Raw genomic sequence first — 57,671 nt, 5'->3', positions numbered from 1 at the left:
GATGATTTCCGTACGTTCTGCCAATATTGGTTAGATACGACGAAGCATCTAGCCAACGATAGCGAATGGGTACAGGTGATGGAGTCCCTACTCCCACGTTCCTACTACTATTACACCGCTTATTTGCTACAAACGAAACGGTACCGTCAATGGGTGGATTTGCAGTTGGCGAATCGGATTTCACCTTTGAATTTGTATGGAATGGAGCTTAAAGCGATCGAAGAGCACGACTCCGCGCTACTCCTTCCGATCTATCATCAAGCAGCCGAACGGGCTGTTCTGGAGAAAAATAGAGCTTCTTACAAGACAGCAGTCCGCCTATTGAAGAAGCTGCACAGCATCTATAAACACATCGGCCAGGATGACCGCTGGGAGCACTATATTTACCGCTTAGCGGATAAGTTCTCACGTTTGCGTGCTTTCCAAGAAGAGCTCAAGAAAGGAAAATGGATTCGATGATCGAAACCAGCGCGCTGACCGTTCACGTTAGTTCCTTACCTAACGGGTCATTATTTCTATGGGGTTCCCGTGAAAACGGCGGTATTTGGGATGCACTTGATTTAAAACATATGCTATTCGCCTGGCATCGCGCCTCCTTCTTCGGCACCTTCATGGAACCGAGTGAATGGCAGAATCGGGAAGGCATTGAACTGCTGCCGCTTGAAGCGCTCGATTATTTCAGCGAACCGCAGCCTGTTCAGCACTTACAATTGAAGTGGCATGCGTCTTCCGCTGATGTCATTGCACTGGCTCCTGCTATTCGCGAGTCACTTGCGACAGGCCGCTTCATGCCGGACTACGAGAAATGGAAGTCCGGCGAAATCGGTTGGAAGCTGCAGCTGCCGGAAGAGCTGCAATTGCTTGAGACGCCAGCGATCTCACGCTGGATACATGCCTTGATTCCGGAATGGGTCGATGCCGACGGGATCATGAAAGACAATTTACGCAAGCTCGAAGCTGCGTATCCGTTAATGCGGCGCGGCGATGTCAGCGCAGAGGTGTGGTTGGACGAGGAAGACTGGCTCGTCAGCATTGGCTGGCGTCAGGACCGGACGCCGATGCGCACGTGCCTGCAGCTCGTCGAGCCGGACCTGGCGCACGGCGCGGGCTGGCAGCTGCGCGTGCTGCTGCAGGACCGGCTGGCGCCGGAGGTGCTGCGCACCGTAACGACCGTCGGCGAGCCGGTCGCGGGGGAACAGCCACTGCCGGAGGCGTGGCTGCCTGAGATTGCCCGTGTCGAGCGCGACACGGCGAAGTGGGTCCGCATCCTGCCGTGGCTGGATGCGGGTGAAGGTGTCCTCCGTCAGTCGGTGACGGAGGAGGAGGCTTGGCGCTTCCTCGCAGAGGGAAGCGTCCGACTGGTTGAGGCAGGAACGAGCGTGTTCCTGCCGGCGTGGTGGGATCGCATCCGCAAGATGCGGCCGAAGCTGCGCGCGAAGATCAAGTCTTCCGTCGGTTCTGGACGGGAGACGATGTTCGGGCTGACCCAGCTGATGCAGTTCGACTGGAAGCTGGCTGTTGGGGATTTGGAGCTGACGGAAGAGGAGTTCCGTCAGCTGCTGGAGGAGAAGCGCAAGCTGATCCAGATTCGCGGCAACTGGATTCAACTCGACCCCAAATTCATGGCACAGGTCGAGCAGATTATGAAGCAAGTGCACAAGAAGCAGGGGCTTTCGTTCCGCGATGTGCTGGAGCTGCATTTTGCCGGTGACGCAGGCGGCTTGCTGCCTGCCGAGGATGATCCTGATGCAATGCGCTACCTCGACATGGAGGTCGAGCTGAACGAACAGCTGCGCCACATGATCGAACAGCTGACGCAGACCTCGGCGATTCCGACGATGGAGCCGCCGCCTAGCTTTCATGGCTCCCTTCGCCACTACCAAGTGGATGGTATCTCGTGGCTGTTGTTCTTACGCAGATTCGGTCTAGGCGGCTGCTTAGCCGATGATATGGGTCTCGGGAAAACGATCCAATGGATCACGTACTTGCTCACGGTCAAAGAGACCGAGCAGCCAGATACACCATCGTTGTTGGTTTGTCCAACCTCCGTGCTGGGCAACTGGCAGATGGAGCTGAAACGATTTGCGCCTTCGTTGCGCGTCCATCTTCACTATGGACCCCAGCGGTTAAAAGGTCCTGCCTTTGCTGAGAAAATCGTTGGCAAATATGATCTCGTCTTAACGTCTTACACGCTTTCCCATTTGGATGAGAGTGAACTGGGCGCTATTGCTTGGAACTCGATCTGTTTGGACGAAGCTCAAAATATCAAGAACGCCTATACCAAGCAAGCTACGGCGATTCGCCGCTTGAACGGGTTCCATCGCATTGCGTTGACGGGAACGCCGATCGAGAATCGTCTGACCGAGCTATGGTCGATCTTCGATTTCGCGAATCCTGGCTACCTCGGCACCGTGCGCGAGTTCACGACTCGCTATGTGAACGCCATCGAGAAGACGCGCGATGAGGCGACGATTGGCAAGGTTCAGAAGCTGATTCGCCCGTTCTTACTTCGGCGCGAGAAGAAGGATCCGGCTATTCAGCTGGATCTGCCAGAGAAGAACGAGTCCAAAACGTTCATCTCACTCACCGCAGAGCAAGGCTCGTTATACGAAAACTACATCCAGGATATGTTCGATCGCCTGGATAAGCTTTCTGCGATGGAGCGGCGCGGCCTCATCCTCGCTGCATTGACGAAGCTCAAGCAGGTATGTAACCACCCTGCTTTGCTGCTCAAGGAAGGACTTGGCGCCCCGTGGAGCGGACGCTCCAACAAGCTTGAGCGCTTGCTCGAGATGGTGCAGGAGCTGCGCCAAGAAGGCGACAAATGCTTGATCTTCACGCAATTTGTCGAGACCGGCAACCTGCTGCAGCATGTGCTTCAGCAGGAGCTCGGCGAAAAAGTATTGTTCCTGCACGGCGGAACATCCAAGAATGGGCGCGATGAGATGATCGCGCACTTTCAAGACAATGAGGAGCAGCCGGTCGAGGAGCAGCGAAATGTGTTCATTCTTTCGCTGAAGGCCGGCGGCATTGGGCTCAACCTGACGGCGGCGAATCATGTGTTCCATTACGATCGCTGGTGGAATCCCGCCGTCGAGAATCAGGCGACGGACCGCGCCTTCCGGATCGGCCAGACGCGTCACGTGCAGGTGCACAAGTTCGTGACGCTTGGCACGCTGGAGGAGCGCATCGACGAGATGATCGAGCGCAAACTCGGCCTCAGCCAGCAGATCGTAGGCTCTGGCGAGAACTGGATCACCGAGCTGTCGACTGACGAGCTGCGCGATCTGTTCTCGCTCCGCCGCGAATGGGTGGAAGCGTAACAAAGACTTCGGAGTTTTGAGGCTTCGAAGTCCCAATCTCCTGTTCGAGGCTCAACATTGCTATTACACAAAAGAGGTTATCCCAAGCTTCACCTGGGATAACCTCTTTTGTGCTCCATGTGTATCCTATTCGTTTTCTCTATCTCTATCTCTATCTCTATCTTTGTCTTTGTCTTTATCTTTGTCTTTATCTTTGTCTTTATCATCACTCTACTCTACAACCACTCATCCTCTTCTACCATGCTTACCTCAATTAATCTATCTGCTATTATCCCATCTACTACTACGCAACAACATTACCTCTGCCATACACCTGCCGTATCTATCCTCGGCTTTTAAGTAGCTAGCTCTTCAACAACTTCTGTGCTACCCTTACCTTGCTCCTCTTACCACTTCCCTGACTCCTACGACAACCAGATATTAACTGTAAAAGCTACAGTTATTTCGGTCACTTTTCAATAATTTTCTAATTAACTGGAAAACGTACATCTATTTTTCTCCATCTGGACGATCTGGAGCCCAACGGCTTGTTTTAACTGTATATTTTCCATTTAAACAACTCAAAAGTTCATCATTCGATGAAATTACATGTAGTTTTTCCATCTATCGCCGGGGATGCTTGGCTGTGAGTCGGGTCTGCGGTCTGCGCAACCAGTATCCCCCTCAAATCAACAAATCCAAAAACAAATAATAGCCCTCACCCATCGCACACGAATACGTCTGAATTTGACGCGAGGTATCCAAGTCCGTATAAGCTTGGGAGAGAATCCCTTGCTTTTGCAGATTCATCATCAGGATATTAGAGATGAAATACGGCCGCCACGTCCAGTTCGCTTGACGGTAGCTCTCGTCTTTGCCCCATCCATCCTCGGAACGCGTGTAGTTAGAGGAAATCTGGTAGCCATCCCCCTGACAGATGTACATGCGGATGCAATTATCCGTGACGTTACCGATGGTTTGCTCGATCACCGCGTCAGCCTCTTCTGCATTCGAGATGTGAACGGAGGCGTTGATTAATGCATCCAGCCTTTGGTGCACACTCAGCAAGCGATGATATCGCTGAAACTCATCCTCACCGAACGACTTCATTTCTTCCTCCAGCATAGCCTTGTATGCATCCGGTCGTTGCAGGTCTGGCTCTGCTTTTGAGAATAAAAAACCTTGTACATATCTAGCCCCAACCTGTAGCGCGCTGCGCAGTTCCTGCTTCGTTTCGACGCCTTCCACCAGTAGTGAAGCACCAATCTGAGCAGAAACGATGGAAAATGACTGCATAACGGCCTTGTAGCCGTCGTGGACGATACTCTTTTTCAGAATATTGAGGTCAACCTTCAAGATCTTCGGCTGCAAACTGGCGATTCGGTCGAAGTTACTAAAGCCGCTTCCGACATCATCAATGGCAATGGTACATCCAAATTCACGATATAATTCAACAATCCAGGTCAGCTCTTGGAGCTTGCCCGTAAATTCCTCCTCGGTGATTTCAATGACGATCCGCGAAGGATTAATCTGGTATTTTTTTAATAATTCAATCGTTGGCAAAACGCCCGTTCGCTTGTAGGTTCTATAGATCCAGGAGGGTTTGAGGTTGATAAATAGTTCGCTCTCGTCCGATGCCGCAGCAATTCGCTCTATGGCCTGCTCTCTTAAATGACGATCAATCATAAGCTGCATGTCCTCGGAAATATCCGGGTCTTTGAAGAAGGGACCTAAGCTCTCCACACCACTCTCGCGAACCCATCTACCTAGTGTCTCATACCCTATAATCCGTTGACTCTGCAAAGAGATAATCGGTTGAAAATAGGGCCTTACTTCATGACGCGGCGGTATCTTGATGTTTTTCACCTGCACAGCGCACCTCCTTCTAAGAACATTATTCATGTCACTTGACTTAACATCTAATACCGTTATTGACTCATATTTTAAACGACATCGCTCTTTTCCGCAATCTTCCATGGAAGAAAACATAACATTATCAGTTTTTAGAGGAATTTGTTGATGTTTGTCGAATTTTTAAGTGATCTTTTATTCTATTAGAAGTTAGGTGACCGATTGAAATGAAAACTTTCACGAGATCGCGGATCTCCATGCTATATGTTATTTTAATAGTCCTTTTGCTAGCATTTGTCAGTGTATCCAACTATATGGCTTCTCGAAATATGGAGAGAGAAAACAATGCGATCGTGAATCAAGCGATTCCGATTCTAACGACGGCCAATAGTTTATTGACCAGCTTAATCAATCAGGAGACAGGGCTTCGCGGTTACCAACTAGGTGGAAGTGAACAGTTTCTTGAACCTTATACCACGGGAAGAGAACAGGTCGCCATCGATTTAAACACGCTTTCGACCTACGACAAGAAATATCCAACCCTACAAATTATTATTGATACCCAAGCGATACCTGCCATTACTATTTTGCAAAAGTACTATGATACGACTTTAGAATTATTCCGTGCAGGTAAAATTGAAGAAGCGAAAGCCCGTGTCACTGGCGGCAAAACGCTAATGGATCGCTATCGCGTCATTCATACGAGTATTGAAAAGAATATCAATCAGATTACGTCTACTTCCTATGAGGCTTCTCAGCAAGCCGGTAAAACCTCCCGTTTGATTACAATTATCGGCTTCTTGATCGCTCTTCTTGCTGGGAGTATGTCTATCATCATCTCCTTACGTTCTTATGAAGCGGAGAAGGAACTGCGCAAGAGCGAGGAAACTTACCGTTATATGGCCGAGAGTCTGGAATCCCAGAACGAGGAAATTATTGCCCAACAAGAGGAACAGCAGATTACGCTGGCTAAGCTGTCTGAGCGCGAACGGGATTTGGAACTCATCTCCTCGTACCAAGAGAAGCTCACTGGCTATGTGAAATTAACCGATTTCTTGAAACATACGCTGCCTGCCTTATTAAATTCGCTTGCGCAGGATGCCGCCTTGGTGGTCCTCGAGGATCGCTCGGAGAATGGAGCTAGTTCCTACGACGTTATTCATTCCATCGGATATCCCAAGGGGCATATTCAAGCTTCTCGCAGCGAGCTCTTCGGCCCAGCCAGACGTGTATTCGATGAAGGCGTTTCGATCACACATACCCGTGATGTGACAGGCAATGAGCAAGGTGTCCATAACGGTATGACACGAGCTATTGATCATTACATTCCACTCACGGATGACAAGCAAGAAGTCATTGGTTTTTTATTGTTGACGAGTTACCAAAGCTCGCTCTATCAAGATGATAATCAACGTCTAACCAAAGGTTTGGTTCGTCAATTCGGACTTGCGTTCTATGCCCAAGTAGTGAATGATGAGAAACTGCAGCAAGCGGAAAGCCTGGCTTTATTGAACGATCAACTCACGGCAGAGAAACTGCTATTAGAAGGTCAACATGATTTGATTCAAAATATTCTAGAATCCGCCCACGAGGGCATGATGATGTGTAATTCAGAAGGTACGATTCTCTTCTCCAATCATCGTATGAATCAGTATTTCGGACTGAATGAACAGATTGGCCAGAACCTTGTTAGCTGCAGCCATGAGATTGCGGCCAAATCGCCCAGTTTTCATGGGGTAGCGGCTTCTATCGAAGCCTTGATTGATCGCTCGCTGTCTCACTTAACGCAACGCTTCAGCTTCCAGCAGGACGAGCAGCTGCAACATGCGGAGCTTTACGCTACCGTTGTTAGCGAAGGCACCGAGCAGCAAGGATACCTATTCGTTTTCCGTGATCGTACGGAAGAAGAGCGCGTCGATGAAATGAAAAACGAATTTATCTCCATTGTTTCCCATGAGCTGCGGACTCCGCTGGCCAGTGTGCTTGGCTTCATTGAAATTTTACTGCATCGCGACCTGCCGCAAGAGAAGCAGAAACGTTATATGGAAACTATTTATAACGAAGCTCAGCGCTTATCAAATTTAATCAATGACTTCTTAGATCTACAACGGATGGAGTCCGGTCGTCAATCGTACAACTTCGCACCGATTCATTTGCAATCCCTCGTCACCGAAATTGCAGAGCAATGGCAGGACAAACAGTTGCACCAGATCGTCGTTCACCAAGAAGAGCCTGAGCTTTGGGTACGAGCAGATGTTGATCGTATTCGCCAAGTGTTTGATAACCTCATTAGCAATGCTATTAAATACTCGCCGGCAGCGAATCACATCGATATTCATTTGTTGACACATGACGGTAAAGTTACAATTGCCATTCAAGATTACGGGCTCGGTATACCATCGGAAGCAAATGAGCACATGTTCTCGAAATTTTTCCGTGTCGACAACTCCGACCGTCGTCAGATTGGCGGAACAGGTCTTGGACTCGCCATTGTGAAGGAAATCGTCGAAGGCCATGGCGGGCACATCTCCTATACGTCTGAAATGGGACAAGGCACAACGTTCCGCATTGAACTGGATCAATATGAAATTTCCGGCTTAGACGGCAAAATTGTTATTTTCGAAGACGATGATAACTTGGCCAAATTAATTCAAGTCGCTTTGCACAAGCTGAGTCTGCCCTCCATCCAACTGCGTTCCGCTGAAGAAGGCATGATTGCACTGCGTCGCTGTAAGGGTGAAGGCCCTATTCTATTCATCGTAGACATTCATCTCGAAGGCGAGAAAACGGGCTGGGATTTCATCGCAGACCTCTACAAGCATCCCGTGCATGCCCAAACGCCGGTTATTGTTTCAACAGCGCTCGATCCACCTCATGATTATCATGAGAAAGAGATTGAGAAGTATCTGAAGAAGCCATTCACGATGGAACGACTCGTGCAGGTGGCCAAACGCTTGCTCGACAATAAAAGCAGCTTAGCCTACGTTTTTCCTGCTCAAGACAAAGAGGCACTCTCCACGACCTTAGAACGCAACGGCATTAATGTGCTCAAAATGGAAGAGAACCAGGACATGATTGAGGTTGATCTCATTCGGCCTCCGTCGGATAAGTAGCTGTTTATTAATCTCTCCTGCCTATTTTAGGTGGGGGAGATTTTTATTATTATTGTAAAGAAGAGGGATTTCCCTACAGAATCGCCAATATACTAGAGAAATAGAGGTAAGTGAAGAGAAAGGGTGTGCCCTTTATGGCAAAGCTTGAATCCGCTTCCAACCCTGTGCGCGGACGTAGCGTTTGGGCGTTATTTTTCTCCCTGCCGATTTTCGCATGGGCGATGTACGATTTTGCAAATACCATTTTTTCTTCCAATATCGTAACTGTGTTCTATCCGTTTTACTTAAAAGAAACCTTAGGCAGCAGCGAGGAAATGAACCAGATCGCAAGTACGTTCATCACATACTCCAATGCCCTTTCCAGCTTCTTCTTAGTGCTCTTATCTCCCTTATTCGGTGTGTGGATTGATCGTACGGGCAAAAAGAAAGCCTATCTCGTCCCCTTCACACTGATCGCAATCATCGCAACCTTCCTAATGGGGGCATCAGCCCTATGGGAGACAGACCAAGAATGGCTAGGACTCAACACATCGATTTTCGGTGTCATTTTATTTTTCATGATCGCCAAATTTTTCTATAACTCCAGTTTAGTATTCTATGATTCCATGATCTCTGATCTGGGCAATGAGCGCGAGATTCCTTTGATCTCCGGATTTGGTGTAGCTGTTGGTTATGTTGGTACGCTCGTGGGCCTAGTTGCTTTCTTGTTCGTTCAAGATAATCACTTCGAAAGTACATTCATCCCAAGTGCGGTTATGTTTCTTATTTTCTCACTACCGATTATGTTCTTGTACAAAGAAAAGCGTCAGAAACCTGTAGCTAGTCAAAAATCCCTGCTTAGCGGTTATCGCGAGATCTGGACGACATTCAAGGAAGCTCGGAAGTACCAAGCAGCCTTCACGTTCATGATCGCTTATTTCTTCTTCAACGATGCCATTGCTACGGCGATTGCCGTTATGGCCATCTATGCGAATACCGTCATGGGCTTCTCGACGGGGCAGTTTATTCTACTGTATCTGGTATCTACGGTATCTAGCGTGATCGGGTCCTTCCTTTTCGGTTATGTGACGCGCAGTATTGGACCGAAGAAAGCAGTAACCATCGTCGCTATAATTCTCATTGTGGCCATCTCCCTCGCTTCCTTAGCAACAAGCCAAAGCATTTTCTGGGTGGCAGGCAGCTTGTATGGCGTCTCGATGGGCGCGATGTGGGTGACCTCTCGTACATTAATCGTGCAGCTAACACCGGAAGAAAAGCGCGGACAATTTTTCGGCCTATTCGCCTTCTCGGGAAAGGTATCCTCCATCGTCGGACCTCTCCTATATGGCTCCATCACATGGGCAATGGCCTCCACTGGCAACTTAGCGAGTCGAGTCGCACTTGGCTCCTTACTGGTCTTAGTTATCATCGGGCTTATCGTCCACATGAGAGTTCCGCAAAAATTGCAAAATCCCGCTTAATTCATGTACAATTACTTCTAACATGAGGAAGCAGACACAGCAAACACTAGAGCATTTAAGGCTTTAGTGTTTTTTTGCAAGCATCCGTTGGTTACCGCACTACACTTCCTAGTCAGACACAACTTAACGTACAGGCGTTCTCACCAGGGAGAGGGGATATGGTAATGACTTTACGGTACAAACGAGTTCTCATTAAGCTGAGCGGCGGTGCTGTAGCAGGAGAGAATTCCTTCGGATTTGACCCTACACAGCTGGATCATATCGCCAATGAAATTATGACCGTCGTGAATTTGGGTGTTGAAGTGTGTCTTGTGATTGGTGGAGGCAATATTTTCCGCGGCAATATGGGTGAAAGTTGGGGTATCGAGAAAGCGGAGGCTGACAATATCGGCACACTCGCGACAGTCATCAACAGCTTGATGCTGCGCGGGGTATTGAAGGCGAAGACAAATGCCGAGGTGCGTGTGATGACAGCTATTCCGATCGCCTCTGTGGCGGAGCCCTTCATCCGTTTACGAGCCATTCATCATTTGGAAAAAGGGTACATCGTCATTTTCGCCGGCGGAAATGGACAGCCTTTCGTTACGACGGATTATCCGTCTGTGCAGCGTGCGATCGAAGTCAATTGCGATGCCATTCTCGTGGCCAAACAAGGCGTGGACGGTGTTTTCGACAAAGATCCGAAGCACCATCAGGAGGCACTCCAGTACAAATCCCTCCATTACAACGATGTGATTGGGCACAATTTGAAGGTGATGGATCAGTCGGCCTTTATTCTCGCTAGGGACTACCATGTACCGATTCATGTGTTCAATTTTGACAAACCTGGCTCGATGAAGGACATCTGTGCGGGGTTGAATACGGGGACGATTATTAGTGCGTCATCTGAACTTATTTACCACTAAAAGACTTGGTTTAATTGCAACGCTAGCTTCGCATCGCCGAACATTGCGACACCACTACGTTTACTGTATAAACTACAGCTATTTCTGCTACTTTTCTCACATTTGATAAAACAACTGGATTTCCTCCAGTTAATTTGACCCGATTTCGCTGAACCGACAGATTTAGGGGAATTTAACTGTATATTTTCCAGCTAATTCTCCAAATTGACCTAAAGTGGTGAAAATAGATGGAGGTTTTCCAGTAAATCTCGGCAGGGCGGCGTGGTGGAAGAGCAAGCTAGTTGGTGACAGACAGTAATGTCAGGTGTTGATGCATTTGGTGCTCAATGTTGGAGAGTTGATTCAGTTCGTAATCCGTAACGTTATCGAGACTGTTGGTGCTGGGCCACTTCCATACGAAGCATAATGATCCACATAGCAAAAAGGATAGACAGCAAAATCCGCTGTCTATCCTTTTTTTAACCACGCAAGAGCACGTAATAGTCGTTCGCGTTTTTCGTTGCAAATCCACAGGATTCATAGAGGCCGAGCGCTTTCTCGTTCTCTACCGACACTTCCAGCTTGATATGCTCCGCTTGATCTTGCTCTTTCAGCGCTGTAATCGTTTGACTCAAAATCTGACGACCATACCCCTTGCCCCTGATGCCAGGCAACACGCAAAAACCATAAATAAATCCACTAACGCCCGGCTCCACCATCGCACCCAGCTTTCCAATCGGCTCTTTGCTTGCACCTAACTCTGCAATCCACGTCCGTTCCTTATCACCTGTGATGGTTTGGCTCACATACTCACGTGTGTCCGCTTCCGTCATGTCAAAGCCTGACATATTCAGCTTTACTAACAACTCCGTATCGGAACTGTCCGCTAAACGAATGCTCAGCTCTGTTTGCGTGGAGGCGGGTGGAATTACCTGCTCTTTCAGCTCCATCACATACTCCGAAAAAGAGTACTCCGCGCCCAGCTTGGTCAGAAAAGCCTTCCCGCTTTCCGAGCCACGCTCATTGATGAAGATAAGCTTAGGAACCTCTCTTTGGCTGCACACTTCCAACGCCCTTTGAACAAGTTGATGAAAAATACCCCGGCGCCGCGCCTCTGGATGCACCATGCCACTGATTTCCACTTCGGTTGATAAGAAGCTGTAAATAGCTAAGAAACCGACAATCCGGTCATTTTCATAATATACAAAATCGTTCGTCACACCAGCAGGACGGCTGGATAAAGTGCTCCAGTTTAATTTGATGTCAATACCTTCATGCTTATTACATAGCTCCCATAGCGCTCGAACTTCCTCTAACTCTTCAGAAGATAATCCCGCTCTTGCATATATGCCTTGTTTCATATGTTGTCCTCCATTAATCATCTCATTCATGATGGTCTTACATGCTGTCATTATACATGTCTGAGCACTGCGGTGGTAAGCTAATAAATCATTCTACATATTTTTTCGTGTGGCAGTGAACGGTTTACTGTAGCTGTTCGTACTATCTATGAAACCAGACAGAGAGGATGTTCAATCACTTGGAAGAGAATGAATTCATTCGTCGTGCCATGCTAGGCGACACCGCCGCTCTGTCTCAGCTTCTGCAGCAGCATTATGCATTTGTATATAAATATTTGGTCAAAATCACGCTGAATCCCTCCCAAGCTGAGGATCTTACGCAAGAAACGATGGCTCGATGTATTGAAAAAATAAAGCTCTACAACGGAACTTCGAAGTTCTCGTCCTGGTTAATCACCATCGCCACTAGGTTGATGATCGATCAAGGGAGACGCCGCCTTTGGGAACGCAAGTGGCAGGAGAAAGAGCAGCTTCAATCCTTACGCCAATTGCAATGGCAGACAGCACATCACACCGATGATGCTTGGCCGGAGGTGTTAAATGCCTTGGCTGACATGCCGCGGGATAGTCGTATTCCACTCATTCTCAAGCATTACTACGGATATACCTATGAAGAAATTGGCGGCATGCTCGCAATCGCGGAGGGCACCGTGAAATCTCTGGTGCACAACGCACTAAAACAGCTACGGAAGGAGCTGAAGTAGATGGATGATGAGTTGCACAAGCGGCGGGAGAGAGAGCTGCTTGAAGGGAAAGCGGTAGAGCAAACTAGCGACGAGCTAGCCGATGAAATGACCTCACGCCAGCTACGCGAGGGGCTGGATCTGCTCGAAGCTACAATCCACGTGCCAACGCCGAGCGCCGCTTGGTTCGATCAGCAAATCGCCGCGACGCAAAGTAAGCGGAAATCCAGATTGGTGCGCGATCTAGTGATTCTATGGATCAGCGCGATGCTATTGTTTTATGTATTCTATCTCACTGTAACGTCTAAGCCGGTTGCCTTCCTCTCCATCCAAGCCGCGGCCATATTGGTTCCGTTAGCTTGGCTAATCCTAAGAAAGCAGGTGGATGCTCATGACACCAACTGAATCCAAATTCGATCAACTACCCCTTTGGGCATGGATCGGTATCGCATTGATTTTACTCGTACAAAGCACATGGCTGTACGTTGATTCACGCAGGCGTGGCGCTCGCCACCCTTGGTTTTGGGGCATTTGGGGCATCGTGCAGGCCCCGGTTCCCACTATAGTTTATCTGTTCGCGGTGCGTAAGATTCACCGAAAATAAATGATGTACTCCCATTACGGTTGCCCACAAGGGCAGCCGTTTTTTATTCCCAATTTAAAAATCCATATTGACTTCCTTCGGTCGAGTGAGCTATGATTTGGTTGTTATTTTACTAACTTAGTAAATTAGTAATTTAGTAAATAATCCATCGAAAGGAATGAGACCTTTGTTAACCAATCGTTATGTTCGTACCATTATCCTGTCCCGTGTGCTCTTGCAACTCGGTATTTGGATCCGTAATTTCGCTATCCTCCTCTATATCTCGGACATTACCTTTAATAATCCGCAGTATGTATCCTTGATTTCCGTTGTAGAGACAGCGCCAATTTTCATCTTCGCCTTCATTGGCGGTACATTCGCGGATCGTTGGCGTCCGAAGCTGACCATGGTTTGGTGTGATTTTATATCCGCCATTACCGTATTCATCGTGCTGCTTGCTGTACTCTCTGGTTCTTGGTACGCCTTGCTAATGGGGACGTTTATTTCCGCGAGTTTATCGCAGTTTTCTCAACCGTCTGCCATGAAGCTCTACAAAAAGAATGTACCTGCGGATGCACTCCAAGGTGTCATGGCAATGTCTCAATCGCTTGTAGCTATTTTCATGGTCTTGGGACCTGCCATCGGTACATTCATTTATCTGAAATATGGCATTGAGGCTTCGTTAGTCCTCACGGGTGTGATGTTCTTGGGATCATCCCTGGTGCTCACTTCCCTCCCGAAAGATGACAGAGAAGAAGTCTCCGCGGGGAGAGGCAAATTCTTGAAGGAGCTTACGTCAGGCCTGCGATATGTGCAATCCAATCGTGCGCTTCGAACATTAAGCCTCACTTTCGGTGTCACTGGATTAGCCGCGGGTCTAGTCCAACCACTAGCTTTATTCATTGCTATCGAGAAATTAGGACTAAGCAAGCAGTCCCTCCAATGGTTCATGATGGCCAATGGGGCCGCTATGCTTATCGGCGGGATCGTCATTATGGGGATTGCGAAGAAGGTTAAACCGCAGTTTTTGCTCGCCACTGGTTTACTCGTCAGTGCCCTCTGCACAATTGGCGTTGGAGCTTCTACTCTGGTATCCGTGACGCTATTCTTACAGATCGTAAGTGGGCTGTTCTATCCATGTATCCATGTCGGGATTCAAACCCTGATTATGCGGAACACTGACGGGCCGTTCATGGGCCGCGTTGGCGGAGCGATTACGCCTATTTTTATGGGGATGATGCTAATAGGCATGGCTTTATCCGGTTATTTGAAGGATTCGACATCGTTGTTATCGGTGTATGTTATGAGTGGATTTTTACTGCTTGTAGGAGTCGTGTTGCTAGGCCCGCTTCTTCGAAAAAACCAACAAAGCGCAAAGCAGCAGGCAATGTAGGAAGTAGTGGCAGGATCCGTTTCGCAAGGTGTGACTGCATGGGGGAGCTCGGAGTGGCTGGATAGTTAGTTGGTAATCGGGCGAGTAAGTAATTGTCTTAGGTAGAGTAGCCTTGGTGGTGTATTGCATGGGTTGCTGTTTCCTTCCACAACCGCATAAATCTGCTCAGGCTCAGTAGCAATTAGATGGATTTTCTCCAGCTAAATCCCTCGAAAAGAGCTCATATCTTGAAATAACTGGATTTCCTCCCGCTAATTCGCCCTGTTTAGAGACGTCAGGCGGAAAAGCGGCAAAATAGATGGAGGTTTTCCAGCTAATCACTGATTTCAGTGAAGTACTTGGAAAATAACTGGAGGTTTTCCAGTTATCTTTTTCCGCAGAGCTGAGGAGTGCCAGGGGGTTGCTCAGAGGCATAGGTACCGCGTGACCGAATGCCTCTGAGTATGTTAAGCACCCAATAATCCAGTGGAATTAGTGTGCCAAGTATCCAAGCTGGCGGCAGAATGGCATAGTGACAGAGTGTCAGCGAAAGCCAGCGTTGGCCCACTCCTTGCACGCCCCTCTTGCTTCCCTTCACTTTGCCCGTTTCATCAACACATACTCTTCTGGCGTCTGTCCCAGAATCGACTTGAAATCCTTAATAAAATGGGACTGATCATGATAGCCGAGATCCATTGAAAGCTTAGCCCAGTTATGCGTGTCGTTACCATCGGTGGTTTCGGCTGCATTTTGGATGCGGGCGATCTTGATAACCCACTTCGGGCTGACACCGACATACTGGTCGAAGAGGCGCTGCAGCGTGCGGATGTTCATCTGAAAATATTCGCATATCGCATCCACCTTGGTAATGTCGGGTTGCCCGTACACATGATCCACGATCTGATTAACCAGCGTGACTTGCTCATCCTGTGCAGGAAGCTTGGAACGAATCATGCTTTCCACCAGACTAATGTTCCGCCCATCGTCACTATGGCCAAACACCTGAGCTTCCAAAGAACGAGGTTCAGTGTCAAAAACATCTCTAATACTCAACGGATTGTCTAACATACTAGATACGTTTTCTTGGACAAAAGGGTAGAAACCACCCGGCTTAAATTTCACGCCGAACACACTCCCCTGACCTTCCAAGTGATGTCCGTATTTCTCTTTGCCAGGTCCGAAAATGGCCGTGCGGTCTGGCTCCACAACGAGATTCACGCAAGGATTGGGGATAACATGCTGCGTATAAGGGTCTTTTCCGATTAAGTCCCATCTGACAACCCAGTAATGCCGAACGAAAAAGGCTATATCCTCGGCCGGCGCGTACCGGCATAGCTGAAATTTGTGACCACCTTGCTGAAAATTGATGATACCTAGGCTAGGTAACGGGGAGCTTGAAGTTGGAGTCGCTTTCGTCCCTAGACTCGTACTCGGTTTCGGATTCGTAGACATATCGAACACTCCTTGTCGCGTTTTTACAATACATGGGAACAACAGTTGCCGTATGATAGGTAGGATCACAGAAGCGAAGGAGTGCGAGCGGTTATGGAGCTAAAGTATGAATTTTATATTGGTGCAAGTACGAAGCAAGTTTGGGATATTCTTATCACACCAGAGGGTACTCGACAAATTTTATTTGGCAGCGTGCTGCATTCAACCTTTGAAATTGGCTCGGACTATTCCTATATTGGCCCTGGTCAAGATGGCGATGAAACGGTGCATGTGTATGGCAAAATATTGGCTTATGAGCCTGAGAAATTACTCAGCTGCACCGAGCATGCAGGTCCTTCCTATCGGGAGAACCATGCAGAGTTTGAATCACGCATGACAATTACCCTAGAAACGGTTGGAAGCTGTACGAAATTGACCCTTGTGAACGATCAATGGACACCAGACCACCCAAGCTTTGAGTCAACTAAGGCCAGCTGGTGGATGATTCTCAGCAACATCAAGACCCTAGCCGAGACAGGTAAAACACTGGATTTCGGTTGGTAGACATTTAACCTAGAAAGAAATACAGGAGTCCATTTGGACTCCTTTTTGCCTAGCTCACACCACTTACAATGGCAACAGCGCCAGCTTCTCTTTCCCTTCTAAACCATCAACCATCGCTTCCCACGCATGTGGCTTATTCGCAAGTACTGCATAATACTGACGTAAGAATTTCGCCACCAACGCTGCACTGATCTCCGCTTGATCTTCATCTGTTGGCAGAAAACAAAGATCCAGTTCCTCCACAGCTTCCCCATTGTTCTCCCAGGATGGGTGCACGTAAGGAAAATCAATCCGCTTGTAACCAAGATGCGACAGCACCTCACGCCTGACGTAAGGGTCCATCGGCTTCACGCCCCCAAAAGCATGTCCCTCGATCCGATACGGATCGTAAATCTCAGCGAACATCCCGAGCATTGGCTTACCTGATTCTGCCGCAAGTCGCTCAAGATCCTGCCAGCGTTTTCTCGCTAGAAACCGACCGATCCCAAGCCCAGCTCCACCAATAATGGTGAAATCCGTCATCGCCACTTGCCAATCCTCATAATAGCGGTACTCCGTCGTACCGACCACTTTACCTTCATGCACGGCAACAAAAACACGAATGCCCGGGTCTTCTAACGGCTCTTTCCATAAGGGGAAATCCAGTACTTCCTCCGGCGGAAATACCTCTTTCATCAAATCGTGCATCGATCGAAACAACGAATCCTCAATACTCGTTATACGTATGAATTCCATAAGGTCAACTCACTCCTATTTGTAATATGTAAAAGGATTCCGCCACTCCATCAACAGCGCATGATTCAGCGATTCCTCATCCTCCAAGTACTCCGCAACCACGCTTACCGGCGTTCGGCCGCATCTTAGCAAAAAAGTAATTACCGGGTCCTTCATCCTCCCAGCCATTACGGCCTCCACATAGCTATCAGCACTCATCGCTGCAGCTACCTTATGGTAGCCTGGCATCCGCCCGCCTCCAAGCAACCTTGCCAACCCTAACTGAACGACGACTTCATACATGGACTGCATAAGCCACTTGCCTAACCCAAGCTTACGATACGCTGGCATGATGCAGACATCCACAATGTAGAGTGTGTCCCCAGCCGAATGATGCGTGCGGATAAACCCACTATCCGTTACCGTTGACCAGCTGTGATCAGAGCTAGCCGCCATAACCTCACTGTCCACACGGAGTCCCGTGATCGAGCCTACAACCTGACCCGCCACTTCCACACACAGCGCCCCCTCGGGAAACCGAGTCACATGCTCCGTCAGTTGCTCCCTCGTCCACCAGAGTTCAGATGGAAAAGGGGGTGGAAAACTCGCCTGCTGAACAGCAATCAACCCATCGAAATCGGCCACGCCATAAGTACGGATAATCGCCTCAACGGGAGTATCGCCATCAAATACATAGAGATGTTTTCTCATGGCATCATGACCAATCCGTATACAAATCCGTCCGGCGGTCACGCCAGGTAGTGACAGAGCCCCGCTCCCGAACGACTGCCAACAGCGAGAGATCAAGATCAGCGGTCACAACCATATCGCCATTAATTTCCCCTTCGACGAGAATGCCTTTAGGCGGGAACGGCACATCATTAGGCGTAATGACAGCCGCTTGCCCGAAGTTTGCTCTCATAAAATCAACCGTTGGTAAGGCGCCAACCGTCCCTGTGGTTACGACATAGATCTGATTCTCAATCGTCCGGGCATGACACGTATACCGAACGCGATGGAACCCATGCCGATCATCCGTACACGAAGGAGCGAACAGGACATCTGCCCCACGGGCTCTGGCCATCCGCACGATTTCGGGGAATTCTACATCGTAACAGACCAGAATGGCAATCCGCCCCTTGTCTGTATCAAAAACCTGCAGAGAATCCCCCGCACCCATTCCCCATTCCTTTACTTCTGTCGGAGTAATATGCAGCTTCTTTTGCTCGCCAATTCGACCATCTGGATAGAACAAGAACGCTGTATTGAACAGCTTGTCCCCCTCAGACGTAATGTGCGTGCCGCCAATTAAATGCATGCCCGTTTGCTGAGCAAGTCCCTGAAATAAGTCGCGATACGCTTCTGTAAAAGAAGGCAGTGCCTCTATCGGCAACGCCTTGCCGTTCTCATCGCCAATAGACATCAGCTGTGTGGTGAACAACTCCGGGAACAGGACGAAATCCGCCTCAAACTCCTGAGCCACTTTCACATAATGCTCCACCTGTGCGGCAAACTCTTCAAAGCTGCTTATCGTATGTAAATGATATTGAACAGCGGATACCCGCATTTTCATGATTCCAACACTCCTCCACCACATTATTCTAACGACCCGGTTACAACCGAACCAATACCCTGCCTCTGACCTTACCTTCTAACACTAACTGCCCAGCCTTAGCAACCTCATCCAGCCGGACTTCCTTATATACCGTCTGCTCGAGCAGCCGTGGCTTCAGTTCCGTGGCCATCCGCTCCCAGAGCGTCTTTCTCACTGCTGACGGACAATAGACAGAATCAATCCCTAGTACATTCACGCCTCGCAGGATAAAAGGATACACCGTCGCCGCAAAATCCGCGCCGCCCGTCAATCCACTCAGCGCCACGGAGGCGCCGTACTTCATTCGACTGAGCACATGCGCGAGTGCCGAGCCTCCCACAGGATCAACCGCACCAGCCCAGTACTCCTTGCTGATTGGCTTACTTTCAGCAGGCGATAGCTCCTCCCGAGTTAGCACACGCGTTGCACCAAGCTCAAGCAAATACGCATGGTCAGCGGACTTCCCTGTGCTGGCCTCTACTTCATAACCGAGGGCGGCGAGCATCGAGACGCTGCTGCTGCCCACACCACCCGTAGCCCCTCGCACGAGCACGGGTCCCTGCTCCTTGCGCAGCCCATTCTGCTCCATTCGGTGAATGGACAGAGCTGCTGTCAATCCCGCTGTGCCAAGAATCATCGCTTCGCGATGGGTCAGTCCCTGCGGGAGCTGCACAACCCAATCGGCAGGGACGCGCGCATACGCGCTGAACCCGCCGAAATGCCCTGTGCCCAGCTCGTAGCTGGTCACGAGCACCTCATCCCCCTCGCGATAGCGGGGATCTGACGAGGCCACGACCGTACCCGCCAAATCGATGCCAGGTACCATCGGGTACTGGCGCAGAACTCGCCCCGATGGGCTGCAAGCCATCGCATCTTTATAATTAATACCGGAGTAAGCGACGCGGATCGTCACTTCCCCAGCGGGTAAATCCTCCATGCGCAATTGTTTTATTTGGCAAGAAAACTGATCCTGTATCCGCTCTACGACTATTGCGTTAAAGCTATCCATATTCGGCGCCTCCAAGCTATTTCTCATCGCTTCACTTGATTCTATTAGTTTACTAAATTTTGTATCTCCTTTCCATTCTTGTATCTCTTTGCATACCTTTGCGTTCCCTCACATTTTCCATGTGTTTCCTATGACCGCACGCAAGGATGTGATACCATTAAATCGACAAGTTTACTTATCATTCTACAAACACTGGAGTGCGACCCATGGATCCTAAACTAACCATGTTCATTTCACTTATCGCGACCTCGGGAGTTTTCACCGTCTTTCTATGCATGTATGCCTATATCAAACGCAAAGAAATCCCCGGTGCTTATACATTCGTCATCTATACGGCTACAGAAGCTATTTATATTTTTGCTCATGCTTTTGAAATGGCCAGCAGTACGTTAGCCGAAGTAAAACGATGGACGATTCTCGAATATATCGGCATCGGAGCGGCGCCTGCCATTGGTCTACTGATTGTCATGCAGTACGTTGGCATGAACTTGACTCGTAGTAAGATAGCAGCACTCTTCGTCATTCCAGCCATTACCTTCTTTATGGTGAGCACGAATGAATATCATCATTTATTTTATAAAGACATATATTTTCGCGAAAATGTCCCCTTCCCTACTACAGATATCGTCATCGGACAATATTACATCGTTCACGGCGCTTATATATTCGGATGTATGCTGGCAGCGGTCGTCTTGCTTCTACGCAGATGGCGTCAAACTAAAAAAGCCTACCGTTTACAGCTCATAACCCTAATCATGGGACAATTCATGCCAATGATCGGTGCATTCGTCTATCTGATGGGCATAACACCTTATGGCATTGACCCCGTACCCATGCTTCTTTGTATCACTTCTGCCATGTACATCTGGGCGATTGTGTCTACACGGATGTTGACGATTATTCCGATTGCAAAGGATCGTATTTTTGAAAGTATGCGTGAAGGTGCTATTGTGCTGGACTTCGCCGACCGACTGGTGGACTTCAACGGTGTAATTAACTCGATGTTTCCAGGACTAACAACCGACACACTTGGACTAACGCTCGATGAAGCTTGGATTCGGTTGGCGGGAAAACCGTTTCCCGTGGTGCGATCACAAGACGGTGCACAGGAGGAATTTAGTTGGCATGCCGCCGATGGCAAGGAATTCTATTACCAGATCCGCTCCTCCGTTGTACGGGGACGCAATGGGGAGCCGATCGGGAGCCTACTGATGCTGATCGACGTCACAGAGCAGAAACTGCTCCAAGATCAATTAGAACGGCTTGCCTATTATGATGGTTTGACGAAGCTGCTGAATCGAACGGAGTTTCTGCGTCGGGGTAAGATTATTCTGGAAGATGATCTGATTGGCGAGAAATCGACATGCATCCTGCTCTTCGATATTGATCATTTCAAGAAAATCAATGATACCTACGGTCACGATGTTGGCGATCTGGCTATTCAGCACGTGGTGCAGGTGGCCAGGCAAATTGAGGCAGATGTACCTAGTGTGCTGATTGCCAGGTATGGGGGCGAGGAGTTTGTCATCGCATTTCCTGCCTGCTCGCTGGATGAGGCGGCCTTTCTCGCCGAAAAGATTCGTGCAAAGCTCGCAGCTAAGCCGATGAGCGGCAGTTATGGAACAATTGCCATAACTGCGAGTTTCGGATTAACGCAGGCAAGCCATCGAGGAGAGTCTTTGGAGATGCTTTTGAAGCATGCTGATATGGCCTTGTATCAGGCCAAACGGGCGGGACGGAATCAGGTCCAAGTTTATGACGGTCCTGTGGAGGCAACGTTCGGCACCTCGCGGTGAGGAATAGCTGTAAAGAACTGTTCACCCTCACAGGGGGAGCATTAACTGTAAAAAAACCGTTCGCCCCCACGCGGTGAACATTAACTGTAAAAACTACAGCTAATGTTGACTGATTTCACCGATTTCTGAGTTTAACTGGAAAAAGTACAGCTAATTCCGGCATATGGAGCTATTTAGGCGGAAATGGCCTGAATTAGCTGTAGGAAATCCAGTTATTCGTCGCACCAAGGGAAAATGAGCTGGAATAGATGGAGAAAATCCAGTTAATTGGTTGGTGGCGGATTGGCAGATGCGGGGGCTTGGTGGAAGACTGATGGGTTTCGCGGGCAGCTAAGTTTGGTGAAGGACGAGTGTGTTGGCCAATATGGCGGGGTTAGTGAAGGATTGATGGGTTTCGCGGGCAGCTGAGTTTGGTGAAAGTACTGGTGCCTGCCGCACCAGTCCAAAAAGGGAGTTCCCCACCACGGGAACTCCCTTTCTATTTCTTGCCGGACTCCAAGTCCGTCCGTCAAAGCGAACTTGCTTCGCTGAATTGGCTCGCATACAAGTCATAGTAATGGCCGCGAAGCGCCAGCAGCTCTTCGTGCGTGCCGCGCTCCACGATCTCGCCGCCGTGGATGACCAGAATAGCACTCGCTTCGCGGATCGTGCTGAGCCGGTGGGCGATCACGAAGCTCGTTCGCCCCTTCATGAGCACGCCCATCGCCTGCTGGATGTGCTGCTCAGTGCGCGTGTCGACGGAGCTCGTCGCCTCGTCGAGCACAAGAATCGCGGGGTCCGCGAGAATCGCCCGCGCGATCGTGAGCAGCTGCCGCTGGCCCTGACTCAAGTTGCCGCCTCCGGCGGTCAACTTGGCGTCATAGCCGCTCGGCAGCTTGCGAATGAACCCGTCCGCGTTGGCAAGCTGCGCGGCGGCCTCCACTTCTTCGTCCGTCGCGTCCAAGCGGCCGAAGCGGATATTTTCTCGGATCGTCCCCGAGAACAGATACACATCTTGCAGCACAAGGCCGAGTTGGCTGCGTAGGCTATCTTTTTCCATATCGCGAATGTCGAGCCCGTCTATCGTAATTGAGCCCTCATTTACATCATAGAAGCGAGTTAGCAGATTGATGATTGTGGTCTTCCCTGCACCCGTGGGACCCACTAAAGCAATCAGATCACCAGGCTCCGCAGTAAACGAAACCTCATGCAGCGTGGGCACTTCGTCCGTATAGCTGAAGGAAACGTTTTGAAACACGACTTCCCCTTTGACATCCGTTAGTTGGACACCCTCTTTACTCGATTCATACTCCGTCTCATTATCCATCACTTCAAAAACTCGCTCCGCTCCCGCAATCCCCGACTGAATCATATTATACTGGTTAGCGAGATCGTTAATCGGACGGCTAAATTGCTTCGAATAGTTCAAAAAGCTAATAATTACGCCAACCATCGTCCATCCCCTCAGCACCATCCAACCCCCGATAGCAGCCAGTAAAATAAAGCTAAAATGATTGATCATATTCATGCTCGGTCCCATCATCCCCGAGAGCTGCTGCGCACCTGTACCCGCGACTCGAAGCTGCCCATTGATGGCAGCGAGTTGATCGACGGCAGCGGCCTCGCGTTGGAATGTTTTCACAACCTTTTGCCCAGAGATCGTCTCCTCAATTAAACCATTCAGTTCACCGAGCCGCTGCTGCTGCTCTTTGAACAAGCGTTGGGTATGTTTCGTGATTTGTTTGGTTGTGAAAAGCACGATCGGAACCGTGATTAAGGCGATGAGCGTAAGCCAAATATTCAAAGTAATCATCATGATCAAAGACCCGACAATCATAATGATACTGGTCATAATTTGCGTTAAATTTTGACTGAGCGTGGTCGCAACGTTATCGACATCATTGGTCGTTCGGCTCATAAGTTCCCCGTGAGAGGTCTTGTCAAAATAACTAATTGGCAGCTTGTGCAGGTGGCGAAAAAGATCCTGTCTCATTTGCCAAACGGTCCGCTGGGATACCCCAGCAATCAGATAGGATTGGATCCAAGATGCTGCCCCACTGACTACGTAACAACCGAGCAGCAAGAGGCAGAGTTCAAGTAGTCCACTCCGATCTCGCGGTATGATGTAATCATCAATGGCTCTACCGATTAAATAAGGTCCGAGCAAGGCAAGACCACTGCCGAGGACTGTCAAAATCGCAACAGTGATTAGTCCCGTACGTTGAAGCCTCAGATAATCCCACATTCGAAGGAGGGTTGCTCCGATGTTTTTTGCACGTGGTTTGCGCGTTTGCTTGTTAGCCATGCAGAGCCTCCTCCTTCCCTTGCTGGGAGTTGTAAATATCTTGGTACAGCAGGCTTGTCGCCAGCAGTTCCTCATGTGTTCCTCGTGCAGCGATGCGCCCCTCATCTAGGACTAGGATTTGATCGGCCTGCAAAACAGAGGAAACGCGCTGGGCGATAATAATACGTGTGCTGCCTGCCATCAACGCTTGCAGAGAACGCTGGATGCGTTTCTCCGTACCTAGATCAATAGCACTCGTGCTGTCATCCAGCACAAGTAAGGGGGATCGTAGAAGCAAGGCCCGAGCTATCGCTATTCGCTGCTTTTGACCGCCGGATAGGTTCACACCCCGTTGTCCCAACTTGGCTTCATAGCCTTCAGGTAGCTTGGAAATAAAGCTATCCGCCTCTGCTGCTTGGGCGACTGCCACCATCTCTGCCTCCGATGCTCCTGGTTTGCCGAAAAGAATATTGTCGCGAATCGTCCCGCTAAACAGAATGGACTGCTGCAGCACGATACCAATCTGGCTACGCAAGTGCTCAACTGGCAGTTCTTTCACATCAACGCCATTTAGACGAATATGTCCGCTGGACGCATCATAGAGTCGCGGGATCAAGCTGACCAGCGTGGATTTACCTGAACCTGTCGCCCCGAGTATGCCAATCGTTTGACCTGGCAATGCCTTGAACGAAATATCATGAAGAACTGGCTGATCGGGAGCTGCTTCATACACGAATGAAACCCGGTCGAATTCTAACTCGCAGCCCATCACAGGTGATGTTAGGGGAGATTGCTGAGTTTCAAGTTTCTCTGATTTAGGTCCATCCTGATCCTGAGCAGGCTCATTCGGATCTACCTTCGTATCCAACACTTCTCGGATTCTTTCGGCGGAAACCTGCGCACGGGAAATATTCATCAGCGTATTCGTTATGGATACAAGCGAAAACAACACTTGGCTGATATAGATGATGAATGCGGCCAAATCGCCGATGGCCATCGAACCGCTCCATGTTTGAGCACCTCCGAACCAGAGAACGGCAACAATGCTTATGTTCAAAATCAACGTCATCAGCGGCCCGCTTGTAGCCAAGGCGCGAGCAGAGCTAAGGCTGGCGTTCAGCAGGTCCGTGTTCGCTTGGCCAAATCGGGTACGCTCGAAGGCGGCGCGTACAAAAGCTTTGATCACACGAATTCCCGTCGTGCTCTCTTGCATAACCGTGTTTACGCGATCAATCTTCGTCTGCATTTGACGAAAAAGTGGTGTAGAGCGTTTCATCAACAGATACAAAATAACAAATTGAATCGGAACGACGGCTAGCAAAATCAAGGAAAGTCGAGGTGAAATCACCACAGCCATGATCAAGCTTCCGATTAGCAGCGACGCTTCACGCGTAAATTGGCGAAGTAAAATTTGCAGGATGTTCAGCATTTGCATCACATCGCTGGTCAAACGAGTGATCAGTGAACCGGTCGAGAATGTATCCAATTGTCGGAACGACAAGGATTGGACCTTCTCGAATACGCTTAGCCGCAGGTCAGCGCCGAAACTTTGGGCAGCCTTCACTGTGAAAAATGTACAGCCCACGCCACCGATCAGGCCAACAACGGCCACGCCTAGCATATGTATGCCTGTGGACCACACTAAGGCAAGATTACCTTCGGCGACCCCGTGATTGACTATAGTCGCCATGAGACGGGGCTGTGATAAATCCATACAAACCTCCATCACCATTAGCAAGGGAGCGAGCAGCGTTATGAACCAATACGGTTTAACAAACGATCGTAGTTTCCACATAACAGGATATCCTTTCTTTTTGTTTGTCAGCTAACTAAATTACTCCTCTTTGGGACGGAGATTGTCTTTCATTTGAAGGAGAAGACGACGGAATAACAGTTTTTCTTCAGGTAAAAAATGCGCAAAAGTCATCTCATCCGCTGTCTGGATCGCTTCTTTAACATGAACGGTGACTTCCTTGCCCTTCTCAGTCAGGTAGACACGTGTAACCCGTTGATCGTTCTCGTCAGGACGGCGCTCGACAAGGCCGGTTTTCTCCATGCGGTCCACCATTACGGACAAGGTAGCGCGTTTATTATGAATGCGAGCCGCAAGCTCGCTATGGCTAAGTCCGTCCTCTACGGACAAAGCAAGCAGTAACGGAGGTTGCCCCGGATAAACATCATAGGGATGAATGATTTGATCAATCGTATGTCTGTGCATTTTCAGCAAATGTGACATCAAGTGGGTAAGTGATTCTGGATTATGGTGGTGACGTGACAATGAAACGCCCTCCTTTTTAGTTAGTCGGCTAATTAATATTTTAGGTAGCGCTGTGCGTCCTGTCAATACGATATTTTCCATTGCACGTGGATGAATGGGCAAGGTGATAGAAAGTTTGAGTTAATCAGAGAGCTCACGCGGGCGGATTGTGGAGGATCGTGCTTCTGGGGGCGAGGGCTAGTTGGCAGTACTAGCTTGTTGCTGGTGAGGTAGGATGGGTGGTTTTGGTGCGTCTGGTGCTGGGCGACGGAGGTAGGAGTAATTAGCTTGTTGCTGGTGAGATAGGATGGGTGGTTTTGGTGCGTCTCATGTTGGTGGGCTGGGAGTAATTAGCTGGTTGCTGCTGAGATAGCATTGGTGGATTTGGTGCGTCTCATGCTGGGATGCGGGGTGGAAGTAATTAGCTTGTTGCTGGTGAGGTATGATTGGTGGAATTGGAGCGTCTCATGCTAGGAGGCGGAGGTGGAGTAATTAGCTTGTTGCTGGTGAGGTAGGATGGGTGGATTTGGTGCGTCTCATAATGGGAGGCGTGGGTTGGCAGTAATTAGCTTGTTTCTGGTGAGATAGGATGGGTGGATTTGGTGCGTCTCATGCTGGGGTGCGGAGGTGGGAGTAATTAGCTTGTTGCTGGTGAGATAGGATGGGTCGGATTTGGTGCGTCTGGTGATGGATTCGGAGTATTTGAGTAGCTCGGCCACCAATTAGATGGAAAATATCCATCCAATTTTTCCATTTTCCTCACAAATTTTGGATTAGTTGGATTTTTTACATCTAATTCCTCCCATATAGCCCCACATTGGATAATCGAAGGAAATTAGATGTAGGTTTTCCAGTTAATCTCCAAACTCAAACGTTTTCCTTAGGATTAGCTGTAGGTTTTCCAGTTAGTCGGCAATGGGAGGCGAGGAGCACGGGGCACAAGTCACGGGACACCGGTCACGGGACACGGGAAACGGGAGGGATCCTGTACTCCCGGATCCCTGACCCCGCGCCACCTCGCGGCGCGCGCAACAAAAAAATCCCTGGTCCACCGACCAGGGATTCCGCTCTAACCTACTGCTGCGCGAAGCCCACCGCAGCCAAAAACCGTCCGAACGCCGCTTGCCCGGCTTCGTCTCTCTTGAAGACGCCTGCGTCGAGCAGGACGTCCATGAACTTGCTGCCGACCTCGGTCTGCAGCACCGAACTCGCCGCGTCCGCCTTCAGCGACGCGCCATGCTTCGCGAGCAGCGCCGCGATCCAATCCGCATGCTTATGCAGCGGATGGCTCGGATCGCTCAGCTCGCGGCTGAGCTCGGCTTCGCCGGTGAGCAGCTTGGCGATATCCGCCAGCTCCTGTTGCAGGCGGCCTGGCAGCACCGCCAGCCCCATAACCTCAATCAAGCCGATGTTCTCCTTCTTGATGTGGTGCAAGTGCTGATGCGGATGGAAAATCCCATCCGGATGCTCCGCGCTGGTGCGGTTGTTCCGCAGCACCAGGTCAAGCTCGTACTCACCGCGCGCATTGTTGCGGGCGATCGGGGTGATCGTGTTATGCGGGATCCGCTGTCCGTCCTTCTCGCTGAACGCGAGGACTTCCGCTTCCGCATCGCTGTAAGCACGCCAGTCGTCGAGCAGTTTGCTAGCCAGCTTGTACAGCTGTTGCTTGTTGTGCCCGCTCAGGCGAAGCACTGACATCGGCCATTTTACAATTGCGGCCTTCACACCAGCAAAATCCGCATGTGAGAATGCTTTCTCACTTGGCGCTTTTTCCATTGGGAACTTGTGACGTCCCCCTTGGAAATGATCGTGGTTCAGGATGGAACCCCCAACGATCGGCAGGTCCGCATTGGATCCGATGAAATAATGCGGGAACTGTTCGATGAAGTCCAGCAAACGGTAGAACGTATTTGCCGTTGTTTTCATTGGAATATGCTTCTCATGGAAGATGATGCTGTGCTCGTTATAATACACGTAAGGCGAATACTGCAGGTACCACTTCTCACTATCTAGTTCAAGCGGAATAACGCGCAGATTCTGTCTAGCCGGGTGATTCACACGGCCTGCATAGCCCAGATTGTCTACGCAAAGTAGACAGAGGGGGTAGCTGCTTTGTGGCAGCGTTTTGAGCAGCGCAATTTCCTTCGGATCTTTCTCCGGCCTGGAGAGGTTGATCGTGATTTCCAAATCCCCGTACGCCGTTTCAGCACGCCAATAAGCATTCTTGGCAATACGATCCATACGAATGTAGTTGGAATCAATGGATTGCTTGTAGAAATAAGCCGTCGCCGCTTCCACACTCTGCGTTTTGGCGATTTTCCAGAATTCACTTACCACTTCGGAAGGACGAGGCATCATGAGTCCCATGATGCGAGCGTCTAGCAAATCGCGGTATGTCATCGTGTTCTCTTCCAGTAGTCCTGCTTCCCAAGCGGCATCCAGCAGCTCTTCCAGCAAGCCAACGGGACTGTTCAATTTCTCCGCAGGCACTTCCCCTTGGAAAGGCTCCGCCAGACCGAACAAATCCAGCAAGGCATTGCGTGAAGTATAGACGTCCAGCTGTTCGATCAACCCATTCTGAGTAGCGAATTGCAGAAGTCTTTCTATTGTTAACGCTGCAGATTGCGGCGTTTGTAATGTGCGTTCCATATTGCCACTTCCCTTTCTTATGAGAACCTCAACCTCGCGGCGCGTTAAACGTTCACTTCAGCCGCGTACCCTTTCGGGTGCTTCTGGTGCCAGTTCCACGCGCTCTCGATGATCGCTTCCAAGGAATCCAACGCTGGCTTCCAGCCAAGCTCGGCTCTTGCACGTTCTGAAGATGCAATCAACGTTGCCGGATCTCCCCCTCTACGAGGTTCAACAACCGCTGGGATTGCATGCCCTGTGACTTTGCGCGCGATATCGATCACTTGCTTCACCGAGAAGCCTGTGCCATTCCCAAGGTTATAAATGTTGCTGTCCGCACCGCCGCGCAGCTTCTCTACCGCAAGCACGTGTGCACTCGCTAGATCGCTAACGTGAATGTAGTCACGAACGCAAGTACCGTCTTCTGTTGCGTAATCCTCGCCGAAGATCGAGATATGCGCTCTTTGACCCAGCGCTACCTGCAAAATAATCGGAATCAGATGCGTCTCAGGGCTATGGTCTTCCCCAATTTTGCCACCTGCATGGGCGCCAGCTGCATTAAAGTAGCGCAGCGACACATATTTGATACCATGCGCAGTATCGAACCATTTCATCATTTTTTCCATCGCTAGCTTCGTCTCTCCGTACGTATTCGTTGGCAAGGTACGATCGCTTTCGAGGATTGGAATATTCTCAGGCTCGCCATACGTAGCAGCCGTTGAGGAGAATACGATGCGCTTCACGCCGTATTGCGTCATTTTTTCAAGTAAACATAGGGTTCCGTACACGTTATTGTGGTAATATTTCGCTGGATTGGTCATACTCTCACCAACGAGTGAATTCGCTGCAAAATGAATGATGGCATCGATATTATTTTCAGTAAAAACCGTATCCATGAACTCACTGTCGCGCAGATCGCCAACGTATAGTTTACCGCCTAGCACTGCGTCCTTGTGACCTTGCTGCAAGTTATCGACGATAACGACTTCTTCACCTTTGGCCAGAAGCTCTGCTACCGCATGCGATCCAATATAGCCCGCTCCACCTGTAACTAGAATTGCCATTTTACAACGCCTCCTCAAGTTGCTCTACACCGTTGCCAATATCGCAAACATAGAAGCTTGGTGTAAGCCCTGTAATGCCCGTATACTCTGCGCCTACTTGGTCGATGAACATCTGAACGCTGTCTTCATGCACCAAGGAAACTGTACAACCACCGAAGCCTGCGCCCGTCATCCGTGCACCCAACACACCTGGCACCTTCAATGCCGCTGCAACCATCGTATCCAGCTCCAAGCCCGTTACTTCATACAGGTCGCGCAGGGAATCGTGGGAACCGATCATCAACTTACCGAAGGACTCAAGGTCATTCTTCTCAAGTACCTCGATGGATTTCAAAACGCGATCAATCTCTTCAACAACATGCTCAGCTCTACGACGAACCGTTTCGTCTGGGATCAGGTGTTTATATTCGTTAAACTGCTCAAGGGTCAATTGCCCAAGCAGCGTGATGTCTGGGAATTGCTTTTGCAAGTAAGTAACTGCCTGCTCACATTGGCTTCTTCTCTCATTGTAAGCGGAGTCGACGAGACCTCTACGTTTATTCGTGTTGCCGATCACAAGCTTATAGCTGCCGCTTTGAAAAGGAACATGACGATACTCGAGCGTATCGCACATCAAGAGGATCGCGTTGTCTTTCTTACCATTTGCTACAGCGAATTGATCCATGATGCCGCAGTTCACGCCAACGAATTGGTTCTCTGTTTCTTGCGCAAGCAGCGCGATTTTCACCGTATCGATCGGATATTTTTCTAATGTCAGCAAGCTGAAAGCTGTCACAACCTCGATGGAAGCTGAGGAGGAAAGACCTGCACCATTCGGGATTTCACCGTGGAACAAAAGATCATAACCTTGCGTCACTGGAAAACCTGCCTTCGCTAAGTGTACGAAGATCCCTTTCGGATAATTGATCCAATCATCTTCTTCTTGGTAGGACAAGTCGTCTATGGAAATTTGTTTGCGTAGTGCCAAATTCGTAGATGCGAAGCCGATTACACGATCTTGTCTAGGACGAATGATCAAGGTCGTTCCGAACGTCAGAGCTGCCGGGAATACGTAACCGCCGTTGTAATCCGTGTGCTCGCCGATCAAATTCACTCGACCAGGAGCGTGAAATACTGCGATTTTCGCAGCCGTTTCTCCGTAAATTTCAATAAACGTGTCTTTAAGTGCTTGCAAATCTGCCATGTGTGGCACCGCCTTTAGTGGTGTTGGATGTTTGTTTGAATGCTGTTCGAAATGTTGCTTGTGTAAGTTTGTAGCTTAAGTATAAAAGATATGCCATGGATTGGCTATGGAGGCATGTTATTTCAACATGGAAAAATGTGATTTATGGATTCCGTTTCATGTTAGATTTATGATACAGTGGAAGAAAAGAATGGACTTCGAACGGAGATGAGAAAACGTCATGAATAAGCCAGAGAGCTATTATGTCGTATCGAACCCCCTTCGGGCTGGGGAGAGCGATTTCACGGTGTTATTCGCAGGGGAAAGCCAGACCAAGCCTGAGCATCGCCTGGGACCGAAAGTATATGACTACTACTTAATTCATTATGTCATATCGGGTCGCGGCGTATTCTCTTCACATGGAGAAGAGTATGCAATTGGCGCTGGCGACAGTTTCGTCATAGAGCCCGAACAGTTAATTAGCTACGTCTCCGATGAGATCGAACCGTGGCGCTATTGCTGGATCGCCTTTACGGGCACGCAGGTAGCGAAACTCGTCAGTGAGGCGGGCCTCACGCCAGCGAACCCCATCATCCATATTTCGCGCAAACGGCACATCCCTGTGCTTTTTCGCCAGATCCAGCAAGCGCTCAAATCCAAGAAATCGAACGCGCAGCTCAAGGCCACAGGCTACCTCAGCTTATTGCTGGGCGAATACTGCGAAGCCCTATCTGCCCCCGTGGTAACAGGATTGGTCGCGGAAGACGAAAGCGACCGCATCGTACAGCAAGCGATTCACTACTTATCCACACAATATGCGGAGCCCATCACCATCGAGATGATGGCTGAGAGCTTGGGCTATAATCGTGCTTATCTATCGCGCATGTTCAAGCGACACACCAAGGTGACGCCGGTAACGTTCCTGCTTAAGCTGCGCGTAGACAAAGCACGCTTGCTGCTGCGGGAACGGCTGGAACTCACCATCGAGCAGATCGCGGCGTCAGTAGGCTTCTATGACCCGCTGTACTTCTCCAAGCAATTTCGGCGCTGGTATGGCGTCTCGCCGAGTGAGTATCGGAGTCAGATTAAGTTGCTCTGATTCTCGGCAGCCCTCGAAATATGAACCTTATCACAAATGGTGGTAAAGCGGAGAGTAGCATTAATGGTGAGATTAAATAGAAAATAACAAAGATGCGACCGAAACGCATCAACGAATAAGCAAGGAGCTATTCAATAAGCCCACCTTGCTTTTTCGTCTCGCCGCCCAGCAATATTGATGCCAGCTGAGTTCGGTTTTTCAGTCCGAATTTTGCCAGCATTGCATTCACATGCTTCTTAACCGCTGCCTCACTGATATAAAGAGAGGCAGCAATCTCTCTATTCGTACTTCCTGCCAAAAGAAGCTGAGCCACATCCCTTTCTCGTTTCGTTAGCTCGTTCAGATGAACCTTGGGATTATTCGGATGGACTTTATCAGGAAGCGAGAGCTGTCTTGAGTCGTCTCCCTTCATTCCGATCATTCGCTTCACATAAGCTCTTAGCTTGTCATTTCGCGTATCCAACCAGTAGGTTGAAGCCGGTCTCGGCATCCTGTAGTCATTGTGCTCCGCTCCCTGAATTTTCTTGAACCCGAGTCCCAGCATAGCCTGTTCATAATAGTCCAGCGGAGGAGGAGAGGCTACGATCAGATTGCCCGCCAATACATATTCGAATAGATGAATGATGATGTCCGAGCGAATTTGCTCGTTTTCCAGATCCTCTACATCAACGCTTAGTAAATACCAAGCCCTACCTTGAGCAGCAGCAACGGACAACTGCTGCCGTTGATCTTGGGGCATCGACTGGAATAACGCTCTTGAAACCGCGGCAGATGCGAGATAGTCCCATGTTTGCGAATTTACCGCCACAACTGTAAATACGCCAATTATACGTCCCGCAACGTTACGCAGCAATTGAACGGACCAATTACAGTCTGATATGTTTAGCGCGTCCGACCAGTTCACTGCCGACAATCGGAGCAGGCTTTCTTCCGGTGTAAAAGAGAATCGGTATAACGCCTGCGATTCCGGGTCAGAGCAGAGGACATTCCATGCACTGGGGCGTTTTTTTCTTCCTGCAATATATGCTTCAAGTTCCTGCGAATTTTGTGCATTAAGCGGTTCGCGATAATTCGGCGAGGAATGCGAATGGCGGTAGTGTGCTCTCAGGATTGGGTTGCCGGTGTAATGCAGCAGCTCAGCAAGCTCTTTCGAAATGTTCTTTCCTCGCGTAATGCCGTCTTCAATTTTTTTCTCAACGAAGGCAACTGCGATTCGATTATACTGTTCGAACTGTTCCGGCATGCGCTCGCGGAATGTTCGGCGCATATTTTCCCAAACAATCTCGTGTAGCCGCCATCCACCCGTCGAACGGCTCACGAAGGAGAGCTTGATCAACTGATCGAAGGCAGCAGTGCTGATCGGATTCCCGAGTAACTCCTCAAGCAGTTCTTGATGGAAGGTTCGTACTGCGGAAGAAGCAAATAACAACCGTCGAAGCTCATCATTTGATGCTTCCAGCAGCCAATGATCCAACATGGCTTCTATTGGCTCTTTCTCGGCAAGAGAGGAGAAGTCCAGCGATCCTGCCAACTCATTGGGTGCAGGAGCAAGCAGAGAGACGGCAAGTGGATGACCTAACGTCCGAAGCCATACGGCATTTATTGCCTCCTCGCTTGTAATTCCCCAATGCAGCAAATACTGCCGAATCTCCTCGTAGGTTAGCGAAGAAAGCGGCAGCCGTACGATCAGCTTCTTCCAGGCAGAAAACCTCCAGGGTCCCTCAAGCGGATAACGTCCTGCCACAACGATAAGGACATTCGTAGGCAAGTGAGGAAAGTAACAGGTACGCATCCAGTAGTCGAGAGCGCCTGCTTCCTCGTATCCATCAATCAGTAGTACAACCTTTTTATCTTCGGGCAATCGATTGAGCTCCTGAAGGCTCTGACTAGATGCTGTCTCATTGTTATGATTCATGACTGTTTCCATTCCATGCAGAACAGCCCGATCAAATGCTGCGGAATCGCCGTTTATCTCCTGCAGATTAACCTGTATGGGAATAGCATTCATTTCTTCAGCTATCAAGGCCAAGCAGGTCAGCAAATAAGTTTTGCCAATGCCAGCTGTCCCGAACACGTTGAGAATCCGTTCCGTCCGGTCGGAGAGAGTGTTCACAAATTGCTGAAAAAGCCCTGTCTCGAACGAACGCCCCACGAATTGGTCGAACATAAGATTGTTCAACCGCTCACCGATCGTTTGCCGCATAGCATCATCACTCCATTTCGCTATATTTTTATCTAAAAGTATACCCTCAACGTAAACGAAAGGGTAGCCTCAACTCGACTTTTCTGTAGTACCGTTAAGAAAGCGGAATGACAAGGAGGTTATTGTAAATGAATATTATATCAGGAAATAGGCACAGCTCTGTAAAAGGAGCAGGAGAAATGCTTTCGGGATCAGACATTCTATTGCGCACGTTGCTTGCGGAAGGAGTTGAATGTGTGTTCGGATATCCTGGAGGGGCGGTTTTGTACATTTATGATGCGATGCATGATAACCCGGAGTTTCGCCACTTGCTGACACGCCACGAGCAGGGGGCAATTCACGCTGCGGATGGCTATGCTCGCTCCACTGGCAAGACAGGAGTTGTCATGGCGACTTCCGGTCCTGGTGCTGCTAATTTGGTGACCGGTATTGCAACAGCCTATATGGACTCGGTGCCACTTGTCGTAATTACCGGCAATGTATCGTCTGACCTGATTGGAACCGATTCGTTTCAGGAGGTTGATATTGTTGGCATCACCCAGCCAATAACTAAGCACAGCTATCTGGTTCAGCAAGTGTCCGATCTTGCTCGAACTATCAAAGAGGCGTTCCATATTGCCGCAACCGGACGTAAAGGTCCCGTTCTGATTGACATCCCTAAAGACATAAGCGCAGCCATGACGGAATTCATATTACCCGATCAAGTCTCGGTTCCAGGTTATACGACTGAGCTTGAATCGCTAACTGTCGATCAAGACGCCGTAGTGCGGCTTGCTTCAGCTTTAAAGGATAGTAAAAAACCACTGTTGCTAGTAGGAGGGGGCGTCATTCAAGCTGAAGGCAGTGAAGCTCTCCTTGGTTTCGTAGAGCGCACGGGAACGCCAGTGACAACAACCTTGCTTGGATTGGGAGTAATACCGGCGGAGCATGAGTTATGGTTGGGCATGCCCGGCATGCATGGCACCTACGCGGCGAATCAGGCTCTGCTGCAATGCGATCTTTTAATTGCCGTCGGGGTCCGCTTTGACGATCGTGTCACAATGAGGCTGGACAGCTTTGCACCCCAAGCGAAGGTAGCTCATATCGACATAGATGCGGCGGAAATTGCCAAATTAGTACCTACCGCGATCTCAATAATAGGTGATGCCAAGGTGGTCTTGGAGCAACTGAATCGAAGTATTCCCGCCGATAATGTAGAGAAGAAGGAATGGACCGATAAGCTCCAGAAATTAAAAACGGACTACAGGCTTCGGTTCAAGTCATCCGATAAAGAGCTGAAGCCACAATATGTGATTGAAATGATTTCGCGGACGACGGGTGGAGAGGCTATCATTACAACAGATGTAGGGCAGCATCAAATGTGGACAGCACAGTATTACCAGTTTCGGAAGCCCCGTTCCCTGATTACATCAGGAGGATTGGGGACGATGGGCTTCGGTTTTCCTTCAGCAATTGGAGCACAAATCGGCAACCCGAACACCACCGTCATCTCTGTAAATGGTGACGGCGGAATACAGATGTGTTCCCAAGAGCTTGCAATCTGTTCAATACACAATATTCCCGTGAAAATCATCATTCTCAACAACCGAACCCTCGGCATGATTCGTCAGTGGCAGGAACTGGTCTATGAGGGGCGCTATAGCCATATCGATTTGTCCGGCAGCCCGGATTTTGTCAAGCTAGCTGAAGCTTATGGAGTCAAGGGTCTTAGAGCGGAAACCCCGGCACAAGCCGAGAGTGTGTGGCAAGAGGCTTTGTCAACTGAGGGACCTGTGCTGATCGATTTTATCATCCCTCGTGACGAGCTTGTTTATCCAATGATCCCGCAAGGAAAAGGATTGCAGGATATCATTCTGGGACCCGATATTGGAGGAGAAACAGATGGAAAATAGAAGACTGCTGTCGGTTTTGGTGAATAATACGCCGGGCGTGCTACAGAGAGTGGCGGGTTTATTTTCACGGAGAAGCTATAACATCGAGAGCATTACTGTTGGATCATGCGAACAGGAAGGGCTTTCGCGTATGATCGTTGTTGCCAGAGGGGACGATGGACAATTTCAACAAATGTGCAGCCAGCTAAACAAATTGATCGATATTCTACATGTTATCCAACTGCAAGATAGAGCGCTAGTGAGCCGCGAACTAATGCTGGTAAAGCTCAAAATGGAGCCCTCCAAACGTTCGGAGATTCAAAGCCTAACGGAAACATTCCGCTGCTCCGTTATCGATGTGAGCCTAAGTACAATAATTGTGCAAATCGTTGGTGATCCAGAAAAAAATGATGCATTCCTTCAACTGCTCCATCCATACGGTATAGTTGAGATAACTCGTACGGGCGAAACAGCCATGAACCGGGGATAGTCAGCTTCAAATTCGCTCGTCCATTTATGGATAATTTGGTTAAACAAGTCCATGATACTGGTCAAACAAGAGCATCCCCGCATATTTTGCCTGTAACTCTTCGTATAGATGAAATAATCCCCAAACGAATGGGATCTCTGGTAAAGGGTTTATCTTACACATGAAAAATAAAAACAGCGGCAGCCTAGGACTTCATTTCTCGTCCATAGCTGCTGCTGTTTCTTTGATTAGCATTAGTCTACCACTCTTTATTTTTCTTGCGCATTTGCTGCCAAATACCCTTTAATAGCTTCATTAACCTGCGCCAACCTGCTCTCCGCGGTTTCCAAAAGATCCTCGAGCAACCCGATAGAACCCTGATGGATCGCCGTTTGAAGCTCATCCGACGTATGACTGAGCGGTGTTGCTCCGATGTTGGAAGCTACACCTTTCAGCGTATGAGCAAGTAGCAGAGCTTCGGAGAAGTCTTTTTCCTTAATCGCCTCACGCATCCCCTCTATGGCATTCGCATGGTTCACAACAAACTTGTTTAATATTCGCTCATAGAGGTTCGTATTCTGTCCCAGACGTCCCAGGGCCTCTTCTGGATTCAGTGCAGGCAAAGCCTCGATTTGCTTCGCTGCTGCGACTTCTGCATACCCTCTCACTCGCGAGCTCTGAATCGTCCGCTGTAAGACACTAAATAACTGAATAGGTTCAAATGGCTTCGAAATATAAGCATCCATGCCTGCTTCCAACACTTGTTCTTTAACCCCTTGCATCGCATCGGCTGTCATTGCAATAATCGGTGTTTCTTGATCAAAATCTCGGATATTTCTAGTGGCTTCAAACCCATCCATTAAGGGCATCTGCAAATCCATTAAGATCGCATCATATCGCTTAGTTGACGCTCTCTTCAGCGCTTCGATGCCATTCTCTGCTACGTCTACACGAATATCCATCTCCTGAAGAATGGCCTGTGCCACCTGTTGATTGATTTCATTGTCTTCCACTAGCAATACCTCGTTGTTACGGAGCATGTGCAGTTTTTTGGCTTCATTCTCACCCTGTGGCGATTGGATCTTCATCTGTAGTTGTTCTTGGAACAAGTTCGTTATTTGGTTATATAACTGAGACTGGCTCATTGGATAGTAGAGCACCTTTTTCACAGACGACGTCTGAGAGTTCAGCCCAAGCTCCGATTCATGATACGAACTGATCAGTACGATAACTTGCACAGGTGTCGCATACTCCAGCTTTATTTTCTCCGCCAAGGCGTGTGCCTTCTCATCCTGAAGGTTCCAATCAATCATAACCAGATCATAACGGCAGCTTACGCTAATTTGTTCCAGTGCGCTTTGAGCAGAATCTACGGCATTCACAATAAATTGGAACTGTTCCAATTGACTCTTCAGAACAAGCCGCATTTCCTCGTCATCGCAAATGAGAAGCACGCGCAGAAACTTCAAATAGGACGCTACTGGCGCACTGAATAAATGTTCCAAGCCTACTTCGAACTTCACTGTGAAGATGAAGGAACTCCCTCTCCCAAGTTCGCTCTCGACATGAATCTCCCCTTGCATCAACTCTACGATACTCTTGCTAATGACTAGACCTAGGCCTGTTCCCCCGTATTTGCGGGTCGTTGACATATCCGCTTGTGTGAATCCGTGGAACAATAACGCTTGCTGCGCAGGTGTCATCCCAATGCCTGTATCCCGTATTTCAAATCGAAGCGAAACTCCACTTTCATCTTGTGAAGAAACACTTACCGCAATCTCAATTTCACCTTCATCCGTAAATTTCAAAGCGTTATTCACCAAATTGAGTAAAACTTGATTCAATCGGAATGGGTCGCCATTCAAGACTTGAGGTACCTCATGATGGATGGAGAAGTGCAGCTTCAACCCTTTCTCATACAGCGAAAATCCGATGATATTCGATATATTGCTCATAATTTCATACAAATCAAAATCGATGCGCTCCAGAACAATCTTCTTCGCTTCAATTTTCGAGAAATCGAGAATATCACTGATAATCGTCAACAAGCTTTTGGCCGAAAGTACCGTCTTCCCTACGTAATCCTTCTGCCGCTCGGTTAGATCTGTTTGCTGCAGTAAATAATTGAGTCCGATAATTGCGTTCATCGGCGTGCGGATTTCATGGCTCATATTCGCCAGAAATTCACTCTTCGCCCGGTTGGCAGATTCAGCGGACTCCTTGGCATCAGCAAGAAGCAGGTTCTTAGTTTCCAACTCAGATGTGCGTTCCTCCACTAATACTTCAAGATGATCTTTATACTGATTCAGCGTCTCTTCAGCCTGTTTACGTTCGGTAATATCGACACCCGCAAGAATAGCACCGCCAATCTCACCAGTCTCTTTCCATATCAAATTATTATTCCATCCGAGAAGGCGCTCTTCACCTGAGCTGACGATGATCACGGACTCGTAGTAATCAAGCGCTGGGTTGCCATCCATGATCCCCTGATAGTATCGCTTTCTTACATCCCATTGATCCTTCGGCACACAAATCTCAAACCAATTCTTACCGATGAGATCCGCTTCCTCATAACCCAGCATGGCGCAGCCTCTCCGATTCAACAACTCAATCCGGCAGTCTCGGTCCAGCACCACAACCATCACATCCACGAGATCGAGATAGCTTTGAGCTTTCTCTTTCTCCTTCATCAACTTCCGTTCGCCCTTCCTTCTCACAGAACGCGTCTGCAAGGCAAGAGCTGCCCCAATGGCAATCGCCACAATCGTAGAAATGCTCGCCATCCAAAGTACTAACTCACGCTGATTGGATGTGCGATCTACATCCTTTTGGGTTCCCATCAAATTATAATCAATCCACTTCTGTAAACTTGCATCGGCTTGTTCTCGACTCGGTGTAAGCATGTCCAACAAGCTCTTGCCCATGATGTAATTACCGGATTGGACAGCATCGATGATAAGCTGGCCCTTCTGCAAGTAATCTATCGTTTTATCTGACACTTCCAAATAAATCTGTCTTTCACTTTCAGAGTTGATGAAAAACTCATAGCTTCGATACTTCTCATCAAACTGTCGACGAATATCCTGATAAGAGGTGATTACGGTAAGAAGGGCATTCTTATCCGTTTCAAGTAACATTTTATGCAGGAGAACTCTTTCCTGAGTAATGAGCTCTTGCATCACTACAATTCTAGCAATACTCGGCATCCAATTCGTCTTAACATGGTCAAGGGTCCCCTTCAGAGCAAACATCTGATAGAAATTCGTCCCAATAACTGCTATTAATAAAGCTATGATGATGATAAAAGTCCACATCGACTTCATCAAAGTAATCGCTTTCATTTTGACTCACCCCTCTCAGCCGATTATAACATAATGTCTATGTTTCTAGTGAAAAAGGCCAATCAGAATTTCCTGATCGACCTCCTAAATAGTTATCCTACCTCTCAACTGAGTTCATGGGACCTACACTCAGCGAGTTTTAAATCTAGAAAGCGATTCTTGCAGTTCTTGCGCCATTTGGCTTAAATCCTCTGCAGAAGCAGATATTTCTTCCATAGCAGCGAGCTGTTTCTCCGAACCTTTTGATATACCTTGACCATGCTCGTGGGACGCCTTTGTCATATAGACAATCTCGCTCATGGACGCTGATACCTCTTCTGTTCCTGCTGACATTTCCTGCGATGCTGCGGATACCTCTTGGATTTGGTCTGAGATTTCTTGGAACGCAACCGTCACACGATTAAAGACTTGTCCTGCTGCATCAATCAACTCGGATCCTTTCTCCACGTCCTTCACGCCATTGTTCATCGCTTGTACCGCTCTCACTGTCGATGATTGAACCTCGCGAATCAACTCAGAGATATCCTTCGCCGATGAAGACGACTGTTCAGCAAGCTTCTTCACTTCATTCGCTACCACAGCAAATCCGCGACCTTGCTCGCCAGCACGTGCCGCCTCGATCGAAGCATTCAACGATAGCAGTTGAGTTTGGTTCGTAATTTCGGTGATGACCGAAACGATTTCCCCAATCTTTTGCGAGTAGGCTTCGAGTGCTCTCATATCTTCGGCTGATTTGCCAACCGATTCATTAATAAACTTCATCTGTTCAACAGCCTGATTAATAGCGATGCGCCCTTGCTGTACTTCCATCATCGACGTATGAGAAGCTTCGGTCACAACAGAGGAAGATTCAGCAATTCGCTGAACGCCTACCGCCATTTCGCCCATTGCAATCGACGTTTGCTCAGCTCCCATCAGTTGACCCTCACTCGCATTGAATACCTCTTGCATAGACTCGACGATACGATTGGAAATGCCCACGGACTCCGTCGCAGCTGCCGTTAATTCCTCCGATGATGCTCCTAGCTGCTCAGCCGTCAAACTAGCTTTGCCTACGATATCCGAGAACGAATCCAACATTAGATTCATATTAAGGGCTAGTTGCCCAAGTTCATCACTGCGATTGATCGTAAGTCGAGGAGTCAAATCCCCCGTCGCTGCCTTCTTCACAGCCTCTGTAATAGCCAGAACCGGTTTCGTTGTCGCCGAAGATACCAGTAGTGCAATAGCGGCTACAACAATCGTCGTGATTACAGCCAGCCAAATGGATACATGATTCGCCGTTGTTACGGAGCCATATACTTCATCATCCACCACATTTGTAATTAAGCGCCAGCCTGTTGAGGGAATCGTATCGAAGCTAATTTCTCTCGCCACGCCATCATCATTTGTATAATTGAATCTTCCGCTCTTTTCCTTCAAAACCGTTTCTTGCAATTTCGCTACTTCCGACTTCGAAAGCACATCCGCGATATTCTTACCTGCTAGTTCTTTGCTCGGATACGTTAACAGTCCACCACTAGGAGACATTAAGTAGCCATATCCGGTTTCGCCTATTTGAATCGTATCGGTGTAAACAGTGAGGTTACCAGTCGTTAGGGGAGTGAACATGCCGCCAATAAAATTCTGCTTATCATCGAGCATCGGGACAAATAAAACAATGATGTTTTTCCCACTTGTCTTACTGACGAGGAGATCCGTACTCACCGGCTGCTTCGTTTGTTTGGCTTGCTTGATGTAATCACGATCGGATACAGAAATTTTCTGTCCTGCTGAGGTTAGCGCCATTTCATCTTTATTTACATAAACGTACTGTTCGACGTCTTTGTTGGCTTGTTCGAATTTGAGGAGTGTTTTGATGATTTCCTTCTCATTCCCACTCTTGATCTCCTCAAACTTCAGCATTTCTTTCAGAATAGAAATTTGACGCTGGATGGAGTAATCGATGGCCGTAACATTCGCTTTCAGAATACTCTCTTCCTTGGAGTGAACTTCATCATTCACCACATTTTTTAAATAATAGGATGAAAAAACGGTACTAAATAACATCGGTACTAACGCGATAACTAGAAACATAATCGTCATTCTTGCTCTGAACGAAGTAAAGGAGACAGCCTTCACCCACCCTTGTACATGCATTCCTCGTTGCGTATTCATTTTCTCTTACTCCTCCTACATGCTAATTGCTTCTCTATATTGGGTCACACAAATTTGTTTCCACCAAAAACTGGTATCTTAGAAATTCAGACTCGCTTCGACATTTTCCTTCAAAATGCGACATTAGCAGATCATGACTGCTCCTCTTTACACCCTGTTGGCTATTGCGACTCTGATGCCCTCAAGCAAATAACTGGAAAAACTCCATTTATTTTTCAAGTAATTCTCTCCAAATTCAACTTAGATGGAAAATATGTAGTTAATTCCACCTAAAACGCCTCAAATATCAACATTGATCAAAATTAGCTGTGCTTTTTACAGTTAATCGAACAAAAGCGAGAATTAGGGCTAAATTAGCTGTATGAAATCCAGTTAATCTATTCGGGATGTTTGAGATGATCAGGGTGCTCGGGGAGGGTGTTACTCGACCAACATAATGCGCACAAAAAAGCACCATCACAGGATCACCCCCATGATGGTGCTTATTCATTCAACTATCTCTTACCCGGATCGTACGGCTCACCCAATGCGGATGGAGCTTTCGCGCGGCCCACAGCTCCTGCCAATACTAGGATTGTCAGTACGTAAGGCAGCATGTAGAGGAATTCCTGCGGAATGTCTTTAGAGAAATCGAACAACCGCATGAAATTGTTGAGCGCTTGCGCCATTCCGAAGAATACCGCGGCGCCCAGTGCGCCAAATGGATGCCATTTACCAAAAATCATCGCCGCCATAGCAATAAAGCCTTGACCCGAGATCGTGTTATGCGAGAACGCACTTGTTGTCGTTAACGTAATCGTCGCCCCGCCAAGTCCTGCTAGCAGACCGCTGATTAAAACAGCTACATAACGGATGCGTTTCACCTTAATCCCAACGGTATCTGCGGCACTTGGATGCTCACCTACAGCACGCAGACGCAGGCCGAATGGTGTTTTGAACAGCACGTACCAAGTTGCGAACACGAGTATTAACGCAATATACGTTGTTGGATAGGCCGTAAAGAAGGCATAGCCGATATAAGGAATCTTCGAGAGAAGCGGAATTTCCCATTTGGAGAATACATCGTTTAAGGTTTCAGTTTGACCTGCACCATTGAACAATACTTTCACCAAGTACAACGTTACGCCAGCTGCCAAGAAGTTGATGACCACGCCGCTGATAACTTGGTTCGCTTTGAACGAAATCGTCGCAACCGCATGAATCAACGCGAAGATCAGTGCGAATAACAGCGCGCACAACAGTCCAATCCACGGGGACCAGATGCCCATGTTCGCTTCTTCCGCATAGTAAGTGCCAACCGCTGAAGCGAATGCACCTGAAACCATCAGGCCCTCGATACCGATATTAACGATACCGGAGCGCTCTGAGTAAATACCGCCTAAAGCTCCGAAGATAAGCGCCGTGGAATACACTAGCGTCGTATTAATAAGTTCACTGAATTTCGTGAAGAACGCATTAAGCATACTGAGCAGGTCCATATTAGGAAGCCCTCTCTTTCTTGCGTTTGCCGTAGAACGGGATCAGTACCCATTTGACAATACCTTGGGTAGCAACGAAGAAAATCACCGATCCGATGACAATACGGATAATTTCTGGCGGCACATCCGCACCAAAGCTCATCCCCGCAGAACCATAAGATAAGCCACCAAATAAAATAGCGCCCAGCACGACGCCTATCGGATTGTTGGCCCCGAGCAAGGATACCGCGATACCATCGAACCCATACCCTGTCGTACCTGCCGCAACAACCTGATAATGGAATACACCTAGAACCTCGAACACACCAGCAAGTCCAGCAAACACCCCGGAAATAAACATCGCCTTAATGATGTTCTTATTCACGTTCATGCCCGCATACTTGGCGGCATCGATATTATGCCCTACGGCACGCAGTTCGTAGCCTTGCTTCGTTTTCCAAAGAATCAAGTAGAAGACGACCGCTGCCAGAATAGCAATTAAGGTTCCCCAGTGGAGCCTCGCATGATTCATCGCTTCCGATAACCAACCAATACTGAGTGACGCTGAGTCTTGAATCATATAAGAACGTTGCTGCTTCGGTTCTAGAAGGAAGGCATTCACAATATAGTTGGACAAGAACAAAGAGATCCAGTTCAACATGATCGTGGTTATTACTTCGTTAACGCCGCGCTTCGCTTTCAAATAGCCTGCAATGGCACCCCAAAGTCCGCCGACCAACGCACCGACAATAACCGCAAGAGGAGCATGGATGATCCACGGCAGTCCATGGATTTTGACGCCAATAAAGGTAGCCCCCGTCATCCCCATCACGAACTGCCCTTCCGCACCAATATTGAACAACCCTGTACGGAATGCGAAAGCGACGGATAAACCTGTAAGAATCAATGGCGTAATCGCCCGAATTGACTCACCAATGTCATACGGACTGCCCAAAATACGCGAGAACAATGCCCCATACGCAGCAATCGGATTATAACCGCCAGCCAGCATGACAAGCGCTCCGAATAGCAGCCCCAGCACGATCGCCACAAGGGGATTGACCGCTGATTCACTTGTAAAAACGCGAACAATTTTATTCATGAAGGGCTCCTTTCTCCGTTCGCTTACTGCCCGCCATTAGCAGACCGATCTCCTGATCGTTCGTATCCTGCGGCATCACTTCGCCCACAATCTGTCCTTCGTAGATAACGGCAATCCGATCAGAAACATTCATAATTTCATCCAGCTCAAAAGAAATCAACAGAACAGCTTTCCCTTTGTTCCGCTGCTCAATCAGCATCCGATGCACGAATTCAATCGCACCTACATCCAAACCACGCGTCGGCTGTGCCGCGATCAACAGGTTCGGATTCTTATGTATTTCCCTCGCAATAATCGCCTTTTGCTGATTACCTCCGGACAAGGAACGCGCCTTGTTGTAAATACTCGGTGTCCGCACATCGAACTGCTTAATCAACGCCTCTGCATGCTTATCAATGGCATCATAGTTCAGAAAGCCGCCTTTGTTATAAGCAGGATGGAAATACGTTTCGAGCACCATATTTTCACTCATTGTAAAATCAAGCACCAACCCGTGTTTATGCCGATCCTCAGGGATATGCGATAATCCTGCTTCCGAAATCTCCCGCGGTGTCTGATTCGTAATATCGCTGCCCATGAGCAGCACTTTACCGCCATCCACAGCACGCAAGCCCGTCAATGCCTCGATCAATTCGCTTTGACCGTTGCCATCTACACCTGCAATACCGAGAATTTCTCCAGCCTTCACCTCAAAATTAAGTCCTTTCAGCGAAGCTAATCCTTGCTGATTACGCACCATCAAATCTTGAACCTGGAGAACAGGCTCACCAAGTTTCGCGGCTTCCTTACTCACTTTAAAAGAGACATCGCGCCCGACCATTTTCTCGGCTAGAATTTGTGGATTCGCTTGGGCGCGTGCCAAAGAATCAATCACTTTACCGCGGCGAATAATCGTTACCGTATCGGCGATCTCCATAATTTCTTTCAGCTTATGTGTAATGAGAATAATGGACTTGCCCTCTTTCACAAGGTTACGCATAATGACCATCAATTCACTAATCTCTTGCGGCGTTAATACAGCTGTAGGCTCATCAAAAATTAATATATCGGCACCGCGATACAGCGTTTTCAATATCTCTACACGCTGCTGCATACCGACTGAAATATCTTCAACTTTGGCTTTTGGATCCACACGTAAACCATATTGCTCGGATAGCTTGCGTACTTTCTCTTGTGCTGTTCGGATATCCACATTCATACCACGTTTGGGCTCCATCCCCAAAATGATATTCTCAGTTACTGTAAACGGTTGTACCAACTTGAAATGTTGATGCACCATCCCGATGCCGAGCTCAATCGCTCGATTCGGACTATCAATAAAAACCTCGTTGCCTTGTACATGAATACTACCTTCGTCCGGCTGATATAGACCGAACACAATGTTCATCAGTGTTGATTTACCTGCACCATTCTCGCCAAGCAAGGCATGAATTTCGCCTTTTTTCAACTTCAGGCTAATGGCGTCATTAGCAACAATGCCTGGAAACCGTTTCGTAATGTTGCGAAGTTCAACAACTGGGACTGCTTCACTCATAAGATCACCCTAATGATCAATTTTTTATTATTTGTTTCCCGTTTTCCATTAAAACTAAAGAACAAGGCTAGTTAATATAACTAGCCTTGTTTGTACAGAAGCAAACCTATCGTTCTTACCAATCACATCAATTTGACGCTTATGGTTTTTCAGGAACTTTGATTTCGCCGCTAATAATTTTGGCTTTGTACTCGTCTACTTTTTTCAAGATATCAGCAGAAACGTTTTTCTTGGATGTATCAGGAAGGCCTACACCATCGTCTTTCAGACCCAATGTAACAACTTTACCACCTTGGAATTTACCTGAGATCACATCTTTGGATACACGAAGTACCGCAGAGTCAACACGCTTCAACATGGACGTCAATGTAACTTCATCCCCAAACTCAATGGATTGGTCTTTATCTACACCGATAACCCATACTTTTTTACCGTTTTTCGCACGATCTTTCGCTTCGTTGAATACACCGTTACCAGTCGATCCAGCTGCGTGGAAAATGATATCAGCGCCATCGTTATAAATCGTTGCTGCTGCTGCTTTACCAAGATCAGGCTTGTCGAAAGCGCCTGTGTAGTTGATTTGAATCTTCGCATCAGGTTTTACCGCTTTAACGCCAGCTACGAAACCAGCTTCGAAACGTTTGATAACCGGGATGTCGATACCGCCAACAAAACCGATTTTATTTGTTTTTGTTGTAAGACCTGCTACCACACCAACAAGGTAGGAACCTTCTTGCTCGGAGAAAGTAACGGACTCTACGTTTGGAGCTTCTACAACGTTATCAATGATCGCAAGTTTTGCGTTCGGGTTCTGAGTTGCTACTGTTTTAACCGCGTCACCCATTAAGAAGCCAATACCCCAAGTAAGGTTATAGCCGTCTTTAACGAATTGATTCAAGTTAGGCGTGTAGTCTGCATCACTTTTACTTTCAAGGTTTTTCACGTTAGCGCTTGTTTGTTTCTTCAGTTGCGTCAAGCCTTCCCAAGCGCTTTGGTTAAAGGATTTGTCGTTTACGCCACCGATATCTGTAACCATGCCGATTTTGAAGTCTTTACCTGTGTTATCGCTAGCTGCTGCACTTGCTGCTGGTGATGCGGATGAACCTGTCTCTTCTTTTTTGGCACAACCAGAAATCACTAGTGCAGAAACCGTTACAGCCATCAGAACTGTTGAAAAAATCTTCTTCATCGATTTTACCCCCATCGTATCATCATTTAATTGAAACCATGAAGCCCACACTGTAGGTTGACCAAATTCAGTTAAATTATGTAAGCCAGCTTTGAATTGAGTGTATCACTTCGATTTCTAACATAAAAGCAAATCGCCTTCGTATTCACAAAATTCGTTATGTCACACAAGTTAACACGCTTTTTTTGTTTTCTCCGACAATATAGGTTCTAAGCCCCAATTATTGATTATACAACCAGTGGTCAATAAAATCTAGATTGCTCCATGTTAATTTTATGACACTTTTTATACAAAAAAATACCTTCTCTAAATGAGAAGGTTAAATAGCTTAGGGTCCTTATTGATTTCAATATAGCCGTAATCTTTACGAGATAGGCGCTCGATGAGTCCTTCATAATCGTCTTTATTCTTAAGCTCGATTCCCACTAAGGCTGGCGCATCATCACGATTATTCTTCTTCGTGTATTCAAAACGTGTGATATCGTCGGAAGGACCAAGTACTTCCTCCAGAAATTCACGCAGCGCTCCTGCACGTTGTGGGAAATTCAAGACAAAGTAGTGCTTCAAGCCTTCGTACACAAGCGATCTCTCTTTAATTTGCTGCATCCGGTCGATGTCATTGTTCCCACCGCTGATGATACACACAACGTTCTTGCCTCGGATTTGCTCGCGGTACGCATCCAGTGCAGCAACAGGAAGCGCTCCTGCTGGCTCAATGACAATCGCGTTGCTGTTGTACAGCTCCAGTATCGTTGTGCATTCTTTGCCGGCAGGGATAATCACGATATCCTCTAGCTTCTCTCTGCAAATTTCGAACGTCATCTCGCCTACCTGGGCTACAGCAGCACCATCAACAAACTTCTCAATGGACGGCAACTTAACGACGTTCCCTTGCTTCAATGCTTCTGTCATACTTGCCGCACCTTCTGGTTCTGCACCAATAATGCGCGTTCGCGGCGACACGCTCTTCACATAAGTAGAGACACCGGCAGCTAGTCCACCTCCGCCAATAGTGGCAAAGATGAAATCTGGCGTTTCCGGCATCTGATTCATGATCTCCAAGCCAACAGTCCCTTGCCCAGCAATCGTACGCACATCATCAAAGGGATGGATAAATACCTTTTTCTCTTGCAGGCAGTAAGCCTTTGCTTGTGCTGATGAATCGTCAAAGGAATCACCCGTAAGGATGACTTCCACGAAAGAGCCGCCGAACAGCTTCACTTGCGAGATTTTTTGACGCGGTGTCGTTGTCGGCATGAAAATCTTGCCCTCAATGCCGAGCTGCTTGCAAGAATAAGCTACACCCTGTGCGTGGTTGCCCGCACTCGCACACACAACCCCCGCCGCGCGCTCCTCTTCCGTTAAGCTCTGAATTACATTGTAAGCTCCGCGAATTTTGAACGAACGCACAATTTGCATATCTTCACGTTTGAGGTAAACGTTACATTCATACTGGTTAGAGAGCAGCTCATTGCGTTGCAACGGCGATGGTTCGATCACCTTGCTGAGCACATGATTGGCTCTAATAATATCTTCCAAACCCACTTTACCAGATACAACCATCATCTCAAACACCCTTTCTTTGTTGAAGCTTCCATATAAGTTTTAACATGTATTGTAACATATGTGGTGCGTTCTGTACGCAAATATTGAGGAGAGTTTACAAACAAAAGCCGCCCCTCGCAGTCAATTGACCTTGAGGAGCGGCTCCTATATACGTCTATGCTTATGGACTAGTGTCCGATCATCATCGGAATTTCAGCCGCATTCTCGGAATCGCCTTCCACTTTCTTAGGCTTCTGCAGCATGAAGCCAAGCAGACCGCCAAGAATAGCGATACCAAGCAAAATGAGGAACGTATGTCCGAACGCAGAAGCGTATAAGCCAACGTCTGGCTTTTGTGCGCCTGATTCAACCATCAAATCCTTAAATTTCGTACTGAAAATCGTCATCAAGATCGCAATGGCGAAGGACATCATAACTTGCTGCGCCGCGTTCGTCAGGGACGTTACACGACCAACCAAGTTCTGTGGCGCCGATTGAATCAAGTGATTGTTCAACGGCATCATGAATAGTCCCATACCAGCTCCCAGAAGCGTCAGCGGCAGCATAACTGTGCCTACACCTGAATCACCGGAAATATTGGATAGCAAGAACGCCGAAATCGTTGTTAGCAACATTCCCGCTACGACGAGCGGACGTGAGCCGAAACGGTCAGACAGCTTACCACCGATTGGCATGAACAATCCGGAAGCCAAAGCTTGAGGAAGCATGATCAATCCCGTTTTCAAAGGGCTGTATCCATGTGCTTGTTGTAAGAATAAAGGTACTAGGAACATCGTACCGAACATCGCAATTTGTGAAATCCATTGCACGATAATCCCTTTCGTGAAGTTGCCTGAACGGAATACACGAAGTTCCAAAAGCGGATTCTTCTGTTTCAATTCAACAATGATGAATAGGATAAGTGCGATTACACCAATACCCGAACCAACCAATGTATCAGCATCTGTCCATGTGGATTTCCCAGTTATCGGATCAATACCACCGTTGGAAACGCCGTAAACAAGTGCTGCGAAAGCTAGAGGCCCTAACAACATGCCCAGCAAATCTAGGGAAGCAACGCTTTGACGCTGCATATTAGGCAATGTACGAATACCTAAAATAATACCAATAACACCGATAGGCAGATTAATAAGGAAAATCCACTGCCAGCTGTGATACTCAACTAACCAACCCGCAACGACAGGACCAAGAGCTGGGCCTAGCAGGATCGGAATACCCATCATACCCATGACCGCCCCTACTTTGCCCGGAGGGGATAGACGATAAATGAAGGCCATAGCAATCGGCACGACAACACCGCCGCCTAAACCTTGAATAATACGGAAAGCAATCAACATTTCAACCGAGTTCGCTAGCGCACATAGACCAGAGCCTATAGTGAAAAGACCTACGGAGATTAGAAAAATCTTCTTGGCACCGAAACGATCCGATAACCAACCTGCCAGTGGAATAACCGCGGCTTGCGCTAAGGCATAACCAATGACCGTCCATTGCACGAGTGATAAGTTCAGCAAATTAAATTCTTCTTGCAGCTTTGGAAGCGCAACGTTAACCGCTGTTCCGTCCAAAATAACCATGAAAATACCCACGACAATCGCTATCAGAGGCCCTAGAATGCTGCGCATTGAAAACGGGGCTTCTGTTTCTTTCGCTGTTGCTTGTGAAGACATGTAATCCCTCCATCCGATTAATTTCTCTCTTTTGTCTATCGTTGACCGTATATAGTATACCCTGTACAATACAATAGTGGCAGACATACACGAGCATCAATAACTTCCGTTGTAAACGGACAAATGTCCGCTTACATTCATGATGCTAACAGAACTTTCGTTTCTTTGTCAATACGAACACAATAAATTCATATCTAACGAGGTGGTTACAGATGTCCATTCGTCATGAACGCAAGGACGCCATGGAAAATCGCCAATTAATACTCCAAACCGCCAAACAACTCTTTCATGATTATGGCGTTCAATCGGTCAGCATGCATCAAATTGCCAAAACAGCAGGCATTGGACAAGCAACCCTCTATCGCAGATATGCGCATAAAGGAGACCTTTGCTTTGATGTCCTTCAACATTATGCGCAGCAGTTTATCGATGATATTATGAACTATCTCGATACACATAACCAGGCCGCCCCTATTGATCGGCTGGCAGGTATTTTGGATTTATGGATTGATGAGATTGAAGAAAAAGCCGAGCTAATCGTTGCCATGTCAACTAAGATTGATATGAACTGCGAGGATGGACGCGGCAACTTCTTTTTGTCTCCTATCTACCATTTCATACGCGATAAATTGTCGGAGCTTATTCTCGAATCCCTTGGACCTGAGCGAGATCAGCCAACGGAGCCAGACTTTGCAGCCCATACAATCATTTGCTCCATGTCACCGATCGGCTATTTTCACATCAAGAACGAGAAAGCCTATACGAAAGAGCATATGAAGGCACATTACCGTCAGTTGTGCTTCTTTCTTTTCAAAAGAGACTAACTCTCTTGCCTCTGTTGCCACAAATGCCTAGACGGCTGAATAAAGACCTCTCAATGTTGCATTGAGAGGTCTTTTGTCGTTTCATTATGCGATTATGCGACTCACAATAGATTAGTAGTAGTACCGCGGCTTTTCTTGTAATTCCGCTCTCGTTTGCAAGAAGCGGTAAAACGCGCTTGCTGCCTGTGCTTTCGTCACTTCTTCCTGCGGGGCAAAGTTACCATCGCTGAGCGTCATAATATTCAGCCCTACCACGATAGCAGCGTCACCCACATTCGCCAGCTTCCCAGCATCCAAGAAATCCTTGTTAAATACACCGTCATATTTCGTCAGACTGTGATAACCCAGCGCTTTCACGATTAATTGCGCCATTTCTTCCCGATTCATCGTAGCTTCTGGATTGAACTCTTTCCCTACATCAAGCAGCCCGCGATCAACCGCATTTTCTACATAGGCAAAATACTTAGAGCCATTGCCGACATCCGCAAAGGATGCAGCCCGCTCAGCCCCGTAATAGATGCCGCCGTTGCCGCCATTCATAGCGATAACAAGCATTTTGACCAACTCACCGCGCTTAATCGTTTGGTCAGGGTTCACTTTGCCGTCCTTCACATCCAATGCTTGATAATCCAGCATCAGTTGAAGTTCATTTTGTGCCCAGTGCTTATCAATATCACTAACAATGACTTTATCCAAAGAGATAATCTCGCCGGATTGCGCACTGCGCCATTGACCTGACGAAGCATCTAGAAGGAAACTATCGCGATTCACATTCTTCGGAACAAGGGAATATACGAGCTTCGCCTTCGACTCCGCTTTGCTAGCCGTCGCCCCTGCAGGAGGAACTTCCCCAGCTGCCACCATCAAGCGGTATTTCTCGATTGGGATTGCGCCTGTGTATCCGTTGCTGTCCAAGACGTAGCCAAGCTTCACATCGAACTGGGCCAGCCACAGATCCTTGGCCTTATCGATGGAGATCACCTCAGGTTTCTGAGCAGGATACGCCACATCACTTAGGGATACGTAGTAGTTCGAGATGGCTCCTGTTACACGGTCAATGCTGACCCTCACCTCTTCATTGTTCACAGCAACACCGTCAATAACGCGTTTATAGCTAACTTCCCACGTACGCATCTGCTTCAGCATGTCCTGGGAATACTCTTTCTGAACATTCAGCACGAGTTGGTCCGTGGAACCAGGAAGCTGCGCTTTGACAAATTCCGTGCTTTTCGCAATCGCATCATCTAATGAAATTTTGCCTTCGATAGGCTTCTCATTATCACCGCTATACGGGATGTAGTAATTAAAATTAGTAATAACGCCGGTTTTACTATTCACAGATGCCCAAACGTTATTTCCTGCAACGATCTTCCCAGATGCTGTTGTATCTGCCGTCGCCTTGTTCCAGCTCATATTCCAGCTCGAAGAAGTCTCGCCCGTTTCTGGGTTCTTGGTTTCATTATACGAAGCTTCTTGCAGCTTGTACTCAGCAGATAGGTTAAACGTTGTTGATACTTTCTTGACTGCTTCTTCCTTCGTCAAATTCAAAGTAGCTGTCGGTTTCGTTCCCAGCGGCTTCTCTGTTAAAGGCTTGTTGTCACCGCTTACACTCGGAACTGGTTGCGAAATCTCGCCTGTTGCAGCATCCAAAGCAAAACTGTTCATAAAGTAGGAGATGATTGGAGCACGCTTCCCTTGCGTGTTATAAGGGATTAGATACTGTAGGGACAGCTCCGTCTTCTCGCGGAATAGCTGAGCTGCTTTCTCTGTAGAAATCGGCGCACTCACCTTATCAAAAATCACCTTATCGTCCCAATTGTACCAATAGCTCGTAACCTGTCCCTCACCATTGACGTTGATATTAAGTCCATTCCCGGAGAAAGGAACTCCCCCAACGGATCGATCATAGCGAATGTTATATTGATAATTACCGTCTAGCGGGGTACGGAATGCTTTCTCTACCGATTCATCATACAGCAGTTCCTTCTGCTTGGATGGGTTTACTTTGGCTACAAATGATGCAGCCAGCTCTTTCGCAGCTTGAAAGTCCACCTTCGGCGGATACGACGGCTTATGTTCTGGATCATTGTCATTCAAATTGTATGACGTCAACGTTCCATCCAAGCCATTGATGGCGATATTCGCCGTGCCATAGAAACGATCTTTCACTTTCTTCGAATAGCTGATGTTCCAAGTCGGGATACTCTGGCCATTCTGGCCATAGAAACCATTTAAGCTTATGGATTGGAGAATATAATCCGTAGGTAGTGTTATGTAGCCTTTGGCATACTCAATTGCTTGTTCTTTGGTAATTTTGGCATCTTGCACCGAGATATCGGCTTGCCCTGGGAAGGCAGGGGATGTCATAGCGGTCGTAGCTGTTCCAGATACACTTTCCGCCCATACCCCTATCGGTGCAACCGTCAGCAACAATGTCGAAGCGAGTACCATCGTGCCTGCTTGTTTTAATAATTTCAACGTCATCTTCCTCCTTAAGTAGATCTCCATACGACACGTGGATTCACATGCTTGGACGCGTCCACCTGTTATATAGTACTTGACGGTGATCGCTGGAAAAAGGTTGCAAATACAAGAGAAATAAATACCAATTTTTATTTCTACTTCACCCGCTAAACATAAAAACAGACTTGAGCATCCCATACGGAATACTCAAGCCTTATCAGGTGATTCATGTGTAGTTAGGGATTCGTCTGCGACTTCTCCTGACTAAGCATTTGCATCAAATCCTTTAACTCACCTTGCGTCAAATCCCGCCATTTCCCAACCTTCAAAGCGCCCAACTGAATATGCATGATGCGAACACGCTGCAGGCGCACGACACGATATCCGAATGCTTCGCACATCCTGCGAATTTGCCGATTTAGTCCCTGTGTGAGAATGATACGAAATACACGTTCGTTGACTTGTACGATTTCACAAGGCTTGGTCATCGTGCCTAGAATGCGCACCCCACTAGCCATCCCCCGCAAAAACATCTGCGTGATCGGCCGATTCACCGTTACGATATATTCTTTATCGTGATTATTCTCCGCACGGAGAATCTGATTCACAATATCCCCGTTATTCGTCAGTAAGATAAGACCTTCTGAATCTTTATCCAATCTGCCGATGGGGAAAATTCGCTCCGAATGCCCCACAAAATCCACGATATTCCCACGAATATGCGCTTCGGTTGTTGAGGTAATACCCACAGGCTTGTTAAGCGCAATGTATACGTGCTCTTTCTTCTCTCCAATTGCCCGCCCATCAACCTTCACTTCATCACCAGGACCTACAACGCTACCGAGCCCGGCAATTTCACCATTGATCGTTACGCGTCTAGCTTCGACCCATTTGTCCGCCTCACGTCTGGAGCACACGCCAGTTTCACTGATAAACTTATTAATTCTCATGCCCCTGAATTTCCCTTCTGTTCCGTCTTCATTTGAATTCAATACCTTCTATTATGCTGGATTCGCGGCAACGGTTCAAGTCGCTACTCCAACCAGTCCCATGGGAACACAGATGCGGAGACTCTCTCACACTTGAAATGGCCAACGGAGCTTTCTATTTCTACCACATTGTTTGGTATACTATAGAACAGATGACATATCGAAGGAGTACGATGATGCACATACTACTATTAGGAGCAACTGGCCGTGTCGGGCAGCGAGTTCTAGCTCGCGCTCTGCAGGATGATCATGAGGTAACCGCAATCGTGCGGAATATGGATAAAATATCACTGCGTTCCGACCGGCTCACCTTGTTGCAAGGCAACGCCTGTTCCGCAGGGGATCTTTCGGGCGTCATGACCGGCGTGGACGTGGTCGTGAGCTGCCTTGGCACCGATGGCGGCACGGTGCTGACCGAGGCGACGCCCCTGCTCATCGCGGCGATGAAAGCTGCCGATGTGAGCCGCGTGGTCACCGTCGGCACGGCCGGCATCTTGCAGAGCCGGGAGCATCCGGGTCTGCTGCGCTTTGAAGCGCCGGATACCCGGCGCTCCTCGACCCGCGCGGCCGAGGAGCACCGCCAGGCGTGGGCGCTGCTCGCCGCGTCGGGCCTACGTTGGACGGTCGTGTGTCCAACGTATTTGCCCGACGGCGAGGCGCAGGGTCAGTTCCGCGCGGAGCGCGATTTCTTGCCGGACGGCGGCACGTCCATCTCCGTCGGCGACACCGCGGCGTTCACCTACCGCGTCGCAGTGGAGGATGCATATGTCGGCTGCCGCGTGGGGTTGGCGTACTAGCGCTTGAGCCGCTCCATTTTAATAAATAAAATCCTCTATTGATAAAATCTAACTAGTTAGTTATAATTATTTTCGTTGGAGGTGACTAATATATCAACTCACGAACTTAAACCAAAAAGAACCTACGATGCCGCACGGACCAAAGAGATGATCTTAGACGCGGCAGAAGAGATTTTTGCAGAGCAGGGATTTTCCGCTGCGCGAATCGATGCCATAGCGAAAGCTGCAGGCTATAATAAAAGCCTGATTTATCAATATTTCCAAGATAAGTTGGGGCTGTACACCGAAGTTATTATTCGCGCCGATCAATTAGGTGACAAGATGTTGTTGGATATCAACGGCGAATTATTGAAAGACGATTTATTAACTTCGGACGGAGCCAAATTCAAGCAATTCCTAGAAAAGCTGATCCATGGTTCCTTACAATTTTTATTGGATCATCCGCGTTATCTGAAAATCCTTTCTTGGGAAATGGCGGAGGAATGGAAAACCTGGAACCAAATTACGTATCTGCCTGACGATGCTACAATGTTCTACGAACTGGCTAAAAAGGCACAAATGAATGGATTAATTCGGGCGGATTTAGATCCCAAAGTATTTCCTTCTATTGTACTGAACAATGTGTATTCGTCCATCCAGTCCTATTCGCGATTCAAGCCGTTTTTGAATACGTCGAATTCAGCCGATTCTATTGCGCATTATAAAGATCAAGTCGCCCGATTTATTATTCATGGCGTCATGGAGCCGTCTTTGCTCAAGTAAAAGACGGCCCTTTTTATAATTTAAATATAAATAACTAGTTAGTTTTAAAAAGAGAGGTGGAATAACAATGAATACCATTCAAAACAGTTCAAAAAGATGGTGGGTACTTGCTGTCTTGGCCTTTAGCTTGTTAACCGTTGGTCTCGATATGACGGTGCTAAATCTGGCTTTACCCACATTGGCAACCGATTTACACGCAACTACGAGTCAATTACAATGGTTTGCCAATGCCTATAATCTCGTACTCGCGGCAGCATTACTACCAGCTGGGATGCTTGGTGATCGCTTTGGGCGCAAGAAAATGCTGTTAATTGCATTACTTTTATTCGGTGTTGCCTCCATCGGTTGCGCCTATGCACACTCGACCGGAGCGTTGATCGCTTGGCGTGCTGTTCTTGGCCTAGGCGCTGCCTTATTAATGCCTCTATCTATGTCTTTACTGCCGGTCATATTCTCTGAGGATGAAAGACCGAAGGCGATGCGGATTTGGGTAACCGCAAGTGCACTGGGCATGCCTCTCGGTCCTATACTTGGGGGATGGATGTTAAAAACATTCTGGTGGGGCTCTATCTTTTTGATCAACGTACCCATCATTATCATTTCGCTTATCGCTGTTGCCTTGCTAATCTCTGAATCCCGCAGTTCGGAAAAACATCGGATAGACGGTTTCGGCATATTGACATCCAGTTTGGGACTAGTAACTCTTACGTATGGGGTTACACAAACGGGAGACACTGGCTGGGGAGATGGCGGTACGTTGGCTACAATCCTTGCTGGACTTTTGCTGCTAGGCCTATTCGTGTGGTGGCAGCGAAGTAGTCGTTCGCCGCTTGTCGATTTAGGACTATTCCGCGAAGCTAGATTTACCTGGGGAGCAACGCTGGCAACTTTAGTTAACTTTGCATTTTTTGGCTTCCTATTCGGTTTGCCTCTATTCTTTCAGGCCGTGAATGGTCTGGATGCTCAAGCTACCGGGTTGCGTATTCTTCCGCTTATTGGCGGTTTATTGGTAGGCTCACAGGTCTCTGGCAAAATTGTAAAGAAATTGGGCGACAAAGCGATTGTCGCGATCGGATTTTTGTTCATG

General features: G+C 48.1%; 42 protein-coding genes (2 of these 42 cut by a window edge). 18 read left to right on the top strand and 24 right to left on the bottom strand.

What is annotated here, in order from left to right; translation table 11 throughout:
• Both HQN88_RS30110 and HQN88_RS30105 read left to right on the top strand, forming a co-directional pair.
• Nucleotides 1-459, top strand: partial view of an SWIM zinc finger family protein gene (locus HQN88_RS30110; RefSeq protein WP_173119282.1) — the final stretch only. Its footprint begins 1,140 nt before the window's first position; the window shows 459 of its 1,599 coding nt (coding positions 1,141-1,599); its start codon lies beyond the left edge, outside the window; the stop codon is at nt 457-459.
• Nucleotides 447-3,323: a DEAD/DEAH box helicase gene (locus HQN88_RS30105; RefSeq protein WP_173119281.1), complete on the top strand. Its 2,877-nt coding sequence runs from the start codon at nt 447-449 to the stop codon at nt 3,321-3,323. The genes HQN88_RS30110 and HQN88_RS30105 overlap by 13 nt, the downstream gene beginning before the upstream one ends.
• A gap of 663 nt (nt 3,324-3,986) precedes the next feature.
• Here HQN88_RS30105 and HQN88_RS30100 read toward each other — a convergent pair.
• Nucleotides 3,987-5,168, bottom strand: coding sequence for an EAL domain-containing protein (locus HQN88_RS30100; protein ID WP_173119280.1), 1,182 nt, complete (start codon nt 5,166-5,168; stop codon nt 3,987-3,989).
• 212 nt (nt 5,169-5,380) lie between these two features.
• On the opposite strand from HQN88_RS30100, the gene HQN88_RS30095 reads away from it, so the two are divergent.
• The 3 genes from HQN88_RS30095 to pyrH all read left to right on the top strand — a co-directional run bounded on the left by HQN88_RS30095 (nt 5,381) and on the right by pyrH (nt 10,631).
• Nucleotides 5,381-8,266, top strand: coding sequence for an ATP-binding protein (locus HQN88_RS30095; protein ID WP_173119279.1), 2,886 nt, complete (start codon nt 5,381-5,383; stop codon nt 8,264-8,266).
• Nucleotides 8,267-8,400: 134 nt separating this feature from the next.
• Nucleotides 8,401-9,726 (top strand): MFS transporter, encoded by a 1,326-nt coding sequence (locus tag HQN88_RS30090; RefSeq protein WP_173119278.1) that lies wholly within the window; start codon nt 8,401-8,403, stop codon nt 9,724-9,726.
• 164 nt (nt 9,727-9,890) lie between these two features.
• Nucleotides 9,891-10,631 carry a UMP kinase gene (gene pyrH / locus HQN88_RS30085; RefSeq protein ID WP_173119277.1) on the top strand — a complete coding sequence of 247 codons (741 nt, stop codon included), beginning with the start codon at nt 9,891-9,893 and terminating at the stop codon, nt 10,629-10,631.
• 458 nt (nt 10,632-11,089) lie between these two features.
• Here the strand turns inward: pyrH and HQN88_RS30080 are convergent, their stop codons facing one another.
• Nucleotides 11,090-11,971, bottom strand: a complete 882-nt coding sequence (locus tag HQN88_RS30080; protein ID WP_173119276.1) for a GNAT family N-acetyltransferase — start codon at nt 11,969-11,971, stop codon at nt 11,090-11,092.
• A gap of 179 nt (nt 11,972-12,150) precedes the next feature.
• Between HQN88_RS30080 and sigY the strand changes: the two genes are divergently transcribed.
• The 3 genes from sigY (at nt 12,151) to HQN88_RS30065 (ending at nt 14,630) form a co-directional block, all read left to right on the top strand.
• Complete coding sequence (gene sigY, locus HQN88_RS30075) at nt 12,151-12,675, top strand: RNA polymerase sigma factor SigY (RefSeq protein WP_246320536.1); 525 nt, start codon at nt 12,151-12,153, stop codon at nt 12,673-12,675.
• Nucleotides 12,676-13,059, top strand: coding sequence for a YxlC family protein (locus HQN88_RS30070; RefSeq protein WP_173119274.1), 384 nt, complete (start codon nt 12,676-12,678; stop codon nt 13,057-13,059).
• A gap of 365 nt (nt 13,060-13,424) precedes the next feature.
• Nucleotides 13,425-14,630, top strand: coding sequence for an MFS transporter (locus HQN88_RS30065; protein WP_173119273.1), 1,206 nt, complete (start codon nt 13,425-13,427; stop codon nt 14,628-14,630).
• Between the two features lie 573 nt (nt 14,631-15,203).
• On the opposite strand, the gene HQN88_RS30060 is transcribed toward HQN88_RS30065, so the two are convergent.
• Complete coding sequence (locus tag HQN88_RS30060; RefSeq protein WP_173119272.1) at nt 15,204-16,061, bottom strand: helix-turn-helix domain-containing protein; 858 nt, start codon at nt 16,059-16,061, stop codon at nt 15,204-15,206.
• A gap of 93 nt (nt 16,062-16,154) precedes the next feature.
• Between HQN88_RS30060 and HQN88_RS30055 the strand changes: the two genes are divergently transcribed.
• Entirely contained in the window at nt 16,155-16,604 is a 450-nt protein-coding gene (locus HQN88_RS30055; protein WP_173119271.1) for an SRPBCC domain-containing protein, read from the top strand.
• Nucleotides 16,605-16,667: 63 nt separating this feature from the next.
• Here the strand turns inward: HQN88_RS30055 and HQN88_RS30050 are convergent, their stop codons facing one another.
• Genes HQN88_RS30050 through HQN88_RS30035 form a run of 4 tightly spaced genes read right to left on the bottom strand, consistent with a single transcriptional unit; the run spans nt 16,668 to nt 19,921 of the window.
• Nucleotides 16,668-17,339 (bottom strand): GNAT family N-acetyltransferase, encoded by a 672-nt coding sequence (locus HQN88_RS30050; protein WP_173119270.1) that lies wholly within the window; start codon nt 17,337-17,339, stop codon nt 16,668-16,670.
• Nucleotides 17,340-17,354: 15 nt separating this feature from the next.
• Nucleotides 17,355-18,029 carry a GNAT family N-acetyltransferase gene (locus HQN88_RS30045; protein ID WP_173119269.1) on the bottom strand — a complete coding sequence of 225 codons (675 nt, stop codon included), beginning with the start codon at nt 18,027-18,029 and terminating at the stop codon, nt 17,355-17,357.
• Between the two features lie 4 nt (nt 18,030-18,033).
• Entirely contained in the window at nt 18,034-18,891 is an 858-nt protein-coding gene (locus HQN88_RS30040) for a carbon-nitrogen hydrolase family protein (protein ID WP_173119268.1), read from the bottom strand.
• 40 nt (nt 18,892-18,931) lie between these two features.
• Nucleotides 18,932-19,921: an acrylyl-CoA reductase family protein gene (locus HQN88_RS30035; protein WP_173119267.1), complete on the bottom strand. Its 990-nt coding sequence runs from the start codon at nt 19,919-19,921 to the stop codon at nt 18,932-18,934.
• Between the two features lie 206 nt (nt 19,922-20,127).
• Between HQN88_RS30035 and HQN88_RS30030 the strand changes: the two genes are divergently transcribed.
• Nucleotides 20,128-21,717 (top strand): histidine kinase N-terminal 7TM domain-containing diguanylate cyclase, encoded by a 1,590-nt coding sequence (locus HQN88_RS30030; protein WP_173119266.1) that lies wholly within the window; start codon nt 20,128-20,130, stop codon nt 21,715-21,717.
• 267 nt (nt 21,718-21,984) lie between these two features.
• Nucleotides 21,985-22,125, top strand: a complete 141-nt coding sequence (locus tag HQN88_RS30025; RefSeq protein WP_173119265.1) for a hypothetical protein — start codon at nt 21,985-21,987, stop codon at nt 22,123-22,125.
• A 100-nt stretch (nt 22,126-22,225) separates the two neighbouring features.
• Here HQN88_RS30025 and HQN88_RS30020 read toward each other — a convergent pair whose 3' ends face one another.
• The 6 genes from HQN88_RS30020 to HQN88_RS29995 all read right to left on the bottom strand — a co-directional run bounded on the left by HQN88_RS30020 (nt 22,226) and on the right by HQN88_RS29995 (nt 31,112).
• Nucleotides 22,226-24,001, bottom strand: a complete 1,776-nt coding sequence (locus tag HQN88_RS30020; RefSeq protein WP_246320534.1) for an ABC transporter ATP-binding protein — start codon at nt 23,999-24,001, stop codon at nt 22,226-22,228.
• Nucleotides 23,994-25,775 carry an ABC transporter ATP-binding protein gene (locus HQN88_RS30015; protein WP_173119263.1) on the bottom strand — a complete coding sequence of 594 codons (1,782 nt, stop codon included), beginning with the start codon at nt 25,773-25,775 and terminating at the stop codon, nt 23,994-23,996. Before HQN88_RS30015 ends, HQN88_RS30020 begins: the two co-directional genes overlap by 8 nt.
• A 39-nt stretch (nt 25,776-25,814) precedes the next feature.
• Entirely contained in the window at nt 25,815-26,258 is a 444-nt protein-coding gene (locus HQN88_RS30010) for a MarR family winged helix-turn-helix transcriptional regulator (protein ID WP_337995184.1), read from the bottom strand.
• Between the two features lie 1,053 nt (nt 26,259-27,311).
• The gene (locus HQN88_RS30005) at nt 27,312-28,886 is read right to left on the bottom strand and encodes a UDP-glucose--hexose-1-phosphate uridylyltransferase (protein ID WP_173119261.1); all 1,575 of its coding nucleotides are present in this window, start codon (nt 28,884-28,886) and stop codon (nt 27,312-27,314) included.
• Nucleotides 28,887-28,930: 44 nt separating this feature from the next.
• Nucleotides 28,931-29,929 carry a UDP-glucose 4-epimerase GalE gene (galE, locus tag HQN88_RS30000; protein ID WP_173119260.1) on the bottom strand — a complete coding sequence of 333 codons (999 nt, stop codon included), beginning with the start codon at nt 29,927-29,929 and terminating at the stop codon, nt 28,931-28,933.
• A 1-nt stretch (nt 29,930) separates the two neighbouring features.
• Complete coding sequence (locus tag HQN88_RS29995) at nt 29,931-31,112, bottom strand: galactokinase (protein WP_173119259.1); 1,182 nt, start codon at nt 31,110-31,112, stop codon at nt 29,931-29,933.
• 220 nt (nt 31,113-31,332) lie between these two features.
• On the opposite strand from HQN88_RS29995, the gene HQN88_RS29990 reads away from it, so the two are divergent.
• Nucleotides 31,333-32,190, top strand: coding sequence for an AraC family transcriptional regulator (locus HQN88_RS29990; RefSeq protein WP_173119258.1), 858 nt, complete (start codon nt 31,333-31,335; stop codon nt 32,188-32,190).
• A 127-nt stretch (nt 32,191-32,317) separates the two neighbouring features.
• On the opposite strand, the gene HQN88_RS29985 is transcribed toward HQN88_RS29990, so the two are convergent.
• A complete protein-coding gene (locus HQN88_RS29985) occupies nt 32,318-34,393 on the bottom strand; it encodes a LuxR C-terminal-related transcriptional regulator (RefSeq protein ID WP_173119257.1) in 2,076 nt (691 codons plus the stop codon).
• A gap of 128 nt (nt 34,394-34,521) precedes the next feature.
• On the opposite strand from HQN88_RS29985, the gene ilvB reads away from it, so the two are divergent.
• Nucleotides 34,522-36,285 carry a biosynthetic-type acetolactate synthase large subunit gene (gene ilvB, locus HQN88_RS29980; RefSeq protein WP_173119256.1) on the top strand — a complete coding sequence of 588 codons (1,764 nt, stop codon included), beginning with the start codon at nt 34,522-34,524 and terminating at the stop codon, nt 36,283-36,285.
• Nucleotides 36,275-36,754, top strand: coding sequence for an acetolactate synthase small subunit (ilvN, locus tag HQN88_RS29975; protein ID WP_173119255.1), 480 nt, complete (start codon nt 36,275-36,277; stop codon nt 36,752-36,754). The genes ilvB and ilvN overlap by 11 nt, the downstream gene beginning before the upstream one ends.
• A gap of 248 nt (nt 36,755-37,002) precedes the next feature.
• Here ilvN and HQN88_RS29970 read toward each other — a convergent pair whose 3' ends face one another.
• The 8 genes from HQN88_RS29970 to HQN88_RS29935 form a co-directional block, all read right to left on the bottom strand.
• Entirely contained in the window at nt 37,003-40,074 is a 3,072-nt protein-coding gene (locus HQN88_RS29970; RefSeq protein ID WP_173119254.1) for a response regulator, read from the bottom strand.
• Between the two features lie 129 nt (nt 40,075-40,203).
• Nucleotides 40,204-42,231 (bottom strand): methyl-accepting chemotaxis protein, encoded by a 2,028-nt coding sequence (locus HQN88_RS29965; protein ID WP_173119253.1) that lies wholly within the window; start codon nt 42,229-42,231, stop codon nt 40,204-40,206.
• A gap of 494 nt (nt 42,232-42,725) precedes the next feature.
• Nucleotides 42,726-43,709 carry an ABC transporter permease gene (locus tag HQN88_RS29960; RefSeq protein WP_173119252.1) on the bottom strand — a complete coding sequence of 328 codons (984 nt, stop codon included), beginning with the start codon at nt 43,707-43,709 and terminating at the stop codon, nt 42,726-42,728.
• 1 nt (nt 43,710) lies between these two features.
• A complete protein-coding gene (locus HQN88_RS29955; RefSeq protein ID WP_173119251.1) occupies nt 43,711-44,790 on the bottom strand; it encodes an ABC transporter permease in 1,080 nt (359 codons plus the stop codon).
• A complete protein-coding gene (locus HQN88_RS29950) occupies nt 44,783-46,324 on the bottom strand; it encodes an ABC transporter ATP-binding protein (protein WP_173119250.1) in 1,542 nt (513 codons plus the stop codon). Before HQN88_RS29950 ends, HQN88_RS29955 begins: the two co-directional genes overlap by 8 nt.
• Nucleotides 46,325-46,463: 139 nt before the next feature.
• Nucleotides 46,464-47,513, bottom strand: coding sequence for a BMP family lipoprotein (locus HQN88_RS29945; protein ID WP_173119249.1), 1,050 nt, complete (start codon nt 47,511-47,513; stop codon nt 46,464-46,466).
• A gap of 306 nt (nt 47,514-47,819) precedes the next feature.
• Nucleotides 47,820-49,079, bottom strand: coding sequence for a threonine ammonia-lyase IlvA (gene ilvA, locus HQN88_RS29940; RefSeq protein WP_246320533.1), 1,260 nt, complete (start codon nt 49,077-49,079; stop codon nt 47,820-47,822).
• 167 nt (nt 49,080-49,246) lie between these two features.
• Nucleotides 49,247-50,749: an MDR family MFS transporter gene (locus HQN88_RS29935; protein WP_173119248.1), complete on the bottom strand. Its 1,503-nt coding sequence runs from the start codon at nt 50,747-50,749 to the stop codon at nt 49,247-49,249.
• 212 nt (nt 50,750-50,961) lie between these two features.
• Between HQN88_RS29935 and HQN88_RS29930 the strand changes: the two genes are divergently transcribed.
• Nucleotides 50,962-51,573 carry a TetR/AcrR family transcriptional regulator gene (locus HQN88_RS29930; RefSeq protein ID WP_173119247.1) on the top strand — a complete coding sequence of 204 codons (612 nt, stop codon included), beginning with the start codon at nt 50,962-50,964 and terminating at the stop codon, nt 51,571-51,573.
• Between the two features lie 111 nt (nt 51,574-51,684).
• On the opposite strand, the gene HQN88_RS29925 is transcribed toward HQN88_RS29930, so the two are convergent.
• On the bottom strand, nt 51,685-54,051 hold the full coding sequence (locus HQN88_RS29925; RefSeq protein WP_173119246.1) for a YcdB/YcdC domain-containing protein: 2,367 nt from the start codon (nt 54,049-54,051) through the stop codon (nt 51,685-51,687).
• 221 nt (nt 54,052-54,272) lie between these two features.
• Complete coding sequence (rluF, locus tag HQN88_RS29920) at nt 54,273-54,986, bottom strand: 23S rRNA pseudouridine(2604) synthase RluF (RefSeq protein ID WP_173119245.1); 714 nt, start codon at nt 54,984-54,986, stop codon at nt 54,273-54,275.
• Nucleotides 54,987-55,177: 191 nt separating this feature from the next.
• On the opposite strand from rluF, the gene HQN88_RS29915 reads away from it, so the two are divergent.
• From HQN88_RS29915 to HQN88_RS29905, 3 genes are all read left to right on the top strand, one after another.
• Entirely contained in the window at nt 55,178-55,822 is a 645-nt protein-coding gene (locus tag HQN88_RS29915) for an NAD(P)-dependent oxidoreductase (RefSeq protein WP_338118546.1), read from the top strand.
• Between the two features lie 147 nt (nt 55,823-55,969).
• The gene (locus HQN88_RS29910) at nt 55,970-56,584 is read left to right on the top strand and encodes a TetR/AcrR family transcriptional regulator (protein WP_173119244.1); all 615 of its coding nucleotides are present in this window, start codon (nt 55,970-55,972) and stop codon (nt 56,582-56,584) included.
• 67 nt (nt 56,585-56,651) lie between these two features.
• Nucleotides 56,652-57,671: the 5' portion of an MFS transporter gene (locus HQN88_RS29905; protein ID WP_246320532.1), read on the top strand. The gene runs 174 nt beyond the window's last position; the window shows 1,020 of its 1,194 coding nt (coding positions 1-1,020); its start codon is at nt 56,652-56,654; the stop codon falls past the right edge of the window.

This window comes from Paenibacillus qinlingensis (assembly GCF_013204845.1).
Classification (GTDB): domain Bacteria; phylum Bacillota; class Bacilli; order Paenibacillales; family NBRC-103111; genus Paenibacillus_E; species Paenibacillus_E qinlingensis.
The sequence above is the reverse complement of the archived record's forward strand: the minus strand, read 5'-3'. Positions and strand labels throughout refer to the sequence as shown.

Excerpts from the sequence above, each read along its gene's own strand:
- HQN88_RS29995 (WP_173119259.1), bottom strand. The coding sequence starts at position 31,112 with ATGGCAGATTTGCAAGCACTTAAAGACACGTTTATTGAAATTTACGGA.
- galE (WP_173119260.1), bottom strand. The coding sequence starts at position 29,929 with ATGGCAATTCTAGTTACAGGTGGAGCGGGCTATATTGGATCGCATGCG.
- pyrH (WP_173119277.1), top strand. The coding sequence starts at position 9,891 with ATGACTTTACGGTACAAACGAGTTCTCATTAAGCTGAGCGGCGGTGCT.
- HQN88_RS30030 (WP_173119266.1), top strand. The coding sequence starts at position 20,128 with ATGGATCCTAAACTAACCATGTTCATTTCACTTATCGCGACCTCGGGA.
- HQN88_RS30015 (WP_173119263.1), bottom strand. The coding sequence starts at position 25,775 with ATGTGGAAACTACGATCGTTTGTTAAACCGTATTGGTTCATAACGCTG.
- HQN88_RS29965 (WP_173119253.1), bottom strand. The coding sequence starts at position 42,231 with ATGAATACGCAACGAGGAATGCATGTACAAGGGTGGGTGAAGGCTGTC.
- HQN88_RS29950 (WP_173119250.1), bottom strand. The coding sequence starts at position 46,324 with ATGAGTGAAGCAGTCCCAGTTGTTGAACTTCGCAACATTACGAAACGG.
- HQN88_RS30020 (WP_246320534.1), bottom strand. The coding sequence starts at position 24,001 with ATGGCTAACAAGCAAACGCGCAAACCACGTGCAAAAAACATCGGAGCA.
- HQN88_RS30060 (WP_173119272.1), bottom strand. The coding sequence starts at position 16,061 with ATGTCTACGAATCCGAAACCGAGTACGAGTCTAGGGACGAAAGCGACT.
- HQN88_RS30005 (WP_173119261.1), bottom strand. The coding sequence starts at position 28,886 with ATGGAACGCACATTACAAACGCCGCAATCTGCAGCGTTAACAATAGAA.
- HQN88_RS30050 (WP_173119270.1), bottom strand. The coding sequence starts at position 17,339 with ATGGAATTCATACGTATAACGAGTATTGAGGATTCGTTGTTTCGATCG.
- HQN88_RS29915 (WP_338118546.1), top strand. The coding sequence starts at position 55,178 with ATGACATATCGAAGGAGTACGATGATGCACATACTACTATTAGGAGCA.
- HQN88_RS30035 (WP_173119267.1), bottom strand. The coding sequence starts at position 19,921 with ATGGATAGCTTTAACGCAATAGTCGTAGAGCGGATACAGGATCAGTTT.
- HQN88_RS29955 (WP_173119251.1), bottom strand. The coding sequence starts at position 44,790 with ATGAATAAAATTGTTCGCGTTTTTACAAGTGAATCAGCGGTCAATCCC.
- HQN88_RS30040 (WP_173119268.1), bottom strand. The coding sequence starts at position 18,891 with ATGAAAATGCGGGTATCCGCTGTTCAATATCATTTACATACGATAAGC.
- HQN88_RS30095 (WP_173119279.1), top strand. The coding sequence starts at position 5,381 with ATGAAAACTTTCACGAGATCGCGGATCTCCATGCTATATGTTATTTTA.
- HQN88_RS30080 (WP_173119276.1), bottom strand. The coding sequence starts at position 11,971 with ATGAAACAAGGCATATATGCAAGAGCGGGATTATCTTCTGAAGAGTTA.
- HQN88_RS29935 (WP_173119248.1), bottom strand. The coding sequence starts at position 50,749 with ATGTCTTCACAAGCAACAGCGAAAGAAACAGAAGCCCCGTTTTCAATG.
- HQN88_RS30090 (WP_173119278.1), top strand. The coding sequence starts at position 8,401 with ATGGCAAAGCTTGAATCCGCTTCCAACCCTGTGCGCGGACGTAGCGTT.
- HQN88_RS29960 (WP_173119252.1), bottom strand. The coding sequence starts at position 43,709 with ATGGACCTGCTCAGTATGCTTAATGCGTTCTTCACGAAATTCAGTGAA.
- ilvB (WP_173119256.1), top strand. The coding sequence starts at position 34,522 with ATGAATATTATATCAGGAAATAGGCACAGCTCTGTAAAAGGAGCAGGA.
- rluF (WP_173119245.1), bottom strand. The coding sequence starts at position 54,986 with ATGAGAATTAATAAGTTTATCAGTGAAACTGGCGTGTGCTCCAGACGT.
- HQN88_RS30055 (WP_173119271.1), top strand. The coding sequence starts at position 16,155 with ATGGAGCTAAAGTATGAATTTTATATTGGTGCAAGTACGAAGCAAGTT.
- HQN88_RS30070 (WP_173119274.1), top strand. The coding sequence starts at position 12,676 with ATGGATGATGAGTTGCACAAGCGGCGGGAGAGAGAGCTGCTTGAAGGG.
- HQN88_RS29945 (WP_173119249.1), bottom strand. The coding sequence starts at position 47,513 with ATGAAGAAGATTTTTTCAACAGTTCTGATGGCTGTAACGGTTTCTGCA.
- HQN88_RS29970 (WP_173119254.1), bottom strand. The coding sequence starts at position 40,074 with ATGAAAGCGATTACTTTGATGAAGTCGATGTGGACTTTTATCATCATC.
- ilvN (WP_173119255.1), top strand. The coding sequence starts at position 36,275 with ATGGAAAATAGAAGACTGCTGTCGGTTTTGGTGAATAATACGCCGGGC.
- HQN88_RS29930 (WP_173119247.1), top strand. The coding sequence starts at position 50,962 with ATGTCCATTCGTCATGAACGCAAGGACGCCATGGAAAATCGCCAATTA.
- ilvA (WP_246320533.1), bottom strand. The coding sequence starts at position 49,079 with ATGATGGTTGTATCTGGTAAAGTGGGTTTGGAAGATATTATTAGAGCC.
- HQN88_RS29985 (WP_173119257.1), bottom strand. The coding sequence starts at position 34,393 with ATGCGGCAAACGATCGGTGAGCGGTTGAACAATCTTATGTTCGACCAA.
- HQN88_RS30105 (WP_173119281.1), top strand. The coding sequence starts at position 447 with ATGGATTCGATGATCGAAACCAGCGCGCTGACCGTTCACGTTAGTTCC.
- HQN88_RS29910 (WP_173119244.1), top strand. The coding sequence starts at position 55,970 with ATGATCTTAGACGCGGCAGAAGAGATTTTTGCAGAGCAGGGATTTTCC.
- HQN88_RS29990 (WP_173119258.1), top strand. The coding sequence starts at position 31,333 with ATGAATAAGCCAGAGAGCTATTATGTCGTATCGAACCCCCTTCGGGCT.
- HQN88_RS30045 (WP_173119269.1), bottom strand. The coding sequence starts at position 18,029 with ATGAGAAAACATCTCTATGTATTTGATGGCGATACTCCCGTTGAGGCG.